The sequence below is a fragment of the Christensenella intestinihominis genome, from assembly GCF_001678845.1.
Lineage (GTDB): Bacteria > Bacillota > Clostridia > Christensenellales > Christensenellaceae > Christensenella > Christensenella intestinihominis.
Map to the genome: position 1 here is coordinate 57,672 of NZ_MAIQ01000006.1, position 57,671 is coordinate 115,342.

The 57,671-nt window shown below is 51.7% G+C and carries 52 protein-coding genes, 1 tRNA gene and 1 riboswitch (2 of these 54 cut by a window edge); of the genes, 39 read left to right on the forward strand and 14 right to left on the reverse strand.

What is annotated here, in order from left to right; all coding sequences use genetic code 11:
- On the reverse strand, positions 1-282 hold the 5' end (the start) of the coding sequence (locus BBD38_RS09175) for an MATE family efflux transporter (RefSeq protein WP_066687226.1). It extends 1,077 nt beyond the left edge of the window; only the first 282 of its 1,359 coding nucleotides appear in the window; it begins with the start codon at positions 280-282; its stop codon lies beyond the left edge, outside the window.
- Positions 283-642: 360 nt separating this feature from the next.
- The gene (locus tag BBD38_RS15195) at positions 643-804 is read right to left on the reverse strand and encodes a FeoB-associated Cys-rich membrane protein (RefSeq protein ID WP_147568132.1); all 162 of its coding nucleotides are present in this window, start codon (positions 802-804) and stop codon (positions 643-645) included.
- A 374-nt stretch (positions 805-1,178) separates the two neighbouring features.
- Between BBD38_RS15195 and BBD38_RS09180 the strand changes: the two genes are divergently transcribed.
- Positions 1,179-1,550 (forward strand): metal-dependent transcriptional regulator, encoded by a 372-nt coding sequence (locus BBD38_RS09180; protein ID WP_066687228.1) that lies wholly within the window; start codon positions 1,179-1,181, stop codon positions 1,548-1,550.
- A 148-nt stretch (positions 1,551-1,698) separates the two neighbouring features.
- Here the strand turns inward: BBD38_RS09180 and feoB are convergent, their stop codons facing one another.
- From feoB to BBD38_RS09200, 3 genes are all read right to left on the reverse strand, one after another.
- Positions 1,699-3,843: a ferrous iron transport protein B gene (gene feoB, locus BBD38_RS09190; RefSeq protein WP_066687233.1), complete on the reverse strand. Its 2,145-nt coding sequence runs from the start codon at positions 3,841-3,843 to the stop codon at positions 1,699-1,701.
- An 87-nt stretch (positions 3,844-3,930) separates the two neighbouring features.
- A complete protein-coding gene (locus BBD38_RS09195; RefSeq protein WP_066687235.1) occupies positions 3,931-4,173 on the reverse strand; it encodes a FeoA family protein in 243 nt (80 codons plus the stop codon).
- Positions 4,174-4,256: 83 nt separating this feature from the next.
- Entirely contained in the window at positions 4,257-4,475 is a 219-nt protein-coding gene (locus BBD38_RS09200; protein WP_066687237.1) for a FeoA family protein, read from the reverse strand.
- A 441-nt stretch (positions 4,476-4,916) separates the two neighbouring features.
- Here BBD38_RS09200 and BBD38_RS09210 point away from each other — a divergent pair, with 441 nt between their 5' ends.
- The 4 genes from BBD38_RS09210 (at position 4,917) to BBD38_RS09225 (ending at position 9,599) form a co-directional block, all read left to right on the forward strand.
- Positions 4,917-5,540 (forward strand): HdeD family acid-resistance protein, encoded by a 624-nt coding sequence (locus BBD38_RS09210; protein ID WP_066687241.1) that lies wholly within the window; start codon positions 4,917-4,919, stop codon positions 5,538-5,540.
- Positions 5,541-5,714: 174 nt separating this feature from the next.
- Positions 5,715-5,984, forward strand: a complete 270-nt coding sequence (locus BBD38_RS09215) for a hypothetical protein (protein WP_147568133.1) — start codon at positions 5,715-5,717, stop codon at positions 5,982-5,984.
- A gap of 22 nt (positions 5,985-6,006) precedes the next feature.
- Positions 6,007-7,737 carry an ABC transporter ATP-binding protein gene (locus BBD38_RS09220; protein WP_066687245.1) on the forward strand — a complete coding sequence of 577 codons (1,731 nt, stop codon included), beginning with the start codon at positions 6,007-6,009 and terminating at the stop codon, positions 7,735-7,737.
- Entirely contained in the window at positions 7,734-9,599 is a 1,866-nt protein-coding gene (locus BBD38_RS09225; protein ID WP_066687247.1) for an ABC transporter ATP-binding protein, read from the forward strand. Before BBD38_RS09220 ends, BBD38_RS09225 begins: the two co-directional genes overlap by 4 nt.
- 141 nt (positions 9,600-9,740) lie before the next feature.
- Here BBD38_RS09225 and ligD read toward each other — a convergent pair whose 3' ends face one another.
- From ligD to BBD38_RS09245, 4 genes are all read right to left on the reverse strand, one after another.
- Positions 9,741-11,222: a non-homologous end-joining DNA ligase gene (ligD, locus tag BBD38_RS09230; RefSeq protein WP_066687249.1), complete on the reverse strand. Its 1,482-nt coding sequence runs from the start codon at positions 11,220-11,222 to the stop codon at positions 9,741-9,743.
- 52 nt (positions 11,223-11,274) lie between these two features.
- The gene (locus tag BBD38_RS09235; protein ID WP_066687251.1) at positions 11,275-12,222 is read right to left on the reverse strand and encodes an ATP-dependent DNA ligase; all 948 of its coding nucleotides are present in this window, start codon (positions 12,220-12,222) and stop codon (positions 11,275-11,277) included.
- Positions 12,222-13,013 carry a non-homologous end joining protein Ku gene (ku, locus tag BBD38_RS09240; protein WP_066687253.1) on the reverse strand — a complete coding sequence of 264 codons (792 nt, stop codon included), beginning with the start codon at positions 13,011-13,013 and terminating at the stop codon, positions 12,222-12,224. The genes BBD38_RS09235 and ku overlap by 1 nt, the downstream gene beginning before the upstream one ends.
- A 190-nt stretch (positions 13,014-13,203) precedes the next feature.
- Entirely contained in the window at positions 13,204-14,427 is a 1,224-nt protein-coding gene (locus BBD38_RS09245; protein ID WP_066687255.1) for an argininosuccinate synthase, read from the reverse strand.
- Positions 14,428-14,624: 197 nt separating this feature from the next.
- Here BBD38_RS09245 and ruvC point away from each other — a divergent pair, with 197 nt between their 5' ends.
- From ruvC to BBD38_RS09280, 7 genes are read left to right on the forward strand one after another with little or no spacing between them, the layout of a single operon-like run.
- Positions 14,625-15,128: a crossover junction endodeoxyribonuclease RuvC gene (ruvC, locus tag BBD38_RS09250; protein WP_066687262.1), complete on the forward strand. Its 504-nt coding sequence runs from the start codon at positions 14,625-14,627 to the stop codon at positions 15,126-15,128.
- A 36-nt stretch (positions 15,129-15,164) separates the two neighbouring features.
- The gene (gene ruvA, locus BBD38_RS09255; protein WP_066687265.1) at positions 15,165-15,752 is read left to right on the forward strand and encodes a Holliday junction branch migration protein RuvA; all 588 of its coding nucleotides are present in this window, start codon (positions 15,165-15,167) and stop codon (positions 15,750-15,752) included.
- A 26-nt stretch (positions 15,753-15,778) separates the two neighbouring features.
- Positions 15,779-16,276, forward strand: coding sequence for a hypothetical protein (locus BBD38_RS09260; RefSeq protein ID WP_066687267.1), 498 nt, complete (start codon positions 15,779-15,781; stop codon positions 16,274-16,276).
- A gap of 40 nt (positions 16,277-16,316) precedes the next feature.
- Positions 16,317-17,354, forward strand: a complete 1,038-nt coding sequence (gene ruvB, locus BBD38_RS09265; RefSeq protein WP_066687269.1) for a Holliday junction branch migration DNA helicase RuvB — start codon at positions 16,317-16,319, stop codon at positions 17,352-17,354.
- 14 nt (positions 17,355-17,368) lie between these two features.
- Positions 17,369-18,388: a tRNA preQ1(34) S-adenosylmethionine ribosyltransferase-isomerase QueA gene (queA, locus tag BBD38_RS09270; RefSeq protein WP_066687272.1), complete on the forward strand. Its 1,020-nt coding sequence runs from the start codon at positions 17,369-17,371 to the stop codon at positions 18,386-18,388.
- A 10-nt stretch (positions 18,389-18,398) separates the two neighbouring features.
- A complete protein-coding gene (locus BBD38_RS09275; RefSeq protein ID WP_066687276.1) occupies positions 18,399-19,202 on the forward strand; it encodes a flavodoxin domain-containing protein in 804 nt (267 codons plus the stop codon).
- Positions 19,203-19,217: 15 nt separating this feature from the next.
- Positions 19,218-19,694 carry a hypothetical protein gene (locus tag BBD38_RS09280; protein ID WP_066687285.1) on the forward strand — a complete coding sequence of 159 codons (477 nt, stop codon included), beginning with the start codon at positions 19,218-19,220 and terminating at the stop codon, positions 19,692-19,694.
- Between the two features lie 56 nt (positions 19,695-19,750).
- On the opposite strand, the gene BBD38_RS09285 is transcribed toward BBD38_RS09280, so the two are convergent.
- Positions 19,751-20,767: a YeiH family protein gene (locus tag BBD38_RS09285; protein WP_066687288.1), complete on the reverse strand. Its 1,017-nt coding sequence runs from the start codon at positions 20,765-20,767 to the stop codon at positions 19,751-19,753.
- A gap of 128 nt (positions 20,768-20,895) precedes the next feature.
- Here BBD38_RS09285 and BBD38_RS09290 point away from each other — a divergent pair, with 128 nt between their 5' ends.
- From BBD38_RS09290 to putP, 17 genes are all read left to right on the forward strand, one after another.
- Positions 20,896-21,789 carry a LysR family transcriptional regulator gene (locus BBD38_RS09290; protein ID WP_066687292.1) on the forward strand — a complete coding sequence of 298 codons (894 nt, stop codon included), beginning with the start codon at positions 20,896-20,898 and terminating at the stop codon, positions 21,787-21,789.
- 245 nt (positions 21,790-22,034) lie between these two features.
- On the forward strand, positions 22,035-24,314 hold the full coding sequence (locus tag BBD38_RS09295; RefSeq protein ID WP_066687296.1) for an extracellular solute-binding protein: 2,280 nt from the start codon (positions 22,035-22,037) through the stop codon (positions 24,312-24,314).
- 350 nt (positions 24,315-24,664) lie between these two features.
- Positions 24,665-25,492, forward strand: coding sequence for a transketolase (locus tag BBD38_RS09300; RefSeq protein ID WP_066687305.1), 828 nt, complete (start codon positions 24,665-24,667; stop codon positions 25,490-25,492).
- 4 nt (positions 25,493-25,496) lie between these two features.
- On the forward strand, positions 25,497-26,435 hold the full coding sequence (locus tag BBD38_RS09305; protein WP_066687308.1) for a transketolase family protein: 939 nt from the start codon (positions 25,497-25,499) through the stop codon (positions 26,433-26,435).
- 17 nt (positions 26,436-26,452) lie between these two features.
- Positions 26,453-26,935: an ureidoglycolate lyase gene (locus tag BBD38_RS09310; RefSeq protein WP_066687317.1), complete on the forward strand. Its 483-nt coding sequence runs from the start codon at positions 26,453-26,455 to the stop codon at positions 26,933-26,935.
- Between the two features lie 25 nt (positions 26,936-26,960).
- Positions 26,961-27,746: an SDR family NAD(P)-dependent oxidoreductase gene (locus tag BBD38_RS09315; RefSeq protein ID WP_066687320.1), complete on the forward strand. Its 786-nt coding sequence runs from the start codon at positions 26,961-26,963 to the stop codon at positions 27,744-27,746.
- Between the two features lie 64 nt (positions 27,747-27,810).
- Positions 27,811-28,812 carry a sugar ABC transporter substrate-binding protein gene (locus BBD38_RS09320; protein ID WP_172807812.1) on the forward strand — a complete coding sequence of 334 codons (1,002 nt, stop codon included), beginning with the start codon at positions 27,811-27,813 and terminating at the stop codon, positions 28,810-28,812.
- 148 nt (positions 28,813-28,960) lie between these two features.
- Positions 28,961-30,481 carry a sugar ABC transporter ATP-binding protein gene (locus BBD38_RS09325; RefSeq protein WP_066687323.1) on the forward strand — a complete coding sequence of 507 codons (1,521 nt, stop codon included), beginning with the start codon at positions 28,961-28,963 and terminating at the stop codon, positions 30,479-30,481.
- Positions 30,468-31,451: an ABC transporter permease gene (locus BBD38_RS09330; protein ID WP_066687326.1), complete on the forward strand. Its 984-nt coding sequence runs from the start codon at positions 30,468-30,470 to the stop codon at positions 31,449-31,451. The genes BBD38_RS09325 and BBD38_RS09330 overlap by 14 nt, the downstream gene beginning before the upstream one ends.
- A 5-nt stretch (positions 31,452-31,456) precedes the next feature.
- The gene (locus BBD38_RS09335; protein WP_082989596.1) at positions 31,457-33,091 is read left to right on the forward strand and encodes a ribulokinase; all 1,635 of its coding nucleotides are present in this window, start codon (positions 31,457-31,459) and stop codon (positions 33,089-33,091) included.
- A 425-nt stretch (positions 33,092-33,516) separates the two neighbouring features.
- Complete coding sequence (gene abc-f, locus BBD38_RS09340) at positions 33,517-34,995, forward strand: ribosomal protection-like ABC-F family protein (protein WP_066687618.1); 1,479 nt, start codon at positions 33,517-33,519, stop codon at positions 34,993-34,995.
- Positions 34,996-35,077: 82 nt separating this feature from the next.
- Positions 35,078-36,187: a tRNA guanosine(34) transglycosylase Tgt gene (tgt, locus tag BBD38_RS09345; RefSeq protein WP_066687329.1), complete on the forward strand. Its 1,110-nt coding sequence runs from the start codon at positions 35,078-35,080 to the stop codon at positions 36,185-36,187.
- A gap of 82 nt (positions 36,188-36,269) precedes the next feature.
- Positions 36,270-36,674: a preprotein translocase subunit YajC gene (yajC, locus tag BBD38_RS09350; RefSeq protein WP_066687332.1), complete on the forward strand. Its 405-nt coding sequence runs from the start codon at positions 36,270-36,272 to the stop codon at positions 36,672-36,674.
- 63 nt (positions 36,675-36,737) lie between these two features.
- Positions 36,738-36,881, forward strand: a complete 144-nt coding sequence (scfA, locus tag BBD38_RS09355; RefSeq protein ID WP_066520402.1) for a six-cysteine ranthipeptide SCIFF — start codon at positions 36,738-36,740, stop codon at positions 36,879-36,881.
- A gap of 295 nt (positions 36,882-37,176) precedes the next feature.
- Positions 37,177-38,511, forward strand: a complete 1,335-nt coding sequence (gene scfB / locus BBD38_RS09365; RefSeq protein WP_066687337.1) for a thioether cross-link-forming SCIFF peptide maturase — start codon at positions 37,177-37,179, stop codon at positions 38,509-38,511.
- Complete coding sequence (locus tag BBD38_RS09370; protein ID WP_066687339.1) at positions 38,508-39,029, forward strand: gamma carbonic anhydrase family protein; 522 nt, start codon at positions 38,508-38,510, stop codon at positions 39,027-39,029. The genes scfB and BBD38_RS09370 overlap by 4 nt, the downstream gene beginning before the upstream one ends.
- A gap of 133 nt (positions 39,030-39,162) precedes the next feature.
- Positions 39,163-40,653, forward strand: coding sequence for a sodium/proline symporter PutP (gene putP / locus BBD38_RS09375; RefSeq protein WP_066687342.1), 1,491 nt, complete (start codon positions 39,163-39,165; stop codon positions 40,651-40,653).
- Positions 40,654-40,726: 73 nt separating this feature from the next.
- Here the strand turns inward: putP and BBD38_RS09380 are convergent, their stop codons facing one another.
- Entirely contained in the window at positions 40,727-41,569 is an 843-nt protein-coding gene (locus tag BBD38_RS09380; RefSeq protein ID WP_066687344.1) for a pirin family protein, read from the reverse strand.
- A gap of 94 nt (positions 41,570-41,663) precedes the next feature.
- On the opposite strand from BBD38_RS09380, the gene BBD38_RS09385 reads away from it, so the two are divergent.
- From BBD38_RS09385 to BBD38_RS09405, 5 genes are all read left to right on the forward strand, one after another.
- Positions 41,664-42,587: a nucleoside hydrolase gene (locus BBD38_RS09385; protein WP_066687347.1), complete on the forward strand. Its 924-nt coding sequence runs from the start codon at positions 41,664-41,666 to the stop codon at positions 42,585-42,587.
- 69 nt (positions 42,588-42,656) lie between these two features.
- Complete coding sequence (locus BBD38_RS09390) at positions 42,657-42,950, forward strand: hypothetical protein (protein WP_147568135.1); 294 nt, start codon at positions 42,657-42,659, stop codon at positions 42,948-42,950.
- Between the two features lie 105 nt (positions 42,951-43,055).
- Positions 43,056-43,132, forward strand: a tRNA-Pro gene (locus BBD38_RS09395).
- Positions 43,133-43,506: 374 nt separating this feature from the next.
- Positions 43,507-44,196 (forward strand): DUF5343 domain-containing protein, encoded by a 690-nt coding sequence (locus BBD38_RS09400; RefSeq protein ID WP_066687353.1) that lies wholly within the window; start codon positions 43,507-43,509, stop codon positions 44,194-44,196.
- Positions 44,197-44,199: 3 nt separating this feature from the next.
- Positions 44,200-44,712 (forward strand): TIGR02391 family protein, encoded by a 513-nt coding sequence (locus BBD38_RS09405; RefSeq protein WP_066687356.1) that lies wholly within the window; start codon positions 44,200-44,202, stop codon positions 44,710-44,712.
- Positions 44,713-45,159: 447 nt separating this feature from the next.
- On the opposite strand, the gene BBD38_RS09415 is transcribed toward BBD38_RS09405, so the two are convergent.
- Together BBD38_RS09415 and BBD38_RS09420 are read right to left on the reverse strand one after the other, a co-directional pair.
- Positions 45,160-45,873: a hypothetical protein gene (locus BBD38_RS09415; RefSeq protein WP_147568136.1), complete on the reverse strand. Its 714-nt coding sequence runs from the start codon at positions 45,871-45,873 to the stop codon at positions 45,160-45,162.
- 210 nt (positions 45,874-46,083) lie between these two features.
- Complete coding sequence (locus tag BBD38_RS09420) at positions 46,084-48,579, reverse strand: InlB B-repeat-containing protein (protein WP_066687379.1); 2,496 nt, start codon at positions 48,577-48,579, stop codon at positions 46,084-46,086.
- Between the two features lie 336 nt (positions 48,580-48,915).
- On the opposite strand from BBD38_RS09420, the gene BBD38_RS09425 reads away from it, so the two are divergent.
- The 5 genes from BBD38_RS09425 (at position 48,916) to mgtA (ending at position 56,684) form a co-directional block, all read left to right on the forward strand.
- Positions 48,916-49,488, forward strand: a complete 573-nt coding sequence (locus BBD38_RS09425) for a DNA-3-methyladenine glycosylase I (protein ID WP_066687381.1) — start codon at positions 48,916-48,918, stop codon at positions 49,486-49,488.
- 351 nt (positions 49,489-49,839) lie between these two features.
- A complete protein-coding gene (locus tag BBD38_RS09430; RefSeq protein ID WP_066687382.1) occupies positions 49,840-50,274 on the forward strand; it encodes an RNHCP domain-containing protein in 435 nt (144 codons plus the stop codon).
- A 198-nt stretch (positions 50,275-50,472) separates the two neighbouring features.
- Positions 50,473-51,591, forward strand: coding sequence for a LuxE/PaaK family acyltransferase (locus BBD38_RS09435; protein ID WP_066687383.1), 1,119 nt, complete (start codon positions 50,473-50,475; stop codon positions 51,589-51,591).
- Positions 51,588-52,880, forward strand: coding sequence for an acyl-CoA reductase (locus BBD38_RS09440; RefSeq protein WP_066687385.1), 1,293 nt, complete (start codon positions 51,588-51,590; stop codon positions 52,878-52,880). Before BBD38_RS09435 ends, BBD38_RS09440 begins: the two co-directional genes overlap by 4 nt.
- A gap of 390 nt (positions 52,881-53,270) precedes the next feature.
- Positions 53,271-53,433: riboswitch (M-box (ykoK) riboswitch) on the forward strand.
- Between the two features lie 515 nt (positions 53,434-53,948).
- Positions 53,949-56,684: a magnesium-translocating P-type ATPase gene (mgtA, locus tag BBD38_RS09445; protein WP_066687388.1), complete on the forward strand. Its 2,736-nt coding sequence runs from the start codon at positions 53,949-53,951 to the stop codon at positions 56,682-56,684.
- 148 nt (positions 56,685-56,832) lie between these two features.
- On the opposite strand, the gene BBD38_RS09450 is transcribed toward mgtA, so the two are convergent.
- Positions 56,833-57,671, reverse strand: partial view of a GntR family transcriptional regulator gene (locus BBD38_RS09450; RefSeq protein ID WP_066687396.1) — the 3' portion only. The gene runs 604 nt beyond the window's last position; only the last 839 of its 1,443 coding nucleotides appear in the window; its start codon lies off the right edge, out of view — the gene reads right to left on this strand; the stop codon is at positions 56,833-56,835.

Genomic DNA, 57,671 nt, shown 5'->3' on the forward strand with positions numbered 1-57,671 from the left:
TGTGAAGATGCGGCTGCCCGCATCCTGCTTTCCTTTGCCTGTGGCGATGGAAAAAAGCGTCGCGGAACCGATGCCGATGAGGAGGCCCGTTCCGTTGATAAGGCTGAATACGGGCAGCGCGAGGTTCAGCGCAACAAGCCCGTCTGCGCCGACGCCGTTTGCGACAAAAAACGTGTCTGCAAGGACATAAAGGGAAACCCCGAGCATGCTCAGCACATTCAGGGAGACGTATTTGAAAAACGTCTTGTAGATACTTTGGTTCAGGATTCCTGATTGTTCCATTTTTTCCTCCCGGCCGGGCGCAAGGGGCGCTCTCCGGCGTAGCTTTACCTGTTTGCCGCGGCCTGTTCCACGGACCCAATATCTAAAAATAATAGGCCTTCGCGTATCCGAAGGCCTAACAATACGAAAAAGTGGTGCGCCATGCGCCGCGCACCCGGCGGTGCTTTTTGCGGCGCATATCCAACAGGAAGATACCGCTCCTCCTGTTTATTGGATTATTGTACTAATCCGTTGCATTATAGCAGAGTAAAATTTTGCTGTCAAGCAAGACAGGGAATTTTAATGCCTGTTTATTGCCAAATGAAAAAACGGCCATGGCATCGGCCGTCTTTCCGGAGGTCTGTATTTAAGAATGGGGGGTCAAATTTTATGGGTGGAACCCTTATGGCAGGAGGATGAATGCGAACAGCCTTTGCATGAACCGCAGCATCCTCCTTTTTTTTGCTGCCGGATGAGTCCCCAGATGGAAAGCCCGAAGAGAACGGCTACGATTACAACTACGAGTATGGTTCCCGGATTCACTTTAACGCCTCCTTCGCTCCCTTTCGCCGGGTTCCTGATTTTCGCCGGGCCAGGGGCCGGAGGTCATCGGCCATGGACCCGGCGCGAAGCATATCAGGAGTATGTACGTATGGGGAACGTATCTTTTTTTTGCGGCACGCGGGGGATTAACCTGCATGCCGGTTTGCCTTGCGCGGCAAACGTTGCACTGGAATTAGCCTTGACTAACTCCGTTTGTAAAATCATGGTTAGTCTCTGCTAACCATGATTAAAGTTTACCACTTATCCCGGTATTTGTCAACCCCGCATATCAAAAATATATTTGAGAACAAAGGGACCGTATGTTACAATAAAGGCAATAACTTCGGAGACGAAGAAACGGAGGGGAAGGCGGAATGCGCGAATCTGGGGAAAACTATCTGGAGACAATTTTACTCCTGCAAAAGAAGCTCGGCTGCGTCCGTTCGATTGACATTGCAAATAAGCTTGACTATTCCAAGCCCAGCGTCAGCAGGGCGATGAGCATCTTAAAGAAGCAGGATTATATTACGATGGATAAAAGCGGCTTTATCGAGCTGACGGAGAAGGGACTGAAAACGGCAAGGGAAATTTATGAACGGCATACGCTGATCCAGGAATTCCTGATTGAAACGCTTGGCGTAGAGCCCGATATTGCGGAGCAGGACGCATGCCGGATCGAGCATATTATCAGTGTTCGTACCTTTGACCGGATCAGGGAATATGTGCAGGAGCACCATCAATCATAAGCGGCGGGAAAAGCTTCCGGTATGGAAGCTTTTTTTACTGCCGAAAAGGAAAAACAAAAATCCGGCGGGTTTTATCCTGCCGGATTTTGTTTTGGCTGGGCCGGAAGGACCGGCCCAGCGTTTAGGAGAATCTGTTCGGACCGGCTATTTATGAATTGGCCTCCACAGCGGATAGGGACGCCTTCCTTTTGGACGGATCGTAGCCCTTGCGCGCCATCAGCCATACGATGAGCGCGATGAGCGCGATCGCTATGACGGCGCCGACGCCGAACGGCTGCCCGAGGACAAACACACTGCCAAGCTGGAAGATGATGAACGCAACCACATAAGCGAGGAGCGTCTGGTAGCCGATTGCCGCCCATGTCCATTTCGCGCTGTTCATTTCACGCTTGATTGCACCGATTGCCGCGAAGCAGGGAGCGCACAGCAGGTTGAATGCCATGAAGGAAAATGCGCTGACCACCGTGAATGTGCCGGCTACGCTGGCAAGCAACGCCGCGCTTTCCTCGGTCGCCTCTGCGATTCCGTGCAGGACGCCCATCGTTGCGACGACATTTTCCTTGGCCACAAGGCCGGTGATCGTCGCGACGGAGGACTGCCAGTCGCCAAAACCAAGCGGTGCAAAAACCGGGGCGATGGCGTTTCCGATTCCCGCCAGCATGCTTTCATTGATATCCACCATTTCAAACGACGTGTTGAAGTTGCTCAGCAGCCAGATCACGACGGTGGAAGCAAAAATGATGGTACCGGCCTTGATGATGAAGGATTTCCCGCGTTCCCACATGTGGATCAGCACGCCCTTGGCGCCCGGTACGCGATATTGGGGAAGCTCCATCACAAAGGGAGCCGGCTCGCCCGCAAACGGCTTGGTTTTTTTCAGGATAATGCCCGAAATAATTACCATGCCGATCCCGAGGAAGTACGCGCACGGCGCGAGCCACCAGGAATTTTCCGGGAACATTGCGCCCGCGATCAGGGCGATGATGGGAAGCTTCGCCCCGCACGGGACAAACGTCGTTGTCATGATTGTCATGCGCCGGTCGGACTCGTTTTCAATGGTACGGCTTGCCATGATGCCGGGAACGCCGCAGCCGGAAGCGACCAGCATCGGGATGAAGGATTTGCCGGACAGCCCGAATTTACGGAAGATACGGTCCATGATGAAAGCAACGCGCGCCATATAGCCGCAGTCTTCCAGCAGCGCGAGCAGCACGAACAGGATAAGCATCTGGGGCACAAAGCCGATGATTGCGCCCACGCCGCCGATGATACCGTCGACCACGAGGCTCTGGGCCCAGTCCGCCGCGCCGATTGCCGCAAGGCCGTCCGAAGCCCAGCCGGAAATGTATTCGCCGAAGAGGACGTCGTTCGTCCAGTCGGTTACAATGGTGCCCAGCCAGCTGACGGAAATGAAGTATACGAGGAACATTACGCCGATAAAGATCGGGATAGCCGCGACGCGGTTGGTTACCACACGGTCGATCCGGTCGGAAATCGTCATTTGTTCTTCCCGCTTTTTTACGCATTCGCGCATCAGGCCATGGATGAAAAGGTAACGCTCATTGGTGATGATACTTTCGCTGTCGTCGTCATATTGGTTTTCGCACAGCTTGATGATTTCGTTGATTTTGTCCCTGGTGTCGGCCTTGAACTTGAACTGCGCTTCCACTTTTTCGTCCCGCTCGAACAGCTTGATTGCGTACCAGCGGAGGCTCTTTTGGTCGACGACGCCGGAAAGAATTCCCTCGATGTCCGTAAGCGAAGACTCTACGTCTGCCGCGAATTTATGTACAATGGGCTGCAGCGCCGCCGTCTTTGCAGACGCGGTCGCCGTTTCAATCAGCTTTGAAAGCCCCGAGCCCTTGAGCGCCGAGGTTTCGACGATGGGGCAGCCGAGTTTTTCGCTCAGCTTTTTAATATCGATTTTATCACCGCGTTTTTTGATTACATCCATCATGTTGAGCGCGATGACAACCGGGATGCCCGTTTCAAGAAGCTGGGTCGTGAGGTACAGGTTGCGTTCAATGTTTGTTGCGTCTACGATGTCGATAATAACGTCAGGATGTTCTGCGAGTAAATAATTCCGTGCAACAACCTCTTCCAGCGTGTAGGGGGACAGGGAATAGATACCCGGTAGGTCTGTTACGATGATATCCCTGTGGTCTTTTAGTTTTCCTTCTTTTTTTTCAACCGTTACGCCCGGCCAGTTGCCGACGTACTGCGACGCACCTGTGAGGTTATTGAACATGGTGGTTTTACCGCAGTTGGGGTTGCCTGCCAGTGCAAATTTCATTTGCTTCCTCCTCTCAAAAGTTAGCAATTGCTAACAACCGTTCCGAAAAAATGCAGGGGAAAATCCCTGCGATGCTCCTGAGCCGTATCAGCCGACCTCGATCATGTCGGCATCCGCTTTGCGGATCGAAAGCTCGTAGCCCCGTACAGTGACTTCTACCGGATCGCCAAGGGGCGCTACCTTGCGTACATAGACCCGGGTTCCTTTGGTAAGGCCCATATCCATGATCCTGCGCTTGATTGCACCCGAGCCGGTCAGTTTCATTATGGTTACCGTCTCGCCGCACTGGGCAGTGCGAAGGGTTTTTGTTCCGGACGTTTCCTGCTTCATACCGTTCCTCCTTTCCGGTCCGCGCCAGATGGCGCAAAAATACAATACTTCCAAACGCAAAAGCGTTTTCAGGCAAACAGGGATTACGCGTCCGCAACCATAATGCGGTTTGCCATCGTTTTGCTGATCGCGATGCGCGTATCTTTTACGTTTACGATCATGTTTCCGCCCATTTCAGATACAACGGTCACATGTTCGCCCTCCACGAAACCAAGACTTCCAAGAAAATGGCGTACATCGTCTTTTCCCTTGATTTTGCAGATAAAAGCCTTCTTTCCAGCAGTTGCAAATGTAAGCGGCATGATAATAAATACTCCTTTTCAATTAGCTAAGGCTAATAGTTTGGTAAAACACATTGGTTAGCTTTTACTAACCCGTTTCCACATGCAAGTTTACCATTGCTAACTAAAGAAGTCAAGATATAAACCGTAAAAAATTGAAAATCTAAACAGTCCGGGAAAATTGCAATTCGCCGGGAAAACGAATGGCAGGGGAAAAATTAATTGGTTTTACCAGTGATGCGGAAACACGATATCCGGTATCCGGAATTCCGCGCCGCAGGTTTATACCGATGGAGAAAATGAAAATTGTGGCACGACAGGCCTTGTTTTTGGCATGAAAAATTTTCATTGGAACTGCCGCAGGGGTTGCCGCTGTGCGGAGAAAAAGGGTATACTGGAAATGGAATAATTATGAACGCATCAAGCGAAAATAATTAAATGAACAGGAGGAATCATAAAACTATGGAGAATGAGAACAACCGGAATGAACAGAGGACTACGCGGCGGTCGGGCATGAACGGTATGGCCCGTAAAATGACGGGCGGCAATAAAACGGCCGGGATCGTTATTGCCATCTGCATGGTGGCGGTGGGCATCCTGATTTTCTGCGCGCCGCTTATTATGGGGCTGGGGATTGCCTATCTGGTGACGATTGGATTTGCCGCTTACGGGATTTTTGAGATTATCGCATACGTACGCACTCCCGCCGATTACCGCAACGGGTGGACGGTTGCCAACGGAATTATTTTTACGCTCCTCGGCATTATGATCCTTGCGGAAGCGCTGGGCGGACAGTACGGAAAGATCAATATGATTTCCACCTTTTCGTTTATTATCGGGTTCTTTGCCCTGTTCGGCGGGATCACGCAGGTTTCGTCGTACGGCGCGTTTAAAAAAGCGGGCGAACCGGGCGCCGGATGGATACTTGCGAGCGGTATTATCAACCTGGTGCTGGGCATCCTGATTATCTGCGCGCCCATTGCGGGCTGGTTTACCATGGAATGGATATTCGCGATTTACCTGATTGCGGGCGGCGTGGCCCTGTTTGCGGAAGCCTGCTCCGGCAAGCTCGCACATAAAAAATAACGCGGATGAAGCGTTGCGGCACACCCGGTAAGGCTCCGGTTAAAAAACGGCGCTGGACGGCGGCGTCCGGAGGAGCGGGCCTATTGCCGTTTGGCGCCGGAAAGATATCCGTGAAATCCGACAGCAAGAAAATTGAATGACGAAGCATAAACGAGGATGCTGAAAAAGGATAACATGATGCAGACAAAAGGAATGAAAATCTGGTCCGGACTGAATGTTGCGCTCGGCGCGCTTTCGTTTACCGTGCTTTTGGACGGGGGTTGGTTCTGGATCGGGTTCGCCTGCGCGGTCATCGCGCTTATCCTTGGCAGCAAGGGGAGAAAAAGCCCATATAAGGGAAAACAAATCTGCTCGGTCACCGGTATTGTGCTGGCGGTCGCGGCGGCGGTTTGTTATTTTGTACTTATGCTCTCGCTCGGGTATTCAATGCCGGATATATTATGAAAAATAAATAAGGGGGGACGGTATGTTAAAGCTGTACAGGGGATTGAAACCATATGGAAAGCAGCTCCTGCTCATGGTCCTGCTGCTTTTTGTGCAGGCGTTTTCCATGCTGATGCTGCCATCGATGATGTCGCTTATTATCGACCGGGGGGTCGTTCAGGGCGATATGAATTATATTGTTACGGCCGGGGTTATCATGATCTGCATTACGCTTGCGGGATCGGCATCCGCAATCGGCGTGGGATATTTTGCTTCCAAGGTGGCGGTGGGGTTCTGCACGGACACGCGCAAAAAGCTGTTCCGCCATATCGGCCGGTTTACGCTGGAGGAGTTTGACAGGGTGGGGACGTCGTCCCTGACGACGCGTTCCACAAACGATATTTTGCAGGTGCAGAATTTTACCATTATGCTCTTCCGTGTGATTATTCTGGCTCCGATCATGTGCATTGGCGGTATTGCGCTTGCATTCCAAAAGAATTCGACGCTTGCGATGGTGCTGGTCGTTTGTATGCCGGTTATCGTGGTGTTCCTTGTGCTTGTGCTCCGCAGTGCGTTTCCGCTTTTCCGGTCGATGCAGTCGAAGCTTGACAAGGTGAATCTTGTGATACGCGAAAACATTACCGGGGTACGCGTTGTGCGCGCTTTCACGGCGGAGCAGAGGGAAGAAAAGAGGTTTGAAGCGGCCAATGAGGATATGACGCAGACCTCTACCAAATCACAGGTAAAGGTATCTACGCTGATGCCCCTTTTGATGCTGATTATCAATCTTGGAACGGTGGCCGTAGTATGGTTCGGCGGGCAGCAGATTTCCATGGGCGTCATCCAGGTAGGCGATATGATGGCGCTGATCCAGTACCTGATGCTGATTATGTATGCGCTGGTGATGATGTCGCTGATTTTCGCGCTGATGCCGCGCGCAAGCGTATGCGCGGAGCGTATTATGGAGGTGCTTGAAATAGAGCCCGTCATTACCGATGCAAAGGATGCTAAAATCCCGGAAAAAAAGACCGGGACCGTGGAATTTCGCGATGTGACGCTTACGTATGGAAATTCGGACACCCCGGCGGTCTCCGGGATCAGCTTTACCGCGATGCCGGGGCAGACGACCGCGCTTATCGGCGCGACGGGCAGCGGAAAATCATCCGTGATTTGTATGATCCCGCGGCTGCGCGACCCCGCACAGGGCACGGTTTTGGTGGACGGCGTGGATGTGCGGGAATACGATCTTGCCGCGCTCCGCAGGCGGATTGCCTATGTGCCGCAAAAATCCAACCTGTTCGCGGGAACCATCCGTTCCAACATCGCCTTTTCCAACGAAAATTTGAGCGACGAGAAGATGAAGCGCGCCGCGCGTATCGCGCAGGCGGACGACTTTATTTCCAAGAAAGAACTGGGATATGACGACCCTGTCGCGGAGGGGGGAACCAATGTATCGGGCGGACAGCGCCAGCGTCTTGCGATTGCGCGCGCCATGGCGACGGACGCGAACATTTTTGTGTTTGACGACAGCTTTTCGGCGCTGGATTTTAAAACCGACGCGGCGGTGCGTCAGGCGATCCGGGAAAACACGCAGGATGCGACCGTTATTATCGTGGCCCAGCGGGTCGGCACGATCATGAATGCGGATAAAATACTGGTGATGGACGAGGGAAAAATAATCGGGGAGGGAACGCACGAAGAGCTGCTCCGGACCTGTGATATTTACGCGCAGATTGCCAGAACGCAGTTAGCCGGGGGAGGTGGGGAGGAATGAGCAGGAAATCACCGAAAAAGGATTCGGCCGCGAAACGGCTGGTCGGCTACTTCAAACCTTACGGGAAAAAAGTGGTTTTCCTCCTGATTTGCGCAATCGTGGGGGTTGTGTTCCTGATTACCGGCCCGCGCGTCCTTGGAACGGCGACGAACGTAATTACCATGCGCGCGCAATATAACCAGACGGGCGAATTGAGCCTCGACGTCAACAATCCCGAACTGGCGGGCATCGAGAAAATCCGCGAGAACGTCGACGCGGAGGGAAACTATGTCGGCCCGCCCCTCAAAGCGGGAGAGATGCCCGTCTTAAAGATGGTGCTGATGCTCCTTGTCGCCATTTACGGGCTTTCCGCGTTTTTTACGTATTTGCAGCAGAAAATTACGGCGCAGGTCGCGCAGCGAGCGATGTTTGACCTGCGGGAAAACGTCGACCGGAAGATTCAAAGGCTTCCGCTGAATTATTACGATACGCACACGCACGGGGACGTATTATCCCGCACGACAACGGATATTGAAACGATATCAACCTCGCTCCAGCAGATCATGACGCAGCTTTTGACGGCGGTCTTTACAATTATCGGCATTGTCGTCATGATGTTTACCCTGAACTGGCAGATGGCGCTGATTGCGCTTGTGGTGCTCCCGGCTGCGCTGTTTGTGTGCTCGCGCATCGCAAAAAAATCCCAGAAGTTTTTCCAGGGACAGCAGCAGGGCCTCGGGGCCGTGAACAGCTATGTGGAGGAGCATTACGCGGGGCACGACGTATTGAAATTATACGGCGCGGAGGACCGCGCGCAGCATGAGTTTGACGAAATGAACGATACGCTCAACGAAAATGCCCGCCGCGCGCAATTCGCGTCCTCGATTATGATGCCCGCCACCAACCTTGTCGGGAACCTCGGATATGTGGGGATTTGTATCCTGGGCGGCTTCCTGACGGCGGGCGGATCGCTGACCATTGGCGCGATCCAGGCGTTCCTGCAATATATGCAGCAGTTTACGCAGCCCATTATCCAGACCTCCAACATTGTCAACATGATGCAAAGCACCCTTGCCGCGGCGGAACGCGTGTTTGAATTTTTGGACGAGCCGGAGATACCGGCGGAGAAAGAGGACGCCGTCCACATCGGCAAAACGGAGGGACACATTACCTTTGAGCATGTAAAATTCGGGTATTCGCCCGACCGTATTTTGATTACGGACATGAACGCGGAAATCAGGCATGGGCAAAAGGTGGGGATATGCGGCCCGACCGGCGCCGGGAAAACGACGCTGATTAACCTGCTGATGCGGTTTTACGACTTAAGCGGCGGGGCGATTAAAATTGACGGGGTGGACACCACCGATATGACGCGCCAGAACGTGCGCAGCCTGTTTGGGATGGTGCTGCAGGACACGTGGCTTTATTCCGCCAGCATCCGCGACAATATCCGTTATGGACGGCCGGAGGCGACGGACGAAGAGGTGGAGGATGCGTGCAAAATGGCGAACGCCGATTATTTCATCCGCACGCTGCCCGAGGGATACGACACCATGATTGACGAAAGCGCGGGAAACCTGTCTTCCGGGCAGAAGCAGCTGCTTACAATCGCGCGTGCGTTCTGCGCCAACCCGCAGATACTGATCCTCGACGAGGCGACGAGCTCTGTGGATACGCGCACGGAAAAGCTGATGACGGACGCGATGAAAAAGCTGACGGCGGGGCGGACCAATTTCCAGATTGCCCACAGGCTGTCCACCATATTCGACGCGGATTTAATCCTCGTGCTAAAGGACGGCGACCTGGTGGAGCAAGGGACGCACGGCGAGCTGATGGAACTGGGCGGCGTTTATGCCGCGCTTTACAACAGCCAGTTCTCGTAAACCTCAAAAGAAGGAAAAAGCCGGTATCCCGCGGATACCGGCTTTTTAGCTGCAGCGAACCATTGGCCGCGTCCCGGCCAGGAAAAACAAACGGGCAGGAACCGGCCGCCCGTTTGCGGGTGTTAAGGCAAAAGCCTCCCGCTATTTCAGCTGCTGGTCGTTTTCAAAGAACCCTTCCCATGGGTCGTCCTGGCGCGACCTCGAAACCGCGTCCGCCATTTTAATATCCCTGGGCGCAATTTTATCCAGCTCTTTCCACGGGATCGGCATGGATACGGGCGCGCCGTCCCTGGCCCTTAAAGAGTATGGCGCGACGCTTGTGGCGCCCCTGCCGTTCCTGATCCAGTCTATAAAAATCCTGCCCTTTCGCTGTTCCTTCCTGACATTGCTCGTGTAGCGGTCAGGCCACATCGCTTCCATTGTTTTCGCGATGTTTCTGGCGAAATCGTGGAAGGCGTCCCAATCTGCTTTGGGCTTAAGGGGAATTACGATATGATAGCCTTTTCCGCCGCTTGTTTTCAAGTAAGATACCAGGGAAAGCTGGTCCAGCATGCCCTTTAAATCCCTTACGCCCTGCCTGATCCTTGCCAGGTCCATTCCTTCATCCGGGTCCAGGTCAAACACCATTATATCCGGTTTCTCCAGGGATTCCACACGGCTTCCCCAGGTATGGAATTCCAGCGTATTCATCTGCACCTCTGTCATCAGCCCGTAAGCGTCCGGCACATAAAAATAATCCTCCGTTTTGCTGTCTTTATTGGTCACGGGAACGGCCATGACCCCCGCGCCTTTTTCAGGATGCTTTTTATAAAAGCATGCGCTTTCTATCCCGCCGGGGCAGCGGACCGTGCTTATGATCCTGTTCTCGATGTAAGGCAGCATCCTCGCGGATATCTCCATATAGTATTTTGCCACGTCTCCTTTGGTAATGCCGGTTTCCTGATACAGCGCCTTATCCGGGCTTGTTATTTTCACATCCGCCGCGTTTCGCCCGGTTACCGGTTTGGTTTTTTTCACGGCATCAGCCATATCCCTTTTATTCATGTCGATTGCCTTGTTTCCTCTTTCTATTTCAGCCATCGTCCGCCCGGTTTTTACGCTGGAATTAAACCGCGTTATATCATATGCGTTTTCGTATTGATCTTTTTCCTTTATGAGCAGCCAGTTGTTTCCTTTTTCTCCCTGCCTGGGTTTCATGCGTACCAGCGCCCATTTGCCTTCCAGCCTGCTTCCTTCCAGCGTAAATTTAAGCGACCCTTGTTCCAGCCCTTCATCCACGCCGACCAGGGGAGTCCAATAGCCTTCGTCCCAGACCATTACAACGCCTCCGCCGTATTCGCCCTTTGGTATCGTTCCTTCAAAGCTGCGGTAATCGAGCGGATGATCTTCCACCTGGACCGCCAGCCGCTTATCGTGGCTGTCGTAGGACGGCCCCTTCGGCACCGCCCAGCTTTTCAGCACGCCGTTCCATTCCAGCCGGAAATCATAATGGTCCCGGCTTGCTATGTGATGCTGCACGACAAACCGGAGCCGCCCCGCATGCTTCTTTGATACGGTTCCGTGCGGCTCGCCTGTTTTGTCAAATTTCCGTTTGCGGTTATATTCGCCCAGTTTTTTATCCATATACGTTTCACACCTCTGCAATTACGATGAATGTTAACCCCCAATCCATGGTTCACCGTTTTATGTATACCGCTTCCTTGGGAGCCTTGTCCAACCTGAGTCCTTTATATAAAGGATGCCGCAATCCTCCGCCCGCCGTCCGGTTCAGGAACGAGACAATGCACACCAGGCTTGGCTCTATCCAAACGGCATTTTCGTTTCCCGGGGGCAGCTTTTGGCCAAAAGGCTGCGCATCCGTCTTTTCCTGCGCCTTAATCTTTTTAAAGTCCTCGCGGGCGGCGGCCAGCGCCGCATGCCCCGCATAGAAAAGCGTGCCGTATTCATCATATTGGCCAAGGACAATGCTCGCAATGTGTTCTGATTTCTGCAGATATCCGCACACAACAAAATCATCTTCCAGCAGGTTTTTGATTTTGATCCAGTCAGATGTGCGCTTGCCGGGGTAGTAGATGCTGCGCCTGGATTTAGCCACGATTCCTTCCAGTCCTTCCTTGCGCACCAGTTCAAAGAACGGTACTCCCTGACCTTCGACATATCTTGACACCGATATACGGTTGTTTTCCCTGACGATATCTTCAAGCAGCCGTTTCCTCTCGTACAGGGGCCTTTCGGTCAGAAGGGTTCCTTCCGAATAAAGGATATCGAACGCAACGAAGGTGGCGGGCCTTGTTTTGGAGGCCATATCTATACTCGCTTTATTTGACATCAGCCACCGCCGGTTTATTTCATCAAAATCCAGCCTGCCATCCACCGTAACGACCAGTTCGCCGTCCAGTATGCATTTTTTAGCCGCCTGCTTGTGTATGTCGGCCAGTTCCGGCATTTTGGGAAGCACCTTGCTGCCCCGCCTGTTGATAAGCACAGTGCCCGCGTCGTCAAGATAAGCGAGGCAGCGTTCGCCGTCCAGCTTCAGCTCGAAATAATAGCTGTCGTCGTCAAATGGCGGGCCTTCTTTTCCGATCAGCATGGGTTTCAGGCTTTTATCATCAAAGGCGTCCATTATTTCCCTGCCGCTTTCCGGCCCTGCTTTTTATTTCCGCCCTTATCCAGGCTGGCCTTGAGCGCGTCCATAAGGTCGATAATGTTGCTTCCCGTTTCCTGTTTCGGCGCGACAATTTCCTGTCCCTCGATCTTTTTTTCGATCATACTGCGCAGCCTTTCCTGGTATTCGTCTTTGTACTGCTCCGGTTTGAATTCGCCGTCCATGGCGTCGATCAATTGCTTCGCCATACTCAATTCTTCTTTGCCCGGTTTGCTTTTTGGCAATTCCTTCGGAATTTCCTTTACTTCGTCAAAATAGTATAGGGTTTCCATAAGAATGCCGTCTTTTTGGGGGATCAGCACCAAAAGCGTTTCGTTATTGCCAAGCACCGTTTTGCCTACCGCCACTTTCTTTTCTTCGTACATCGCCTGCCTGAGGAGCTCGAATGCTTTCTCGCCGCCTTTTTCCGGCAGGATATAATACGATTTGTTATAGTAAATCGGGTCTATATCGTCAAGGCCGGTGAAAAGCATGATCTGGATAGACCTGTCCCTGTCTGTTTTTATTTTTTCAAAGTCGTCGTCCGTTATGACGACATACTTATCTTTCTCGTATTGGAAGCCCTTCACAATATCTTCGTTTTTCAGCTCCTTCTTGCACGAGGGACAGGTCTTTTTATATTGAATCCGCTCGTTGAGGCCTTTGACGAGCTGGTTGAAATGGAGGTCGTTGTCCTGCGTAGCGGCGTACAGTTCAGCGGGGATATGCACCAGCCCAAAGGTAATAGCGCTTCGTTGTGTTCTTGCCATAGTGTTCACTCCTTATATTAGTAGTACATATATAAACAATTTTGAATTGGCAAACAGCATCAATATTAAAACTTGCCATTAAAAACACCAGGGCCGTAATATGGGGGCCGCCAAAACAAGAGGCCGCCGTCCGTATATAAAAATATCCCCCGGCTAAGCCGGGGGATATATCATTGTGTCATTATGAAAATCAGATTTCCTTATCTTTGAGCGCGAGGGCGCGAACCTTGAGCGGCAGGCCGAACAGGTTGATGAAGCCCTCCGCATCCTTGTGGTCATAAACCTCGTCCTCGCCAAAGGTGGCAAACTCTTCGCTGTACAGGGAGTAGGGGGACTTGAGGCCCACGTGCGTGCAGTTGCCCTTATAAAGCTTCATGCGCACCGTGCCCGTAACCGTCTTCTGCGTTTCGGTTACAAACGCCGCCAGCGCCTCGCGCAGCGGGCAGAACCATTTTCCGTCATAGACGAGCTCCGCGTATTTTGCGGCCACGCCTTCCTTGTAGTGCATGGTGTCTTTATCGAGCGTCAGCATTTCAAGCCCTGCATGCGCCGTATAGAGGATACGTCCGCCGGGATTTTCATATACGCCGCGGCTTTTCATGCCCACGAGACGGTTTTCCACGAGGTCGTCGATGCCTACGCCGTTTTCCGCGCCAAGCTCGTTCAGCTTGGTGACGAGCTCGACCGGGCCGTATTTTTTACCGTCGATGGAAACCGGGATACCCTGTTCAAATTCGATGGTGAAGTAGCACGGCTTGTCCGGCGCTTCCTCGGGCGTTTTGCAGATCATATACAGGTCGTCCTTCGGTTCGTTCCACGGGTCCTCGAGGTCGGAGCCCTCATGCGACAGGTGCCAGATATTCGCATCCATACTGTAATTGTGTTCTTTATCCACCGGGACGGGAATGTTGCGCGCCGCGGCGTATTCAATTTCCTCTTCGCGGGACTTAATATCCCAGATACGCCAGGGGGCGATGATGTCAAGCTCCGGGGCGAGCGCCTTTACGGTGAGCTCGAACCGCACCTGGTCGTTGCCCTTGCCGGTCGCGCCGTGGCAGATGGCGTCCGCGCCCACTTCCTTTGCGATTTCCACAAGGCGTTTCGCAATCACCGGGCGCGCAAAGGAGGTCCCAAGCAGGTATTTGCCCTCGTACACCGCGCCCGCCTGCATTGTCGGGTATACGTAATCGGTAATGAATTCCTCCGTAAGGTCTTCGATATACGCATCGGAAGCCCCGGTATGGATGGCTTTTTCATACAGGCCGTCGAGCTCCTTGCCCTGGCCGACGTTGCCGCATACCGCGACCACATCTTTTACGCCGTAGGTTTCCTTGAGCCACGGGATGATGATGGAGGTGTCGAGACCGCCGGAATACGCAAGCACTACCTTGTTATACTGTTTCTTTGCATTCATGTTAAAACTCCTTTTTCGCACGCCAGGGTGCGTTACATTCATTTGATGTTTATAATTATACATAAAAATGAATAATTATGCAATAGGGAATTTATAAAAAATGCAAATTTTTTATTTCGTGCGCAAAATTGCGAAAAAAGAGGGAATCATGTATACTATATTTGATTCGGAATGTTCGGCAAAAAGGAAAGGCGAAAATGATTGTACTTGGTATCGACCCCGGCCTTGCGACGGTGGGCTATGGCGTGGTAAGCTGTGACGAGAAGGTGAGGCTGGAATTGATTGATTACGGCACCATCCTTACGGAAGCGGGGGAGCAGTTTCCCATCCGTTTAAAGCAAATCAACCACGGAATTACCCAGCTGATCGATATGTATAAGCCGGATTCGATTGCGTTTGAAGAATTGTTTTTCAATAAAAACGTGACGACGGCGATCAATGTTGCGCAGGCCCGCGGGGCGGCGCTGGTGGCCGCGTCTGAACGGACGGACCAGCTTTACGAATATACGCCGCTGCAAATCAAGCAGGCGGTGGTGGGGTATGGCCGCGCGGACAAAAACCAGGTGCAGATGATGGTGAAAACGATTCTTTCCTTAAAGGAAATTCCACGGCCGGACGACGCGGCGGATGCGGTGGCGGTGGCGATCTGTCATGCGCACAGCGCGCACACGGCGGGAATACTCAATACAAAAATAAAGTAGGACGCGCGCACGGCGGGCTTGAAGGAGTAAACATTTATGTATGCATATATAGAGGGGGAAGTCGCGGTTAAGGCGGCAACCTATGCGGTGATTGACGTGGGCGGCGTGGGCTACCAGATTTTTACGGACACGTTTTCGCTGAACGCCATCAAAACGGGCGAAAAGGCAAAGCTGTATACATATCTTAAGGTTGCCGAAGACGCCATGACCCTTTACGGGTTTGCCACGCAGGAGCAAAAAACGATGTTTGAGAAGCTTCTCACGATCAGCGGGGTCGGCCCCAAGGCGGCCGCGTCCGTGCTTTCCGTGATGCGCGTGAACGACATTGCCGCGGCTGTGATTTCAAACGACGACAAGGCCTTTACAAATGTGCCGGGAATCGGCAAAAAAACAGCGCAGCGGCTCGTGTTGGAGCTGAAGGAAAAGGTTGATTTCGAGGACGCTGTGGGCACCGGGGCGGATATGACGGAGTTTGCGCAGGATGCGGCGGCGGAAGCGGCCGCGGCGCTTGCGGGGCTTGGATATAACAGGCAGGAGGCCGTCGCCGCGGTTGCGGCGGTGCGCAGCCTTGGGGATACGGCGGAGGAGCTTGTGTCCCTCGCGCTGAAACGAATGGGAAAATAGACCGGAAGTGGAAGGAGCATGGAACAATGAAAAAGATTTTAATTGTGATGATGGCGGCATTGCTGGTTATGGCGCTCGCCGCGTGTGCCGTGCAGCCCGCGGCGGGAGAATCCGCGCAGATCGCGAACCCGTGGACAGCGGCCGCTGATGCGGAGGAAGTAAAGGAAAAAACAGGCCTTACGATGAGCGCGCTGCCCGAAGGGGCGGCGGACGTTTCTTATTCCGTTATGGAGAGTGAAAAGATTGCGCAGGCGGCGTTTACATGGAACGGGGACGAGTATACCTTCCGTATGGCCCCTGACGGCGCGACAGAAGATTTGTCCGGCATGTATGTCGAATTTAAGACGGACGAGGATATGCTGTTCGGCGATTACCCGTACGAAATCAAATATAATGAAGGCGCGGAAGGCCTTGCGGAATGGGACGATGAACTGACAAAGACAGAATATTCCGTTACGATGCAGACAGGTGCGACCAAGGAAAAGCTGGCCGCGGTGTCTGAAGCGCTGATCCCGGCGGGCTGAGATCGGTAATTTATAATTGGAAAAAGGAGCGCCATAGGGTATGGAAGAAGAATCCCGTATTGTTTCGGGAATGAAAATGAAAGAAGATGTGACTGCGGACGTAACGCTGCGCCCGCAATCCCTTGGTGAATATATCGGGCAGGATAAAGTCAAGGAGAAGATGGCGATCTTTATCGAAGCCGCAAAAAAGCGGGGGGAAGCGCTCGATCATGTGCTTTTATACGGCCCGCCCGGCCTTGGGAAAACGACGCTGGCCCATATTATTGCCCAGGAATTGAACGTCAACATCCGGATTACATCCGGCCCGGCGATTGAGCGCCCGGGAGACCTTGCGGCGCTGCTTACGAACCTTTCCGATAAGGACGTGCTGTTTATCGACGAAATCCACCGGTTGAATTCGAGCGTGGAAGAGGTTCTTTATCCGGCGATGGAGGATTACGCGCTGGATATTATCCTTGGGAAGGGCCCGTCTGCGCGGTCGATGCGCATTGACCTGCCCCGCTTTACGCTGGTGGGGGCGACGACGCGCGCGGGCATGCTGACCTCGCCGCTTCGGGACAGGTTCGGGGTTATTAACCGCCTGCAGATGTATGACGCGGACCAGCTCAAGACAATTGTAAAGCGTTCCGCAAAGATTTTGGAAATTGAGGTGGACGAAGAAGGAGCGGCGGAAATTGCCCGGCGATCCAGAGGCACCCCGCGTATTGCAAACCGGCTTTTACGCCGCGTGCGTGATTTTGCCGACGTACGGGCGGAAGGCGTGATTACACGGGACGCGGCGGATAAAGGCCTGCAGCTTCTCGAAGTGGACGAGCTCGGGCTCGATAATTCCGACCGCCTGATCCTCGATGCGATTATTATGAAGTTTGGAGGCGGACCGGTTGGGCTCGATACGCTTGCGGCCACAACGGGCGAGGAAGCGGGCACGATCGAGGACGTGATTGAACCCTTCCTGCTGCAGCTTGGTTTTATCCAACGTACGCCGCGCGGACGCTGCGCGACGGAAAACGCATACAGGCATATGGGGATTCCCCTGCCGCAGAACACCGATAACAAGGGACAGACAAGGCTTTTTTAACTTGAGTGGGGATTATGAAGACATCTGATTTTGATTATAATTTACCTGAAGATTTGATTGCACAGACTCCGATCGAGCCGCGAGACCATTCGCGGCTTCTTGTATATGACCGGGAAACAAAAACAATCGAACACCGGCATTTTTACGATGTGACAGATTACCTGAAAAAAGGGGATGTGCTCGTTTTAAATGAAACGAGGGTTCTGCCCGCCCGCCTGTATGGAAAAAAACGGGGAACCGGGACGGATTTTGAATTTTTGCTTCTAAAGCGCCTCGAGCTTGACGTATGGGAAGTGATTATGCGCCCGGGCAAAAAGCTGAAGCCGGGCGGTTGGGTGGATTTTGGAGACGACCTTTGCGCGGAGCTCCTGCGCAAAAAAGAGGACGGCGTATGCGAGGTGCGTTTCCAATATGACGGCGTGTTCGAGGAACTTCTGGATCAATATGGCAACATGCCGCTCCCGCCTTACATCACGAAGCGCCTGGAACGCAAGGAACGCTACCAGACGGTTTACGCAAAAGAGGACGGCAGTGCCGCCGCGCCTACGGCGGGCCTGCATTTTACGCCCGAGCTGCTTGGGAAGATTGAAGGAATGGGCGTTACAATCGTAAAAATATTGCTGCATGTGGGGCTTGGAACCTTTCGGCCGATGAAGGAAGAGACGGTGGAAGAGCACGTGATGCATTCCGAATACTACAGCGTGAGCCCTGAGGCGGCGGCAACCATCAATGCCGCCAAACGGGAAGGGAGGCGCGTGGTTGCCGTGGGGACGACCTCGGTCCGCACCCTTGAGAGCGCGGCGGAAAACGGCCTTGTGCGGGCAGGAAGCGCGGATACGGATATCTTTATTTATCCGGGCTACGAATATCAGGTTGTGGATGCGCTGATTACCAATTTCCATTTGCCGAAATCCACGCTTATAATGCTTGTAAGCGCGCTTATGGGCAGAGAGGAAACGCTTGCCGTCTATCGGGAGGCAGTGGAGGAACGTTACCGTTTTTTCAGCTTCGGCGATGCAATGCTGATTTTGTGAGGGAATCGCGATGAACGTATGGGCCGTTTATTTCAGCGCAACGGGCACGACCAAAAGAATTGTCACCGCAATTGCGCAAACGCTTTGCAGGCGCGCGGGAGTGCCTTGCCGCGAGTTTGATTTTACGCTGCCTGCCGCGCGGAACGGCTGGCCGGAATTCGCGCCGGGCGACCTTGTGGTATTCGGCGTTCCCGTTTATGCGGGGCGTGTTCCCAACGTGCTGCTGAAATATCTCGGCACCGCTATGGGCAACGGCGCGTTTGCCGTTCCCGTCGTTTTGTATGGGAACCGGAATTTTGACGACGCCCTGATTGAGCTGCGGGACATTCTTGCGGACCATGGCTTTTTGCCGTTTGCCGCCGCTGCCTTTGTGGGAGAACACGCTTTCTCGTATGAGCTGGCGAAGGGCAGGCCGGATGAAAGAGATTTACGCCGTGCCGAAGAATTCGCGGAGAGGATTTTTAAAAGCCGAACCGGAAAATGCGCAACAGTGGACGTCCCGGGAACGCCCCGGCCTTATCGCGGGTATTATATGCCGCACGACGGGGCGGGGAACCCGATCGATATCCGTAAGATAAAGCCGCTTACTTCCGAACGCTGCGATGCGTGCGGGGAATGCGTAGGCGTATGCCCGGTGGGCGGCATCTCCCGCGAAAATGTGCGGGAGTGCACGGGAATCTGCATTAAATGCGGCGCGTGCGTAAAGGGGTGCCACAGGCACGCGAAATATTTTGAGGATGAGGGTTATCTGTGTCATTTGCGCCAGCTTGAAAGGGAATTCGGGGAGCGGCGGGAACCGGAGCTGTTTTTATAGAACGGGGGAAAGATTATGTTTGGGCATTTGGGATTTTCATATGTGGGACTCATTTTTCTGCTTTTGCTGTTTATTCCCAACATATTATGGAGCAGGAAACCGCCCGAAGATTATGACAACAGCTTTGAACATGGCGTCCTGCTGCTGCTGGAACGCATCGGACAGGTTGGATGCACCCTTTCCGCGCTGATGTTCAGCGATTTCAATTTTGCGCCCTTTTCCCCGTGGACACTATGGCTGGTTTTTGCTTTTGCGGCGATGGCGCTTTACGAATTATGCTGGGTGCGGTATTTTAGGGGCAGGCGGCGGTCGCGGAATATGTACCGCAGCTTTTACGGAATTCCCGTCCCCCTGGCGACGCTGCCCGTGGCGGCCTTCCTGCTGCTGGGGATTTACGGGAAGCTACTCTGGATGGTTTTATTTTCCATTATACTCGGCGTGGGGCACATTGGAATCCATTTGCAGCATGCGGAAGTGTGCGGATTGAGATAATCAAATAAAAAAACAGGATATGCGCGCTGCATATCCTGCTTTTTTATTCCGGGGATTTACCAGATTCCGAGAAGATGCTGCATGCCGAGGCTTACCGCGGCAATGCCGATCCAGCAGACGAGCCCCATGAAAATGGGTTTGCCGCCTGTTTTAATAAGCTTTACAATATGGGTGTTGAGGCCAATGGCCGCCATTGCCATGATGATGAAAAACTTACTGAGTTCCTTGAGCGGCCCGGTGACGAAGGCCGGCAGGTTGAACACCGTCGTGACAACCGAGGCAAGCACAAAAAACAGGACAAACCAGGGAAATATTTTTTTGAAGCTGAATGCGGCGCCGCTTGCCGCGTCCAGCTTTTTTTCCTTGCGCGTGCGAACGAAAGCGAGAACCAGCGTGATTGGAATGATGGCGAGCGTACGCGTAAGTTTCACAATCGTCGCCTGGTCGAGCGTATTACTTCCGTGAATCCCATCCCATGCGGCGGCCGCCGCGGTTACGGAGGAGGTGTCGTTGATTGCCGTACCCGCGAAGAGGCCGAAGCCTTCGTTTGAAAGCCCGAGCGCGCCCCCAAGCGTGGGGAAAATGAGCGCCGCAATGACATTGAAAAGGAAAATGACAGAAATGGACTGGGCAATTTCCTCGTCACCCGCGCCGATAACGGGGGCGGTGGCCGCGATGGCGGACCCCCCGCAAATGGACGAGCCTACGCCGATCAATGTGGAAATGCGCGAGGGCATCTTCATGGCCCGGTACAGGATAAATGCAAGAATAAGCGACGTGGCGATCGTGGAAACGATGATTGGCAGGGACTGCGCGCCCAGCCTGAGGATTTCCGCCAAATTCATGCCGAAGCCGAGCAGCACCACCGCCCATTGCAGGATTTTTTTGGAAGTAAAATTGATTCCCGGCTGGAAGGAATCCTTCCTTTTAATCAAGAGTGCCAGCACCATACCGATCAGGATCGCGAACACCGGCCCGCCCACCACGGGCAGGAGCTTGCCGAGGAAAAATGCGGGGAAGGCGATTACAAGGCACAAAATAATCCCCCTCCAGTTCGTTTTCAAAAATTTCATACCATTACCTACCTTTAAAACAAATAATAAATACATATACTATTATACCGGTTTTATTAATAATTTAAAATTATATATATTTATATAACAATAAATATATGTTATGATATAAAAAAGGAGGAATAATGATGCTGGATTTCAGGATGGACACGTTTCTTACGGTATGTGAAACCATGAACCTTACGCGGGCCGCGGAAGCGCTCAGTATTACCCAACCGGCCGTATCGCAGCATATCCGCTTCCTGGAAGAATACTATGGGGCGCGGCTGCTTGCGTACCAAGGAAAAAAAATGGAACTCACGGAAGCGGGGCGGCTTTTGAAAAACGCGGGACTTACGATGAAGCATGACGTGATGTCCCTGAAAAAGGAAATGGGCGGAATCCATGGAAAAGAGAAGCTTCGTTTCGGGGTGACGCTGACGGTAGGGGAATTCATAATTCCTGGAGCGGCCGCACGTTACCTGGCCAATCATCCGGGCGTATCCCTCCATATGGATGTATCGAATACGAAAGAGCTTTTGGAAAAACTCAACCGTGGCGAAATAGATTTTGCTCTCGTGGAGGGAAATTTTGCGAAAAATGAGTATGAGCATCTTGTATATGCGACGGAACCGTATATTGCAGTGTGCGGGGCAGGTTATATATTTGAAAAGAAGGTGCGCAAGATAGAGGATTTGACCGGGGAGCGTATTATTGTCCGGGAGGCCGGATCGGGTACGCGGGAAATACTGGAACGGTATCTCGAGGGCCGCAACCTTATGCTGGAGGATTTCAGGAATTTTGTTGAAGTCGGCAACATTGACGCAATCAAATCGCTCGTGCGGACAAACTGTGGAATTACCTTTCTGTATGAAGCGGCGGTCCGCAGGGAGCTGCGCGAAGGCTCGCTCAGGGAAATCCCTCTGGAAGGATTTTCCATCACGCATGACCTTACCTTTATTTGGCGGAAGGGAAGCGTGTTTTCAGAAAACTACCGGGAAATATTCATGGAACTGCAGGAAGCGCAGCCCGCTGCGGACTGAAAAAGGGAAACACGGCTGTCTGACGATCTAAAAGGGAAGAAATAACAAGATTTGCGGTTGACTTCAATCTTTATTTCCGCTATTATAAAAATAAATGAAACGTTCAAAAAAATAATTAAGGTATTAAAACAGCGAAAAATGTTTTGAAATAAGGAAAATTTCGTTATTTCGGATTCTTTGTTTGATTTGAACAAAATAATCAAAGCTATGAATCGTCTGAAAGCGGATAACGGTGAGGAAGAGGTATGCCAGAAACATTTCAGGAAAACCAGAAAAAGGATCAGAAGCCGGAGCGGCACAAGATTGCGACCATGCGTGACGTTGCGCGGCTTGCCGGCGTATCGCAGGGTACGGTTTCAAATGTATTGAACGGCGTAAAAGGGGTTAGCAGCGATAAGATAAAGCGCGTGGAAGCGGCGGTGAGGGAACTGGGATATGAACAGAACGCCCTTGCCAAAAATTTGAAGACCAGCAAAAACGGGAATACGATTTATGTAATTTTTCCCAATCTCAACGAGCCGGAATTTGAAGAGATATTTGATGCGGTAAACCGGGTGGCGGAGGAACGGAATTTTTCCCTGAACGTATTTGTGTGTAATGAGCTTCCCTACCGGGAAAAGCAAATTTTGAATCAGGCGCGGATGTTCAATGCGGATGGAATATTGCTGATTACCTGCCAGCCGGAAAACGAACGGTTGTTCCAAAAGCTTGAAAAAGGCGGGCACCGCGTCGTGGGAATGCTCCGTAAAATTGAAAACTGTGGTTTTGTCGGGATCGACGTCAGAGAAGCGCTGATAAAGAATATCAACAGGCAAATCGGCTGCGGAATCAAAAGGATTGCGATGCTGACCGGGCCAAGGGAATATTCCTTTGATACGGCTTGCGTCGACGCATACCTGAATGCACTGTTTTCCGCTGATATCGAGATTCGCAACGATTACCTGCTGACCACTGAATACGATAAGGAAAGCGCGATGCAGCAAGCGGTCCGCCTTCTGAATCTCGAGGAAAAACCCGAAGCGATTTACGTGACGAGCGAGGTTTTGGCGGAAGGGGTGCGAAAGGCGGTTGCGCTTACAAGCATCGATGGGAAAGATATTCCAAAGCTGATTATCATGAAAAGCAGGCGGTGGACGGATACGGCGGCGGCGAATGAGGAAAGCATGATCCTTCCCTATGGAAAGATGGGAAAGATGGCGTTTGAGATGCTTGCAGGGCTGATCGGGAAAGCGAAGGGCGGAGCCGGGGAGCGCCTTATAAAGCCGGAGGAAAAAAAAGAGGAATTGCTGAAGCTGTGCGCCGGAAAGCCGGGAGAAGGACAGGTACGTGTCCTTTTGCCGAACAACCATGCCGGGCGCGCGGTGAAATATCTGTGCAATGATTTTACAAGGAGCACGGGAATAGGCGTGCAGGCGGACCTGATTAATTACCGCGGCATGTTAGATGAAATCTGGAAGAGCAACGACGGAAAATATGACGTGTTCGCCCTCGACGTGCCATGGATCAAGGAACTTGTGGTGGAAGGCTACCTCGAGCTGCTGGAGGACTATATCGGGGATGCTTCTCAGCTGCGGGAGAGGTTCCCGGGGCAGATATTCGACGCTTATTCGCTCATGAACGGCCGAGTGTGGACGCTGCCTTTCAGCTTCACGACACAGCTGCTGTTTTACCGCAAGGACCTTTTTGAGAAGCTAAAAAACCAACGTCTTTATTTTGAGTGGTATAAGGAGGAACTGCGGGTTCCTACGACGTGGGAAGAATATAATAAGGTGGCCCGCCTTTTTACCCGCAAATTCAACCCGGATTCCGATACCCTTTATGGGGCCTCGCTTTCCGGAAGAGTACCTACCGGCGCGACGAGCGAATACCTGCCGCGCATATGGGCGCAGGGGATTGACCTTTTCAATGGAGAGACGGCGATTAACGACAGGGAAAAAGCGGTATATGCGCTGGAGAATTATATCGAATGCTATGACTATGCCCCGCCAGATGCGCCGAACTGGTGGTGGGATGACGAAGCGATGGATTTTTGCCAGGGAAATTCTGCAATGATGGTGCAGTATTCCGACCAGGTGACGATCCTGCGGGACAGGAATATATCGCGCGTCGTCGGTAAGGTAGGATATGACGTGGTTCCGGGGAACGCTTCGTTGTTCGGAGGATGGTCGATTGGGATGAACAGCCATTCCGAAAGAAAAAAAGAGGCGTACGAGTTCATTAAATGGGCGACCTCGGAGCGGATGTCGGTGGTAAACGCCGTGCTGGGGCGAATCATTCCCTATACAAGCATTTGCGAAAGCACGGAGCTTTTGAACCTGTATCCATGGCATAAGGAGACGTTTGAAGTGTTTAAGGATGCCAAAATGCGCTTTGCGCCGAATACGGTGGACGGAAGGTGCATTTCGGAAAATGTGTTCGAGAAAATTATCGGGAGCACAGTAAATGCGGCGATCACAAAAAAATGCACGGCGAAAGAGGCGGTCGACAAGATGGATGCGGAGATCGAAAAAATTTACCTGGGATAAACGAAAACGGAAAAAACCGTTTCCCTTTGTGGGAAGCGGTTTTTTTCTGTGACAAAGAAAAAGCAAAAAATTGAAAATAAAATATTGACACGTTACAAAAAATATTGTAATATGAACTTACGACAAAGGCAAACAGCCTTTAGAAACAATAAACCCCGATATAAAAACAAAAATTAATTAGAAAAAGACTGAATAAAACGAGAAAAACTTATTTTGATACGATACAAATAGTTTTTAACGTTTAAAATATGTACGACCAAAAGTGGACGGAATTATTTTGCATGCGGCGGATATAGAAACAAAATATACAAATATAAGTAAATGAAAAATCGGCGGAGGGAGAGGTCGCGATGGATACACAACGACAAAAATACTTGGAGGACAAAGCTTGGGAGATACGAAGAATCGGGCTGGAAATGGTGCGGGAAGCAAGGTCCGGGCACATAGGCGGCGCGTTTTCCCTTTCGGAAATTATGGCAGTGCTTTATTTTGAAAAAATGAATATTGATCCGGAAAATCCGCAGTGGGAAGGGCGGGACCGACTGGTGCTCTCTAAGGGACACGCTACGGTGGCGCTGTATCCGACACTGGCGCTGAAAGGCTTTTTCCCGGTGGAGCGGTTGAAAACGTTCCGGAAGATTGACGGATCGCTTTCCGGTCATGCGGAAATGAGGAATGTCGAAGGGGTGGATATGTCGACCGGATCGCTGGGGCAGGGGTTCTCGGCGGCAGTCGGGATGGCGCAGGCCGCAAAAATGACGGGAAACGGATGCACGGTCTACGCCATTCTGGGCGACGGAGAAATCCAGGAAGGACAGATATGGGAAGCGATGATGTATGCGGGAGCGCATGGGCTTGATAACCTGGTGGCCATACTGGACTGCAATAAGGTGCAGCTTGACGGCACAGTACAAGAGATATTGAATACAGGCGACCTCAGGGCAAAATTTGAAAGTTTTGGAATGCAAACGCAAAGGATCAACGGCCACGATGTTCGGGAAATCGCCCAGGCAATCGACGCGGCAAAGGAGACGCGGCAAAAGGCGCATATGATTATTGCGGATACCATAAAAGGTAAAGGGGTTTCCTTTATGGAAGGCAAAAATCAGTGGCATGGAAAAACGCCGAACGACGAAGAATTCGAACAGGCTTTTGCAGAACTTAAAGCGAGGAACTGAGAGGATGAAAGGAAAAATTTCTACAAGGGACGTATATGGAGACACGTTGAAGGAGATCGGGGTGGACGAAAGGGTTGTCGTGCTGGATGCGGACGTAAGCACCTGTACCATGTCGTGTGTGTTTGGAGAGGCCTACCCGGAACGTTTTTTCAATGTGGGAATCGCGGAGGCGAATATGGTCGGTATGGCAGCCGGTATGGCGGCGTTCGGGCTCAAGCCCTTCGTGAGCTCTTTCGCGATGTTTATAGCGGGTAGGACCTTTGAACAAATTCGTAATTCGGTGGCATACCCGGGGCTCGATGTGAAACTGATCGGCACACATGCCGGACTCATTGTGGGGGAAGACGGAGCGACGCACCAATGCCTGGAGGATATAGCGCTGATGAGGAGCATCCCCGGGATGGTGGTTATTTGCCCGGCAGACGGAAACGAAACAAGGCAGGCAGTGCTTACGCTGAACCAGTATGAAGGGCCCGCTTACCTGAGGATCGGCAGGGCCGCTGTAGAAACGGTTACTGATTTTGAAGCGTATTCCTTTGAAATCGGGAAGGCGGTGGAAATGCGGCAGGGAAGCGACATTACCGTTATTGCCTGTGGAATCGCCGTAGGCAAGGCGCTGGAAGCGGCAGAAATGTTGGCGCAGGAGGGCGTGCGGACAAGAGTGCTCAATATGCATACGATCAAGCCGATCGACCGGGAAGCAATCGCGGCGGCCGCACGGGAAACCGGAGCGATCGTAACGGCGGAAGAACATAATATTATGGGCGGCCTGGGCAGCGCGGTCAGTGAGGTCGTGGGCGAACTCTGCCCGGTTCCGGTGCTCAGGATTGGTACACAGGACACCTTTGGGCGCTCGGGAAACGCGGATCGGCTGCTGGAGGCATATGGAATCAGCACCACGACGATTGCGGAGAAAGCAAGGGAAGCCCTGAGACTGAAATAAACGGAAGGAAAAATACTATGAGGACAATAAAAGCAGAGAAATTGACTCGGGAAGCGTTCTGGGAATTTGGCACGTATGTGAATATCACGGAGCCGGAGGGAAACAATCTGGGCGATTTTTTCAATGACAAAGGCCTGTTTCCGGTTTCAGGAAATATGCCGGTTGGCTTTTCGCCGCTCCTGCTGCACGGGGCGGACGAAATGATTGTTACGATGGCGGAATATCATAATACGACGGGAGAAGGCATTATTGCTATGGACGACGATATTGTGATTCATGTGGCGCCGCCGACCAGCGCGCCGGTTCCCCGGCTGACGCGGGCCTTTATCGTTCCCAGAGGAACAATGGTGATCCTGAAAACGGGTGTGTGGCATTTCGGGGGCTTCCCCCTCCACAAGGATACGGGACATGTATTGATCGTTCTTCCTGAGCGTATTTATAAAACGGATTGCTGTGTGGTCGAATATGCGAAGGAAAACCACATCAAAATCGAATTGTAAAAATATTTGAAATGGAGAGGGAATCATGAGCACGAAAAATGTAATGGAACAGTTTTCTCTGAAGGACAGGATAGCGATCGTTACCGGCGGCGGGCAGGGCCTTGGCAAGTCTATGGCGATTGCCCTTGCACAGGCGGGGGCTGATATTGTAATCGCTTCCAGGAGAATTGAGACGGCGCTCGAGACGCAGGAACTGATCGGACAGGAGGATGTAAAGTGCACCGTAATTAAAGGCGATATGCGCAATGAAGACGACGTGAAAGCCATGGTCGCCCAGGTACTGGACGAATACGGCAAGATCGATATCCTGTTTAACAACGCGGGAACATGGCTTGGCGACGACGCGGAAAAGGTGACCACAGAGGATTGGAAGGAAGTCATTGACGTTAACCTCACGGGGCCGTTCATCGTCTCGCGGGAGGTCGGCAAGGTGATGCTTAGGCAAGGCAAAGGAAGCATCGTAAACATCGGCTCCATGTCCGGGCTGATCGTCAACACGCCGCAAAACCAGTGCGCGTACAACGCCTCCAAGGGCGGACTGATTATGCTGACTAAGTCCATGGCGACGGAATGGGCGACACGCGGCGTACGCGTGAATGCACTCTGCCCGGGATATATGCGCACAGAAATGAGCGAAGATCGCTATCAGCGCAAGGACCCCGCGATCGAACGCTGGTTTGCCATGACACCGATGGGGCGTTCGGGGCAAACGGACGAACTGATGGGGATCGCGGTCTACCTGGCGTCGGATGCATCCAGCTTTGTAACGGGCGCAACCTACTTGGTGGACGGCGGTTATACGGCATGGTAATCCGGTTATAGAAAAAAACTTTTTAGCTTAACTGCTAAATAAATAAAAAATGGAGGAAATAATTATGAAAAAATTTTCACTGATCGCTGTGGCACTGTTCATGGCAATCGCACTTGTCGCTTGCTCGGCAGTTACGACGGATTCACCGACGGCGGAGTCGTCCACTCCGGCTGAACAGAGCACGGAAGCATCCACAGAGGCTTCGGCAGCGGAACCTGCGGTGGAGGGGACGATCAAAATCGGCGTTTCCGTAGCGGACCAGTCAAATCCGTTCTATATTGAAATACTGGACGGAATGGAATCCGCAGTTCAGGGCGACGACCAGTTGATCGTAATGGATGCCGGATTTGACGCCGCAAAGCAGATCACGGACATTGAGGATATGATCCAGCAGGGCGTCAGCGTTATGATGATCGACCCCGTGGACTCGAACGGGATACAGGCTTCGCTGAACGCCTGCAAGGCCGCCGGAATCCCGGTCGTATGCTATAACTCACCGGTTGACGATGCAAGCCTCGTGGCAAGCACGGTTGCAACGGATAACTTCATGGCGGGCCAGCTGATCGGCGAAGCACTTGGCAAAGCGCTCGATGGTAAAGGCCAGGTCGTGATGCTGACTTACAATGTGGCGCAGGTTTGTGCAGACAGGGCGAACGGCTTCAAGGATGCGCTCACCAAATATCCCGACATCGAAATAGTTGAAGAACAGGAAATCCAGCCCGGCGTTGACACGGCAATGCCGGTCATGGAAAACATGTTGCAGGCTTATCCGGACCTCACGGGTGTATTCGCACTCAACGACCCGTCGGCAATCGGCTGCGCGGCGGCGGTTGACAGTGCGGGCAAACTTGACCAGATCAAAATCGTGGGTGTAGACGGTTCCGAGGATGGAATTGCAGCGATCAAGGAAGGCAAAATGTTTGCATCGGCCTCCCAAGACCCGGTCGAAATCGGCAAGCAGAGTATTGAGATTGCATACAAGGTGATCGCGGGAGAAACCGTAGAAGCTGACATCAAGGTTCCGAGCGCGCTTGTTACGGCGGAGACACTGAAGGCGGGGGAATAATTCAAGTTCCAGGAGACTGAAAATATCGGGAGGTAAAAAATGTGTGCCGCTGTCCGTTTGCGGTACGGCGGCACCTTTTTCCTCTATGCTTTGCGAAACATATGAAGCATGTGGAAGATATTGACTGATTGCTTTATGGAGGGCAGGTATGGAAAATGAATACTATCTGGAGATGTCTGGCATCAGTAAGACATTTCCGGGCGCTAAGGTGCTCGATAGCATTGAGTTTAATGTGAAAGCCGGCGAAGTACGTGCCCTAATGGGCGAGAATGGTGCGGGAAAATCAACATTAATCAAAATATTGGGCGGAATCTATGACATGGACCACGGACAGGGGACAATCCGGATCAACGGGCAGGAAGCCAGGATCGATACGGTACAGGACGCGCAGCGTTACGGAATCGGCATTATCCATCAGGAAATCAGTCTGGCGGACAATATGACGATTGCGGACAACTTGTTTATGGGGAAAGAAATCAAGGGCGGGACGCTCCTCAATGACCGCGAAATGATTCGCAGGTCACAGGCGATCCTGGAAGAGATGGGACTGGATGTCGACGCGCGCACAAGGGTGCGCGACCTGAGCATCGCGAAACAGCAGATGGTTGAAATCAGCAGGGCGCTGCTGTCGAACGCCAAGATCATCGTAATGGACGAACCAACTTCTTCTTTGACGAAAACAGAAATAGACCAGCTTTTTTTACAGATAAAAAATTTGAAAAAATCAGGGATTGCCATTATTTATATCTCCCACAGGATGGATGAAATTTTTGAAATAGCGGATTCCATTTCCATACTGAGGGACGGAAAAATGATTGGAACGGACACGGTGGAAAATCTGACGCAGGACAAGGTAATCAGCATGATGGTTGGCCGCGAGCTTTCGGAGATTTTCAAACGGGACGGGAAAATAGAAGTGGGCGAAGTTTGCCTGGAAGTCAAACATTATTCCAACAAAAAAATTAATGATATCAATTTTTCCCTGCGAAAAGGGGAAATCGTGGGGTTTGCCGGCCTTGTGGGTGCGGGACGGACCGAGCTTGCCAGGGCAATTTTCGGAATCGACAAGGTGGATTCCGGAGAACTTTATATAAGCGGTGAACGGGTAAACATTCAAAATGCACAGGACGCGATCAGGCATGGCATCGGATATGTTCCGGAAGACAGGAAAACGGAGGGGCTGTTTCTGATGCACACGATCAAATATAATACCTCTATCGTCGTATTGGAGAAATTCATCAAAAACGTAGGCGTCGATAAAAAGTATGAGAACCGACTGGCAGGAAAGTATGCAGACGCCCTCTCCATCAAAATGACCTCGCCGGAACAGAAGGTGCAGTTCCTCTCCGGCGGGAACCAGCAGAAGGTAGTTCTTGGAAAATGGATGGCTGCCGATCCGGATATTTTTATCCTTGACGAACCGACGCGAGGCGTAGACGTGGGGGCGAAAGCCGAAATTTACCAGCTGATCTATGGCCTTGCCAAGCAGGGAAAAGCCGTTATGCTGATCTCCTCGGAAATGGAGGAGATTATCAACCTCAGCGATCGGATCGTTGTGATGCACGAAGGTTCAGTGACGGGGATTCTTGACAATAACGAAACGTCAAGGGCAAAGCAGGAAGAAATTATGTGGTTTGCTTCGGGAGGGAAAGAAAATGCAAAAAATTAGTGAAAATAAGATTGGAGCCGGTTCGAATCCGGTAATCGTCTTTTTCAAAAATAATATGGGCATACTGATTGCGCTGCTCGCGCTGTGCGCGGTACTATCCATCGCGACGGATTCGTTTTTAACGGCAAACAATTTGCTTACCGTACTGCGGCAAATATGCATCAATGCATTCCTCGCGATCGGCATGACCTTCGTGCTGATTATCGGTGGTATCGACCTGACCGTAGGCTCGGTGGTCGGGGCGAGCGGCGTCGCGGTGGTTATGCTGATGGAAAGCGGGGTTGCGATTGCCCCGGCCATTATCGTAGCGCTCCTGTTTGGGGCGGCGATCGGCCTGATCAACGGGACGATCATTGCCTTTACGGGAATGCCGCCTTTCATCGTGACTCTGTCCCTGATGGGGTCGCTGCGCGGGCTGTGCTACCTGATTACGGACGGGCGGTCCGTCGCCTCGAAAAATGAAATATTTACGGTAATTGGCAACGGGTATCTGTTTGGAATCCCGATCCCGATTTATATCCTTGTCGTAACGGCCGTTATAATGTCGATCCTGCTTTACAAGACAAAGTTTGGCAGGCGGATGTATGCGGTGGGCGGAAATGAGAACGCGGCGCGCTTTGCGGGCATCAAAATCAAGGGCCTTACGGTGCGCGTTTATATGATTTCCGGTATCCTCTCGGCACTTGCAGGCGTTGTGCTTGCGTCGCGGATGTATTCCGGCCAGCCGACGGCGGGCAACGGATATGAGGCGGACGCCATCGCGGCGGCGGTGCTTGGCGGCACGAGTTTCAACGGCGGTATCGGCACGATCGGAGGAACGATCATCGGCGCGCTGGTAATCGGAATACTCAGCAACGGTTTGAACTTGCTCCATATTTCGTCTTATGTACAGATGATTATCAAAGGGCTGGTCATCATCCTGGCTGTCGGCTTTGACATCCTGAAGAACCGGAAAATGGCAAGGCAGTGATGAAAATGCCCATAAGCGGAAGGAATTATGTACTGGGGGCGGATTTTGGCAGCGATTCGGTGCGCGCGGTGGTGATCGACCTTGCGGATGGAACGATGTGTGCGCAAGCCGTATGCGCATACCCCAGATGGGCCGCCGGATTCTACCAACAACCGGAGGAGGGTATCTTCCGGCAGCATCCGGCGGATTATCTCGAGGCGCTGGAAAAGGTTGCCGCGGAGGCGCTTGAAGCCGCCGGGGACGCGGTGCGAAAAGCGGTACGGGGAATCGCGGTAGATACTACGGGCTCGACGCCCTGCCCTGTCGACAGGGCAGGAACTCCGCTTGCGCTCATCGCGGGCTTTGAGGGAAATCCCTCTGCGATGTTTCACCTGTGGAAGGATCATGCGGCGGTAAGCGAAGCGGGGGAAATTAACCGGGCGCTTTCCGATTGGCATGGGCTTGACTATACCAAGTACCAGGGCCTTTATTCCAGCGAGTGGTATTGGGCGAAAATATTGCGCACCAACCGCCTGTCGGAAAAAATCAGACAAGCCGCGTTCAGCTGGGTCGAACATTGCGACTGGATCACGGGAGAGCTTGCCGGCAATACGGACCCGCTGACGATGTACCGCTGTTCATGTGCCGCCGGGCATAAGGCGCTGTGGCACAGTGAATGGAACGGACTTCCGGACGCGGAATGCCTGGGGACACTGGACCCATCCCTGAAAAGGATCGCCCTTAATTTTGGACGAAATGTGAGGCCGGCGGGGACGAAAGTCGGTATGCTGTGTGAAAAATGGATGAAAAAGCTTGGGCTTCCAGAGGGGGTGGCCGTTGGCGGATGCTCATTTGACGCGCATGCCGGCGCCGTAGGAGCAGGCGTCCGCGAACGGGTGCTGGTCGCCAATATCGGAACCTCCGCCGTCGATATGATGGTGGAACGGGCGGAACACCTGCGGGGCAGGCAGATGACCTATGCCTGCGGAATGGCGGAAGATTCGATCCTTCCGGGATATATGGGAATTGAAGCGGGACAGTCTGCCTTTGGCGACGTATACGCGTGGCTGAAACACTTTTTGATATGGCCCAGCGAACAGTTCGGGGACGAAGCAATGAAAAATAAACTGTCTGAAAAGCTGCTCGGGGAATTGACAAGGCAGGCGGAAGCGCTTGATATTGGGGGCGTGCTGCCCGCGCTCGACTGGTTTAACGGCAGGCGTTATCCGTATGCGGATGAATTTGCGCGCGGGGCGATTGCGGGGCTTTCACTGGGCACCGACCCGCCGCGGGTGTTCCAGAGTCTTGTCCTCGCGACCGCCTTTGGATGGAAAAGGATCGTTGACAGCCTGAGCAGGGAAGGCCTTGCCATTGAAAAGGTGCTTGCCGTTGGGGGAATCGCACAGAAATCCCCATATGTAATGCAGACGATGGCGGACGTGCTGGAACGGCCGGTTTTCGTTTCGGCATCTGCACAGGCCTGTGCGCGCGGTGCCGCAATTTTTGCGGCGGTGGCATGCGGAGCCTATCCCGATATGATTGCGGCGCAGGATGGGATTTGTGAAGGATATGTTAGCGAATATGCTCCGGATATTACACGAAAAGAAGTTTATGCAGGAGCGTTCCGGAGGTATTGTCGACTGGGGGAGGCCGTCGGATAGACTATTTGGGAAACGGATGAGGATATATGGAGGGGCTGGCGCGGAACTGGAAAAAAGATTGATTGCTTCCTACTTAGAATAAAATGAACCGGTCCGGAAAGCAAGTGCCAGCCCCTGTTTTTCCAACTGGTGGAAAAGAGCCTTGACGGCATGGACTGCGGATGATATAGTATCGGTAACAAAAAGAGGAGGCAGTTTGATGCGTAATATTTCTTGCTAAAGACATTTATGTTGGGAACAGGGGGCGCTTTGTGCCGCTGGTTTCCCGTGCAAGAAATTACGTTCAGAAATTGCCGGTGTATATGGTTGCTGTTTGCGGCGTTCCGCGGCCTGCAGGAAAATAACGTATTTTCTTGCAGGTTTTTTGTTTTCCTGTCCCTGACCGCGGGAAGGGGCGGATGGATACCCGAAGGAGGGTGATGGTAATGTCGCAAATCAGCGTAAACGACCTGTCGTTTTGTTATGACGGCAGCTATGATATGGTTTTTGAACATGTTTCTTTCCAGATGGATACGGATTGGAAGCTTGGGTTTACAGGCAGGAATGGATGCGGGAAAACCACATTTTTGAATCTGCTTATGGGGAAATACCCATACGAAGGGACCATTTCCGGGCCTGCAAATTTTGATTATTTCCCGTTTGAGGTTACGGACCCGCGGGCGCCTGCCGGGGATATTGTAAGCGGAATATGCCCGGATGCACAGGAATGGCAGGTTTCACGGGAGTTAAACCTCCTCGAGGTTCCGCCGGAGGTTTTATGGAGGCCGTTTGAAACCCTGAGCAACGGGGAGCAGACCAAGGTTTTGCTTGCGGCCTTGTTTTTGAAGGCGGATCATTTCCTGCTGCTGGACGAGCCGACCAACCATCTTGACGCGCGGGCGCGGGACACGGTGGCCGGATACCTGCGGCGGAAAAAGGGATTTATCCTGGTGTCGCATGACAGAAACTTCCTTGACCGGTGTATCGACCATATTTTGTCGGTCAACCGGACGAATATTGAAATACGAAGCGGAAATTTTTCAACGTGGCTCGAAAATAAGGAGCGGCAGGACGCCTTTGAGATGGAGCGGAACGTCCAGCTGAAAAAGGAAATCCGCAGGCTCGGGGAAGCCGCCCGGCAAAAGGCGGGATGGGCTGAAAAGGTGGAGCGGTCCAAGAAAGGACAGCGTGTCGCCGGGCTGCGGCCGGACCGGGGGCATATCGGCCACAAGGCCGCAAAAATGATGAAGCGGGCAAAGGCGACGGAAGCGCGTACGGCAAAGGCGGCGGAAGAGAAGGCGAAGCTGCTGAAAAATATGGAACGGGCGGACAAGGTGGCGGTGCGGCCGCTCGCGTTCCACGCGCAGCGGCTGGTGGAGTTGAAAGACGTCCGCATCCGGTATGGCGGCAGGGAAGCCTGCGGGCCGGTCGGCTTTTCTGTAGGGCGGGGAGAGCGAATCGCCCTGGCGGGTAAAAACGGCAGCGGAAAATCGAGTATCCTGAAACTTATATGCGGGGAAAAAATCGATTACGCCGGGACGCTTTTTACCGCATCGGGCCTTGCCGTCTCTTATGTGCCGCAGGACCCGTCTTTCCTGAAGGGGCCGCTCGACGCATATGCGGAGGAGAAGGGGATCGATAAGACCCTGTTTCTGACGCTGCTGCGCAAATTTAACTTTGAACGGGAGCAATTTGAAAAGGATATGGCGGATTTCAGCGCCGGGCAGAAGAAAAAGGTCGTGCTCGCCGGGAGCCTCGCGGAACGGGCTCACCTCTATATTTGGGACGAGCCGCTCAACTATATCGACGTGCTGTCGCGGATGCAGATCGAGCGGCTCATCTGCGAATGCGCGCCCACGATGCTGTTTGTGGAGCATGACGGCGCATTTGTGAAAAATATTGCGGACAGGTTTGTAAGCCTGTAGGTTTTCTGATAAAATGAAACGGACGAAGTTGGAAAACCGCATAAAAGCCCGGAGAGGCGGGTTTTGGCGAGCGAGGTAACGAATGAAGTTTAGTTTTCAGGTTGGAAAAAAAGACGGGGGCAGCAAGGCGCGGACGGGGATTCTTTCGACCCCGCACGGCGAGATTAAAACGCCCGTATTCATGCCGGTGGGAACGCAGGCGACTGTAAAGGCGATGACAAACGACCAGGTTCTCGAGGCGGGTGCTCAGATTATCCTCGGGAATACGTATCATCTTTATATGCGCCCGGGGCACGAGTTGATCCGCGAGGCGGGCGGACTGCACAGGTTCATGAACTGGAACAAGCCGATTTTAACGGACAGCGGCGGTTTCCAGGTGTTCAGCCTCGGTGACCTCCGCAAGCTTACGGAGGAGGGGGCTGCGTTCCAGTCCCATCTTGACGGCTCGCGGCATATGTTCACTCCCGAAAAAGTGGTGGAAATAGAGGAAGCGCTCGGCTCGGATATTATGATGGTGCTGGACGAATGCACGCCCTATCCGGCGGATTTTGAGTATACCAGGCACTCGATGGAGCGGACGCACCGCTGGGCAAAACGGTGCAGGGACGCGCAGACGCGGGACGACCAGGCGCTGTTTGGAATTGTGCAGGGGGGAATGTATGCGGATTTACGCAAACAGAGCGCGGAAGAGACCGCGAAGCTCGATTTCATCGGAAACGCGATCGGCGGGCTTTCCGTGGGCGAGCCAAAACCGATGATGTATGAGATGCTGGATGTGGTGACGGACGTATTGCCGGAGGAAAAGCCGCGGTACCTGATGGGCGTCGGTACGGCGGACTGCCTTGTGGAGGGCGTGGCCCGCGGGGTGGATATGTTTGACTGCGTCCTACAAACGCGCATTGCGCGCAATGGGACGGCGTTGGTGCGCAATGGAAAACTTGTGATCCGCAACGCGGAATATGCGAAGGATTTCAGGCCCATTGACGAAAACTGCGATTGCTATGCGTGCCGCAACCACACGCGCGCCTATATCCGGCACCTCGTCAAAACGAACGAAATATTGGGGGCTATTTTGCTCTCCATCCACAACACGCGGCTTACGATCCGCCTGATGGAGGAGATACGCGGGCATATCGAAGCGGGGACATTTGGCGAATTCAGGCGCGAATTCATGGAAGATTTCCGCATATAAAGCGAAATAATGGTTGACTTGCGCGCACAATACCGATATTATAAATATTAGTGATTTTTGAATTTGAAAGGCGGTAAAAAGTATGCCAGTAAGTGATGGTGGCGCGACGAGCGCAGCCGGTTCCGGCAATATGATGATGATGCTCTTCCCGATCCTGTTGATCGTGGTGTTCATCGTACTCATTATTGTCCCGAACAAGAGGAAAGAGAAACAGTTTAAAAACATGCTCAGCAATTTGCGTGTGGGCGATATGATTAAGACGATCGGTGGTTTTTACGGCAAAGTCGTTTCCCTCAAGGAAGACCTTGTAACCATCGAATGCGGCCCTGACAAGACGAAGCTGGTGCTTTCAAAGGGCGCGATTGCTTCTGTGGAAAGCTTTGAGGAAGGGAAGGAGATTCCCGAGAAGACGGATACCAAGAAGGAAGACGCAAAGAAGGACGATGCGAAGGATTCTTCCGATAAAACCTCAAAAAAAGGGAAATAACTTGAGTTTCGGGATGCTGTGTGGTACAATACACAGGTAAAAGTTTCGAGGGAGGAATTTCTGATGAAGCATATTAAGACGGTAACCAAGAGCAATCTGAAGGATACACTGCGTACGGGCGGCTGCGGGGAATGCCAGACGTCATGCCAATCGGCCTGCAAAACGTCGTGCACGCTTGCAAACCAGAAGTGCGAAAAGAAAAACTGATTTTTTAGAGTAACGAGGTGGCGGCATGTGATAATGCCGCCATTTTTTCATGTAAGGAAGCGGGCGAAAGAAACACCGGATTGCGGCGGTGGCGACCGGAAGGGGTATCGCCGGGAATCAATCGGTTTCGTGAGGAAGATAAGCGGGATTCCAGGACGCGGGCAAAAGCGAAGCGCGGTTGGGAAAGCGAAGGTATGCCGTGAAGCGGTAGGAGAAACCGCCCGTAAGCGGGATTTTGCCCGAAGGGAAAAGCGGGTATGCGGGCGCGTTTGCGGCGAAAGGAGTACTATAAGGGATGGTTCATTTAATAGAATTTTGCGGGAAGTATGCGGCGCTGGACGTGGAGTCCGGCTCGGTACATGCAATCGATAAAACCGCAATGAGCGTGCTTACATTTAAAAATGCGGGCAAGACAAACGAACAGATTATGAGCGACCTCGGAGAGGAAGCGCGGGAGGTCCTTGATGAAATCGAGGAGCTCATACGGCAGGGGCTTTTGTATTCGGAATGCGAAATCAACGGGGGGAATGCACAGTTTAATACGCCCGTGATTAAAGCTTTGTGCCTGCTCGTTGCGCAGGACTGCAACCTCCGGTGCTCTTACTGCTTTGCCGACACCGGCGAATACCACGGCGCGCGCGCGCTGATGGACGCGGATACGGCAATGGCGGCGATTGATTTCCTCATTGCGCATTCCGGCGGCCGCAGGAACCTCGAGGTGGATTTTTTCGGCGGGGAACCGCTGATGAATTTTGACGTTGTGAAGCAGACCGTGGAATATGGGCGGCAGCAGGAGAAGATACACGGTAAAAACATTCGTTTTACACTGACGACGAACGCCTATCACGTGACGGACGAAATGGCGGATTTTATCAATAAGGAAATGAAAAACGTGGTCATCAGCATTGATGGGCGCAAGGAAATACACGACAAGATGCGCAAAAATGTCGCCGGGGAAGGCAGCTATGACAGGGTGCTCAGGAATGCGCATAAAATTGTGGATGGCCGCGGCGGCCGGGAATATTATGTGCGCGGTACCTATACGGCGGAGAACCTTGATTTCAGCAGCGACGTATGCGCGATTGCCGACGCGGGATTCGACCAGATTTCCGTGGAGCCGGTGGTGACGGGGGAAAGCTATGCGATCAGGGCGGAGCATATTCCACAGCTGAAGCATGAATACGAAATACTCGCGCGGGAATACCTGAAGCGTGAAAAAGCGGGACGGGGATTTAATTTCTTCCATTTTATGATCGATCTTAATTCCGGGCCCTGTCTTAACAAACGGCTGCGGGGCTGCGGGGCGGGAAGCGAATACCTTGCGGTAACGGCCGACGGGAACCTATATCCGTGCCACCAGTTTGCCGGTATGGAAAATTTCCATATGGGGAACGTCCATGACGGGAATGTGGACCGGGAGATCAAAAAGATGTTCATGGATACCCATGTTTTTACCAAGCAGGGATGCAGCGAATGCTGGGCGAAATATTACTGCTCGGGAGGCTGCGCGGCGAATGCGTATCACTCCACCGGCGATATCAGGAAGCCGTATGAGATTGGCTGCGAGACCGAAAAAAAGCGGATTGAGACCGCTATTGCAATTAAGGTTTTCGAGGAGGACTTGTTATGATTACAAGGGTAAAAGGAAAAACGCCGCAAATTGACGCAACCGCTTTTGTACATAAAAGCGCGGTGGTTGCGGGTGATGTGGTTTTAAAGGAGCATACGAGCATTTGGCCTTGCGCGGCCCTGCGCGGAGACATTGGGCAGCCGATTATCATAGGGAAAAATTCCAATGTGCAGGATAACAGCGTGCTGCACACCAATGACGAGGAGCCGCTGGTGATTGGCGATAATGTTGTGGTGGGGCATAATGCAAACCTGCATTCCTGTGAAATCGGGGAAGGCTCTTTGATTGGAATTGGCGCGGTGGTGCTGGATGGCGTTAAAATCGGGAAGAACTGCCTTGTGGCGGCAGGGGCGCTGGTGACGCCGAACAAGGAATTCCCGGACGGGAGTATGATTATGGGCTCGCCGGCAAAGGCGGTCCGCGAGCTTACGCAAAAGGACATCGATTACCAGCGCACGCTCGTAGAGCATTATGTGAACGAGGCGAAGGCATATCTGGAAACGGAAGAAGAATTGTAAAAAAGGACAAAAAAAGAGCGGCTGTAAACGGCAGCCGCTCTTTTATATGTGCTAAAAACTTGCATGGAAGCGTACTTTTCGTTATACTAAATAAGTTAATTATTTCATTTCATATCGAAAAAGGGGAATTTGTATGGAATTTGATTGGGGCGTAGTTATCTCTTTTATCGGCTATTTTGTTTTTGTATTGCTGATCGGTTTTTACTTTTATAAGAAATCATCCAACCTTTCAGACTATATGCTTGGCGGCAGGGGATTGAACCCCGCCGTGACCGCGCTGTCCGCACAGGCTTCGGACATGAGCGGCTGGCTGCTGATGGGCCTTCCGGGGGCATTGTACCTTTCCGGTATGAGCGAGGTGTGGATCGGCATTGGGCTTGCCGTCGGCGCGTATTGCTCGTGGCTGGTTGTTGCCAAACGGCTTCGCCAGTATTCCTATGTGGCGGGGGACGCGATCACCATTCCGCAATTCTTTGAAAACCGCTTTAAGGATGAAAAAGGAGTGCTCCGCCTGATTAGTTCGGCGGTTATCCTCGTTTTCTTCACCTTCTATGTGGTGTCGGGGTTTGTGTCCGGCGGCACGGTGTTTACAACGGTTTTCCCGGGGATGGATTACCAGACGGCAATGATTATCTGCGCGGTGGTTATTATTGCATATACGTTTATGGGCGGATTTAAGGCCGTATGCTGGACGGATTTTTTCCAGGGCATGCTGATGCTTGTGGCGATTTTCATTGTGCCGCTTGCAGCGATGGGCAAGCTTGGCGGCCCCACGGAGGCAGCCGCCGCGGCGAATAACATTGCTCCCGGCTTCCTTGATCCGTTTACCAATACGGACGGAAGCCCGCTTTCACCGATGGTGCTGATTTCAAACCTTGCATGGGGGCTGGGATATTTCGGTATGCCGCATATTATTATCCGCTATATGGCGATTAAGGAACCCCGCATGATTAAAACCTCGCGCCGGATTGCGACGGGGTGGATTGTGCTTGCGCTTGCGGGCGCGGTGATGGTTGGAATCATTGGCCGGGTTTACCTCGGCGATATGTTTACGGACGCGACAGGGGCCCAGACGGTGTTCCTTGTGATGGCGGGGCAGCTTTTCGTCCCTGTGATTGCAGGCATTTTGCTTTCGGCGATCCTTGCAGCCGTTATGAGCACGGCGGATTCGCAGCTTTTGGTTGCGTCCTCGGCGATTACGGCTGATATCTATGAAAAATTTACCCGGAAAAAGCCTTCCGAGAAAAAATTAATGTGGATCGGGCGGATCGGCGTTATCATTATCGCAGTGATTGCGGCGGTGCTTGCGCGCGACCCCCAGACTTCCATTATGTCGGTTGTTTCATTCGCGTGGGCGGGATTCGGCAGCGCCTTTGGGCCGATCGTGCTGCTCGCGCTGTTCTGGAAACGGACGACGCGCAACGGCGCAATCGCCGGGATGGCGACGGGCTTCGTGGTTTCGATTCTCTGGAACCAGCTTTGGGCAGGCCCGACGGGATTATATGAAATGGTGCCCGGCTTCCTGCTTGCGCTCGTGGTCTGCGTGGTTGTGAGCTTGCTGGACAAAAAGCCCGATGCTGAAATCGAGAAGGAATTTGAAGAGGCAAAGGTAAGCGAGGCGTAAGGCCTTGCTGGAAAAGCAAAAGACGAATCCATTGCGGATTCGTCTTTTTTTGCAAGTTGGACAGTTTTGGCGTTTATTTATGCTTGATAAACGTGCCGTCCTGCAACTCGGAAAACGCCATATCAAGCTCTTCCGGGGTATTCATTACAATCGGCCCGCCCCAGGAAACCGGTTCGTTGAGCGGTTCCCCGGCAAAATAGGCGAGACGGGCGCCGCCGGGACCCGCGCACACGGAAAAACGGTCGCCGTGGCTGAGCAGGACGGCGGTTTTTGCCGGGATAAGCTGTTCGCCGTCCCCGAAACGCGCGCTTCCTTCAAAAAGGTAAACGAATACGTTTTTTTCCCGGTCTGTAGGAAATGCGAGCGTTCCATTGGGAGCAATTGCAATGTCAAGCAAATCCGTTTTCACATAATCGCCCTGCGCCTGTCCCTCGAGGCCGTCGAAGGAACCGCCTATGATACGCACAGTGGCGCTGCCGCGTTCTACTCCCGTAATCATGTCTTCCGTAATATCGAAGTATTTTGGCTCCGCCATTTTATTTTCCCGGGGCAGGTTGATCCAAAGCTGGTAGCCAAGCATGCGGTCTGAAGCCTGCGGCATTTCCTGATGGAGCACTCCGCTTCCGGCCGTCATCCATTGGCAGCCGCCGTCACAAATGCTGCCTTTGTTGCCCATGCTGTCGCTGTGCTCGATGTCGCCGTGGATCAGGTAAGTTACGGTTTCAATGCCGCGGTGCGGATGCCACGGGAAACCTTTGGTATAATCGGCGGGATTTTCGGAATCGAACGCGTCCAGCATGAGGAAAGGGTCGAAGTCCTCCACATCGCGCCCGGAGATGACGCGTACAAGATTCACGCCTGCGCCGTCCTGCGTGTGGATTCCCGTTACAGTTTTTATTACATTTCTGTCTGCCATAATATCACTCCTTTCGAGTATGCTTTATTGATAAACGGTTTGCTCGCATTCCTACCACATTTTGCGGTATACTGGAGAAAGGAGGGGAAGAGCCATGAAACGAAAAATTATTATCGACTGCGACCCGGGGCACGACGATGCGGTCGCGCTTGTGCTTGCAACCCGTGCGGCGGGCCTCGAATTAATGGGCGTGACCGTAGTAGCGGGCAACAGCGGCCTTACGAACACCGTCCGCAACGCCCTTAACGTGCTTGCCTTTGCGGGCGCCGGAAACGTGCCCGTATATGCCGGGTGCGGAAAACCGCTGGAGCGGGAATTGCTGAACCAGTCCGGGGGGAAAATACACGGCGCTGACGGCCTTGGCGATTACCGGTTTGATGTAACGGCGGGCAAACCCCGGGAAAAGCATGCCGTGGATTATTTGACGGAAACACTGCGGGCTGCGGAAGAAAAAATTACGCTTGTATGCCTGGGCCCGCTTACCAATATTGCTGCGACATTCAAAAAATGCCCGGAATGTATGCGGAACGTGGAATGCCTCGTAATCATGGGAGGGGCGGTGCGCGTGCCGGGGAATGTTACGGCATCGGCCGAGTTCAATTTTTATGTGGACCCGGAGGCGGCCAAAATTGTGATGGACAGCGGCTGCAAAATTTACCTGCATCCATTGGATGTAACCATGAAAGCTTTGTTCAGCGGGACGGATATTGAAACGCTGAAAAATTCAAGGTGCAGGATGGCAAACTTTGTGGGCAGCCTGCTCGCCCTGTATGCGGGCACCTATGAAAGAGAGCTTGGGTTTTACGCCTGCCCGGTGCATGACGCGCTGTGCATCGGCGTTCTGATGGAACCTGCGCTTGTGGAATATGAGAACGCTGCGCTCGATATTATTACCGAAGGAGACCGGGCCGGGAAGTGCGTTGCCGGGAAGGCCGGGGGAAATATATGGTTTGGCACGAAAATTGACAGCAGGGGGTTTGTCGGGCTTGTGACGGATGCGGTTTCGGGCGGAGAATAACTTGTTTGATTTTTGAAAAACGCCTTATATATATACCATCAGAGCAAAGAAAAAGGATGGTGCGATACGATGACAGAGAAATATTTTTTGGGTTTCAGGGAAGTTCCCTATGAAGAATTCCAGGAGGAACGCGCGAAGGCGGATGAAAAAGGATATACGGTTGCCGCGGAGCGTGAAGAAAACGGATATCCGGAGTATGAGCTGCAAAACGGCACTGTAATCCGGGGCGACAGGCAGGGTGGTTTCAACCGGATGGAAGATGGAAAGCCCAAGGAGAAATGGAATGTTGGCACAATAAACGAATATTCGCAGGGTGAAGCGACGGGAACCGGCAATGTAGCTTTCTTTATGCCTGCGGAATAACCGGACGACGAAAACTCCCGTAGATTACGGGAGTTTTTTTATGGAGAAAGGGATTGTGTATTTCATAAAAATCTGTTAAAATATTATGGTGTCAGAAATAAACGTCTGGGTGTGGCTCAGCTTGGTAGAGTACCTGAATGGGGTTCAGGGGGTCGGAGGTTCAAATCCTCTCACCCAGACCAGTACGGAAGAGACCGAAAGCGGCCTCTTCCGTTTTATTTCTTGGCTTTGTTATGTAGTTACTACAACGCAGAAGACCTGAAAATAAAGATGGTTGCCCTCATTTTCCGGTTTTCTTATTAGTATTCAATTTCTGTACACGTTTCCATATACTGCGTACAATAATCGGTTCATGCCGCTCTTTAAAAATCCGCGTGTCGATCAGTTTTATGCCGTACAGTGTCCTTGAATGAAGGGCTATAAATATTCATTCTTTCCCGACTTTAGTTCAATTATAGCCCAAGGGAATTTTATGCGTGGTAAATATGATCAACTTCTATTTTTTGTAATTCCATGTTATAATAGTATTATATTAATACTTGGAGGTATGTTTCCTATGGCAGAAAAAATTGTTTATCCTAAAATGCCAGAATCCAATTGGTGGGCTGTAAGGGCACAATTCCGTAAAACGATACCTTCTTCTGTTACGGCAAGTTATTTGAAAACTTTATTAAATTTGACATCAGAAAAAGCAGCTAGCAATCTTTTGTCCCCTTTGAAACAAACCAAAATAATTGATGATGAAAATAAGCCAACGTCTCGTGCTATAGATTGGAGAGATGATACAAAGTATAAAGATATATGTCAACAGATTGCAGAGGAAATATATCCTACAGAATTACGAGAAATTCATCAAGGTCCGGATTTCGATAAGGAAGCAATTACCAACTGGTTTATGAGTAATGCACATCTGGGGGAAGGCGCTGCGAAATCGACTACCGCCTTTTATATATTATTAAGCACAGGAGAGGTCAGAACTGATATTGATACACTTCCCGCAGCAAAATCAAAGAAAAGCAAAAAAACTAAATTAGAAAAACGTATAGTCAGTAATGACATACATACAGATAGAGATGAACAAAAGCAGACCGCAAACAAAGGTGAAAGTGCGGCTTCAACTAGTAGGAATCTCTATCAATCGCCATCCTTACATATTGATCTGCAGGTTCATATATCTTCTGAAGCATCGGTGCAACAGGTAGACGCTATTTTTGCTAGTATTGCAAAACATCTTTATGAAAAATAGTTTATGGATAATAAAATTTTATTTAATAAACTTCATATACTTCAAAATCAACTTAACTGCATGGAAGGTATCAAAAAACCTGTCGAACAGATTAACATTGCCTCGAAAACTGATTTATATGATTTAGTAATTACTGACCATGATTTACGAAAATGTACCAGAACGCTTTTCTATAATGGGCATCATGCGCAAGCCATAGAAGAAGGTTATAAGTGCCTAAATAACATTGTCAAAAAAAAGTCTAAGTTAACCACCGAAGATGGAAATGGCCTTATGAGAAAGGCACTTAGCGCCAAGAATCCCATTCTCAAATTGAATGCTTGGGAAAGTCAATCAGAAAAAGATGAGCAGCTTGGCTATATGGATATTTACGCAGGATGCATGACAGGTATCAGGAATCCTCGAGCTCATGAGCATGAATGGGAAGATACTGAAACAAGAGCAATTCAATTACTCACATTAGCAAATCATTTAATAGAAAAAATAAAGCTCTCCAAAGAAGTACCTCCTCCATAAATTATCTCAATATGAATAGCGCCAAAGACATCATTTTATATGGGAAACAATGCCATTGCATCCGAAAGTGGTGTTAATATTCCAAAATTTTGATAGTAAATACTGCTTTTCGTTGCTCAAAAACCTTTTGTTATGCGATTTTTTCTAAATATACTGTATCGCCATTCAGACCACGTCGGAGGAAACTCCGCGACCATAATCCCGTCCTGAAAGGGCGGAATTTTTAGTTGCTTCGATTCCTCCTCCTTTTCCCCAACAAACCCACTCCGCTTTGCCTCTTTGGGCTTTGTCGGGGCCCCGTTTTGCATCTACTGGGCTTTTGCGGGGGTCGGCCCCATTTTTCCTCATCTATTTTGTATTAACGACACACTCATGAAATGCGAAAATCCATCACGCTAATAGGCGGCGATGGATTTTTTGCAATTCAGCGGTTATTTGTTTAAATATTCATTTTCTCTGCTTCTGCTGTTCAACCCAAAAATCTTGAACCGTCTCAATGCGTTCTTGTGTATGGATATCGTATTCTTCTTTGGATACGATTCTCAGCCCGGAGAGAACGCCGTCATCATAAACCGCTTCAACATCTATACTGTCTTTCGGGAAGCCCGCTCCACGACTTTCCTGAATGATCGTTTCCATCACTGGATCATAAAGTTCTCTTACCAAAAAGTCTTCAAAGTATATATTCCCCACTGCGTCTGTACTGGCCCCGTATTTTTTATAACCAGATATAGCTTGATTTGTACTTTCATAAGCCCCTGATTTTTGCATAAATTCATCTTCCGTTGCAGTCCGTGTTCCTGTCAATTCGTTTTGAGAATCACGAACCGTATAAATATCCACGTCTCCCTCGCCGGTTTTATCGGTATGGAAAAAAAGCGAGCCGCTAATGGTATTATCGCCATTATAAAAGGTTGAGTCATCCTCAAAATACCTGATACGCTCATTGTTATAAAAAAGGCTGTCTGTCTTTTCGTCGTATGTAATTCCATATTTAGAATAAGCGGCATACGGAGAATCCATCTTTTCTTCGCTTGCAGATGACGGTGTTGTTTCGGGGGAATGAGGGTTCGCAGAACATGCCCCTAATACGACTGCGCTAAAGAACAATAAACAAGCGATAGCAATCGAGGCCGCAGCGGTGGTTTTCTTGAATTTCATAATTCCATTTAACCTTTCTTTTAATAGTTCTGCGCTCTCAGTCAATATGGCTGATCCGCACCGCCCGCCCGATGCTTTTTAGGCCAGGGGGACAGTAAATCTTTTTTGTACTCCACTGATAGGATAACGCTTTTGTGCAATGGTTGTCAAACCCGTATAAGAAAAGGGCGCGGAGCGGTACGGAAGTTCCCGGATAAGGTTCCATGTTTTTTAACGGCCGGCTTTCTTACGCCTGTAAAACGTTGCGCCTGCAATCGTGCCGCCTGCGGCTATCAGCAACATAATCCACAATGCCAAATTGGTTTCGTCGCCTGTTTTGGGACTGTTGTCAGGCGTTGTTCCCCCATCTGTATTTGGAGTGGTTGGGGTTGGGGCAGGAGGCGCGGCATCCTCCCGCCACTGCGCGTAAAGCGTAACGTCGGCGGCAGGCATCATTGTCGCGCCAAAATCCCACCATGCGCCTGTGCCGTCGCTGTTTACGTTCCAGCCAAGGAATGTATATCCGCTGCGAGTCGGGGCTGAAACCGCCTGCGCAAGGTCTCCCATGCGCAGGGACTGCGTCTGCGGTACTGCGCCGCTTCCTCCGTTCAGGTCAAAGCGCAGGCTGTAATAAACCGCCTTCCATTGCGCGTATACCGTCATGTCTCGCGTTATGGCCGTTGCCGAATCAAACGCGTTTCCCCGTCCGTCCGCCTGCGTGTTCCAGCCGATGAATCCATATCCGGCCCTTGACGGCTGCGCTGGAAGAGCTTTTACCGTTGTATCGGGCACGGTCACCAGGATGCTCGTCGGGTCGGCCTGCACATCTGCTCCGTTGCCGTCAAAGTACACGGTATAGCTTGCGGGGACGGGCGTCTTGTTCCAATGCGCATACACCGTTATATCACCCGTCACGGTTGTCTCCATCGTAAACTGTGTGCCGCCTGTTTTTTGCGTATACCACCCGGCAAAGCTGTATCCCGTACGCTGCGGAGGGGCGGGTAAGGCACTGAGGTGGGTCTGCGGCGTTGTCACCGTCATCCGTGAGGGGTTCGCGGGCGTTGTCGCGCCGTTGCCGTCAAAGATGACCGTGTATACCGCGGCAGGAACCGGAAGCGTCTTGCCGCTGCCAATCCCTTCAATCCGGTTGCTCGCAACCACCTTATACCAATAGTTCGTATCCGGGTCGCGCCCGGTGTCGGCAAAACCTGTTCCCTGATAAGTGCCGACAAGAGTCGAATAATCTACGCCGTCAAGAGAGCGGTACACCGTATAGCTTGTCGCACGTGGGATTGCGTTCCACGAGACGTCCAGGCTGTTTGTCGTCGGGTTTGACACCGCTACATTCAGTACCGGCCGGCTGGTCGTCACGGAAGCGATATTTGACGGATCGCCCTCAACGTCTCTTTTTACCGCCGTTACTTTGTAATAGTAAGTCGTATTAAAATCAAGGCCCGCATCCATGTATTCGGTAATGCCGCTTTGTGTGGCGCCGATCTGGCTGTACGTGCCGGACTGCGTCCTTGACATATAGATTCTGTAACCGTCTGCGCCAGCAACCGGACTCCACGTGAGCCGGGCGTCCAGGTGATACGTACCGGTAAGCTCCGCCTTTAAATTGAGGGGCGCATCCGGCCGATCGGGCAGCGTCCATCCATCGCCTGTTCCTTCAATGCCATTGTCGGACACGACCTTGTACCAGTAATGGGTACCGGCCTGCAGCCCGGCGTCGGCATAACTCGTCACGTATGATACGCGGACCTCTTCATAATTCACGCCGTCTAGGGAGCGGTATAGCGTATAGCTCCCCGCCCCGGGGATCGGGGGCCACGAAACATTCAGGCTGCTTGTCGTCGGGTTTGAAACAGTCACCGTCAGAGTCGGCGCGCCGGTTGTCAGGGAACCGGTATTCGACGGAGCGCTCTCAATGCCGTTTTTTACGGCCGTGACATAATAATAGTACGTCGTGTTGTAACCAAGCCCCGTATTGCTGTACGTCGTTGCGCCTGCGGAATTTCCGACATAGCTGTAGCCGGAGCCCTGGCTTGTCGAGCGGTAGATATAATAATCGTCCGCCCCGGCAGATGCGCTCCATGCCAGATTTGCGTTATTGTTGTATTCGCCATAACCCGTTACTCTTAAATTAAGCGGCGCCTGCGTTTTTTCCGCGTCCGTTTTGCCCGAACCGGTGCCTTCCGGCCCGTTATTTGCGACGACCTTATACCAATATTGGGTGTCCGCTACGAGGCCGATATCCGGAAAATTGGTTTGGCCGGTAGTGCCGATCGACGCAAAATTGACGCCATCCTCCGAACGGAAAACCTCATAGCTCGTCGCGCCCGTAATTGCTGTCCAACTCACATCCAGGCTGTTTGCCCCGTTGGTTGTCACGGTGACGTAAAGAGCGTCAGCTATTGGTATTTCCGCATTTTGGGCATTTTCTCCGGCGGATGCTGCTTTGGCTGACATTTCCCCAGACGCCGTCCCGCTGGCCGCCGCTTCGGCAGGCGTTTCCTGCGGCAGACTGTTTCCGACGGCGGGATTATCAGCCGGAGGCTGCTCTAAAACGGATTCCTCCGCCAAAGGCTGCGCGGTACCGTCCTGCGCAAACGCCGCAAGCGGAACAACGCCCACCAGCAAAACCGCGACGATCAAAACCGCCGCAATCCTCCTTTTTCTATTCCTGGAATCTTGCTCTTTCTTAAGGTTCCTATTTTTGCCGTTCACTATAATCACTCCTTATTTTGTTCCCAATAGACATCCACTTTCGATCCGGCCTATATTACTCCCGGATTTTTTACAGCTTAGGGAGTAAGATAAATATATTTCGTAATAAAGCACATGCCAATATTAAGTCTCGTTAATATTCTAATATAATAGAAAACAGGCGAGGGTAAACCGGTTATGCCGACTCCATACAAAAAAGCCGCATGAAACCGGGCGCGTGCCGCCGTTACAGGATATTGCAGTGAATAAAGTTCCCACATGAATTTAAACCTGCAAATGTCATATTAAGTATGGTACTATTAAAAGACAATAGATTGGTTGGAAAGGACAGTGCTTATGTGCGAAAAAAGAAGATGCGCCTGGGCGGGAGACCTCCCCATATACATTGATTACCACGACAACGAGTGGGGACGGCCGGTGCATGACGACAGAAAACTGTTTGAAATGCTGGTTTTAGAGGGGATGCAGGCCGGGCTTAACTGGATTACCGTGCTTAAAAAAAGAGAGGCGTTCCGGGAAGCCTTTGATGGCTTTGACCCGGGCAAGGTGGCCCTTTACGGCGAGGAAAAAATACGGGAACTGCTGGCAAACGAAGGAATCATCAGGAACCGCCTCAAGGTAAACGCCGCTGTGACGAATGCCAAAGCATTCCTGGACGTACAGGATAAGCATGGGAGCTTTGACAAATTCATATGGGCATATGTGGACCATACCCCGGTCAGGAACCATTGGAAGAAGATGGAAGAGATACCGGCAACAACGCCCCTCTCGGATCGAATCAGCAAGGATTTGAAGAAGCTGGGATTTAAATTTGTCGGTTCGACAATCGTCTATGCATTCATGCAGGCGACTGGCATGGTGAACGACCACGTGACGGATTGCTTCGTTTATCAGGAGATGAAGGCGTAGCCCTATATCCGCTGCTGTGCAGTTAAAAGAGGAGGCCGGAAAGAATTGCTGTGCCGGATTTCGTGCCTTCATCCGAATAGGCATGGAAATTAAATGCGGCTGCGTTTGTTTACAAACCGTAGGGGGATTGATATAATACAAAATAATATCGGGCATGAGGTGCGGTTTCCCGTGATGCGGACAGGGGAGCGGAACAAACGGCCGCGGGCCTGGTTATATTATTAAGGAGAATGCCATATGAAAAACAATTATCAAACGGAGAGTGTGCGCTGACCGGGAGGTTTGCGTTATACAATCCAGTGCACAAACCTCCCAAAGGTATGAATAATTACTTTTAGGAGGGCAATTTAAGTGAATCGGGAAAACAAACGAAAAGCTTACCAAAAAGGATATTATAAAACTCACGCCTGCAATGACAGCTTCGAGTGCAAAATATGCGGGCGCCCGGTGGTACCGGCCGGGGCCGGAACCGACCATAGAAACCATTGCTCAAACTGCCTGTGCAGCCTGCACGTTGATGATGAGCCGGGCGACAGGGCTTCAAGCTGCGGCGGTATTATGGAACCGGTGGCCTTGTGGGTGCGCAAGGACGGCGAATGGGCCATCATACACAGATGCCGGCGCTGCGGGAAACTCAGCTCCAACCGGGTGGCGGCGGACGACAATCCAATGAAGCTGATGTCTATCGCCATGAAGCCTTTGGCTTCACCGCCGTTTCCGCTCGAACACATTGAAGAGATGACACGGCTTATGGGCGGCGACGGAAGCATGGAATCTGGTAAGTAGTAATCTGTTTTACGCTGTAATACAAAACGGCGGAGGCCTGTACTTCGCCGTTTTGCTTTTTATAACGCGGAAGGGTTGGAAAACAAATGGCTGCCGTATGGTATTTTACCGGAATTTCAGATATAATTATTTTTATATAATTCCCGCGAATTAGCTTATTGAAAATAATTGTATATAGAGAACAAGTAAGGTAAAGCGATGGACAACAGAAGAAAATTGTTTTTCCAAAAGCATATCTACGATACCAAAAACACAAATCAGTTGTTTTTTGATGCCGTGAAAGAAAATGTGGAATGGCATATTTCGCATTGCGCAAAATATGCACAACTGATGGAGGGCCAGGGGTTCCGGCTGCGGAAGTTCCAATGCTACGACGATCTCTGTAAACTGCCGCCAATTCCCACATTATATCTGAAAAAGCACGAACTGTTTTCACTGCCTGCCGAAAAAATCCATATGCAATCGACAACCTCGGGAACTTCCGGTAATCCGGTAAAGGTTGGGTTCGATTTTTCCGCCATGATCCTGGGCTTGAATATGCTTCGCAAAATACTTGCCTATCATAAGCTGCCCTCGGCCATTCCTGCGAACTGCATTGTGCTGGGCTACCAACCGAGCAGGCATAACCATATGGGCGCGGTAAGGACTGCGTATGCCGCTACATTCCTGGCGCCTGCGCTGCACAGGGAATATGCATTGAAGGATATGGGGACGGATTACGTGCTGAATGAGGATGGGATACTGGACGCGCTGGTTTCCTATAGCAAAAAACCATTTCCCGTGAGAATTAACGGATTTCCCGCATACCTGTATTTTTTGCTTCAAAAGCTGGAAAAAGAGCATATTCAACTATCGCTGCACCCGAAGTCCTTGATCTTTCTCGGCGGCGGATGGAAGCAGTTTGCCGCCCAAAAGGTGAGCAAACCGGAGTTATACCGCATGGCAAAGGAACGGCTGGGAATCCCGGAGCAAAATTTTCGGGAGTTTTTTGGCGTTGTGGAACACAATATTCCTTACTGCGACTGTAGAAACCACCATTTTCACGTGCCGGTATACAGCAGGGTCCTAATCCGCGATATTCACACCCTGGAACCGGTTCCTTTCGGCAGGCCGGGCCTGCTGAATTTAGTTACCCCCTTGCTGAAAAGTATGCCCCTTACGAGTATTTTAACGGACGATATCGCTGTTTTACACGACGGGAACGAATGCGGCTGCGAAATAAAAACCCCCTATTTTGAAGTGCTGGGACGTGCGGGCCTGCAGGGAATCAGGACCTGCGCAGCCGGCGCGGGCAGTATACTGGAGGCAGTACAATGAATTTGGCATTTGGAAGAATGATCGATGTGGAGGAACGTTCCCGTATTATGGACTCGTTGGAGCGGTCTATTGCGAAAACGTTATCCAAGGAAAGTGTGGCGCCTTCCGCTGTAATCGACGCCTGCGAAGAACTGGCGCGTTCCATTGGGCCGGAGCACATTGAATTATTGTCTTCGCTGGGGATTCCGGAGGACAGGGGCAGGGAATATTTGCAGGAAGCAAAGGCGATGCTGGATGGAGATTACATACGCTACCGACTGGAAAAGGAGCTTGGAGCCGGGTACGGTGTGAAAAATACCGTTACCACGAACGGTATTCGCCTGAATGTGACGGAAAAGGTTTGCCCGTTGGGCGTCTTGCTTCATATTACGGCCGGGAATCAATATGGGCTTGCCTTTTACAGTGTGGTTGAAGGATTGCTTACGGGAAATATTAATATCGTGAAATTATCCCGCAACGACGACGGCTTGTCACTTTTTATATTAAAGGAATTGGTTCGGATAGAGCCTTCCCTGTCGGAATACATTTACGTATTCGATTACCCGTCATCAAATACCGAAGAGATCGGGAAGTTGATGAACATTGCGAATGCAGTTATTGTGTGGGGCGGCGACGCGGCGGTGCGGGCCGTTCGGAAAATGGCATCTCCAAACACAGAAATCATTGAATGGGGGCACAAGATCAGTTTTGCTTACGTTACGGAACAAGGGATAACGGAGAAAAATTTATCGGGCCTGGCGGAAAATATTGTAAAAACAAATCAATTGTTGTGCAGCTCCTGCCAGGGAATTTATTTGGATACGGAATCAATGGACGCCATATATGATTTTTGCAGAAGCTTCCTGCCCATACTCGACGCGTGCAGAGATGGGGCGGGCACAATGCCCACGATGGAAATAGCGGCGCAAAACGCAATCCAATTGTATACGGCTTCATTGGAATCGGCGGAGAATCCGTGCAAGGTATTTCGCGGTGGAAAAACAAGCATTACCGCATATGAGAACAGCAGTTTGGAGGTTTCTGTTATGCATGGGAACTGCTGGGCAAAGCGTTTGCCGACAAAGGACATTGTAACGGTACTGCATCCGTATAAAAACCATTTGCAGACAGCGGCATTGCTGTGTTCTGAAACGGAGAGGAACAGCCTTGCAGGCCGGCTGACCAGCGCGGGAATAAACAGGATCACGGATGGAGTGAATATGTCGGAAATGTACCGGGGCGGCGCGCATGATGGAAAATACCCATTGAAAGAATATACCAGAATTGTCTCAATCGAAAAAATGGTTTGAACGCTTGCCGCCGGGGGCAAAACCGGCAAAATGGCGGCTGCTTTCCAATACAGGCCAGGATCGCTTGGACAAAAAAGATGGACGAAATATGTTTCGTCCATCTTTTTTCTATGTTTATATTACCATAAATTTGCCCAAAATTTAAGTCTGCCAATTTACGGCGATATTATGGTATTAAGTATTGGGAGGGTTTTATATGCCAAAATATTTGATGGATTTTCCGGTTCATTCCCTGCCGGATAAGGCTGCCTGCCGAAAGCGGCGGAGCTGCGGAATTTTCCCGGGGCGGGGAGCGCTGTCCGCAACGGAAAAGTTTTATTAAAATTTTCCGTTTTGCCGCCCGGCTATTGACATCTTAACCAAACAGGCATATACTAACCACGAAATAGAATATGGCTTCGGTAAGTGAGGCTACCAAAGGGATACGGGTTGCTGCCGCGGATTTGTGGAGACACGATGAGCAGGTTTGAACAGTCCATGTCGAAATACAAGGCATGGAATAATGCAACAACATTGCCCTTAGGAGCCAAAGCTCAAACGATGGCAGAGAATGAATTGATCCGTTGCTGTTGTTTTGGGCAAGGGATTTTTTTATGGAAAGGAAGAGTGCAGATGGACGGCGACAGTAGACACCGAACAAGGATGGATATTTTGACAGCATCAAACTATGTTTTACAGCGGCGTGCCGGCGTCTGTATGCCTATTTGACATGCGCATGGCAAAAACGTTATAACGTGCCGGTATCCATCGTTGCAGGAAATAAATTTCCAAAAGCAAACGGTGGATTTTTTATTTGTCCTTCAGCGGGCTGCGAGCCACATCTGGACGTCGCGGGAAGCTGTATAACACCCAAGCGGTGATAATATAAACAATTCAAAGCAAAAGTGAGGTGAGAAGAATGGAGACCGGAAGTAAAAACGGCGAAAACCCCGGGGGGCGCCACCGAATGAACGAAGACCTGAAACCAAACCGGTTTCCGTTCTTCCGATCAATCAAATAGCCTTTTAGGGTTTTGGCTGTACTTCCTTACGAACTCGGTTATGACAATCCCCAAGGAGGTATGGACCAATGGAAAAAGTATTACAGGCGAATAAAGCCAGGAATAGGAAAGTAAAAATTTCCGCGGAAGAGCTCCGCAAAAAAGAAGTAACGCAGCGGATGCGGTATGCCGCCACGGCCGAAGAAAACGCTTTGCTGAACAAGCTGGGCACGACGACGGATGGAATCAGCGTAGACCTTGTCGCGGGCGCCCGGGAGCAGTTCGGCGACAATACGGTGCAGCATGGGAAAAAGGAATCGCTGTCCGCGCGGCTGGTGAAAGCGTTTATCAATCCGTTCACGCTGATTTTGCTTTGCCTCGCCACGGTATCATTTTTTATGGACGTAATGATGGCGGACCCCGGCGAAGCCGACCCGATGACGGTCATCATTATTATGGCAATGGTGGGGATTTCCGGCATCCTGCGGTTTGCGCAGGAGACAAGGAGCGGCAACGCGGCGGAAAACCTTTTGAAAATGATTAAGACGACGACCTGCGCGCAGCGCCTGGGAATGGGAAAAAAGGAAATTCCGCTGGGCGAAGTTGTGGTGGGCGATATCATCTACCTTTCGGCGGGGGATATGATTCCCGCCGACCTGCGCATCCTGCGTGCCAAGGACTTGTTTTTGAGCCAGTCCTCGCTGACGGGGGAAAGCGAACCCGTGGAAAAGACCGCGGAGCCATGCCGGGAAAAGTACGGCGCGCTTACGGCGTACCCGAACCTTGCGTTTATGGGTAGCGACGTAATCAGCGGCAGCGCGACGGGCGTTGTCGTCGCCACGGGCGGGGATACGGTCTTTGGCGAAATGGCGCAGGGCGTTGCGGAAAAACCCGTGCAGACCAGCTTTGAAAAGGGCGTGAATTCGGTTTCGTGGGTACTCATTCGCTTCATGCTGGTGATGGTTCCCATCGTGCTGTTCATCAACGGTTTTACAAAGGGGAACTGGATGGAGGCGCTGCTTTTCGCAATTTCGGTGGCGGTCGGCCTGACGCCGGAAATGCTGCCGATGGTGGTGACAACCTGCCTTGCAAAGGGCGCGGTCGCGATGTCCAAGGAAAAGACCATCATCAAGAACCTGAACGCGATCCAGAACCTTGGCTCCATTGATATCCTGTGCACGGATAAGACGGGGACGCTGACGCAGGACAAGGTTGTGCTGGAATACCACCTGAATATCCACGGCGAGGACGACGTGCGCGTGCTTAGGCATGGCTTTTTAAACAGCTATTTCCAGACGGGGCTCAAAAACCTCATGGACAAGGCGATCATCCGGCGCACAAAAGAGGAAGCGGAGGAGGATAAGCAGCTCGCGGGGCTGACTACATTTTACACGAAGGTAGACGAAATTCCGTTTGATTTTGAGCGCCGCCGTATGAGCGTCGTGGTGAAGGATATTTACGGGAAAACGCAGATGATTACCAAAGGCGCGGTGGAAGAAATGCTGTCCATTTGCAGCCACGCGGAATACGAGGGAAAGGCGATCGCGCTTTCAAAAGAAATCAAGCGGTATATCCTGGAAAAGGTAGACGCTTTAAACAACGACGGCATGCGCGTGATCGCGGTTGCGCAGAAGACGAATCCCTCTCCTGTCGGCGCGTTTTCCGTCGAGGATGAAAAGGATATGGTGCTGATCGGATATCTTGCGTTCCTCGACCCGCCCAAGGAATCCACCGCGAAGGCAGTCCGGGCCCTGCGGGAACATGGCGTTGCCGTAAAGGTGCTGACGGGGGACAACGACAAGGTGACGCGCTGCATTTGCAGGCAGGTTGGGATACAGGCGAATGAAATGCTGCTGGGGGACGATATCGACGCGATGACGGACAGCCAGCTTGCGGAACGGGCGCAGCGCATCAGCGTGTTTGCCAAGCTTTCGCCCGCACAGAAGGCTCGTATCATTTCCGTGCTGCGCGACGCGGGGCATTCGGTGGGCTATATGGGCGACGGGATCAACGACGCCGCGGCGATGAAAGCGTCCGACGCGGGTATCTCCGTAGATACCGCGGTGGATATCGCCAAGGAATCCGCGTCCGTGGTGCTGCTGGAAAAGGATTTGATGGTGCTGGAAAAGGGAATTGTGGAAGGCCGCAAGACGTATGCCAACATGATTAAATACATCAAAATGACGGCAAGCTCCAACTTCGGAAATATGTTTTCCGTGCTGGTGGCAAGTGCGTTCCTGCCCTTTATGCCGATGATGTCGATTCACCTGATCCTGCTTAACCTGATCTATGATTTAAGCTGCACGGCGATACCGTGGGACAATGTGGATAAGGAATTCCTGGCGGCACCGCGCAAGTGGGATGCGTCGTCCATCGGCAAATTTATGGTGTGTATCGGGCCGACAAGCTCGGTGTTTGATATCACGACCTACCTGCTGATGTATTTCGTCATCTGCCCGATGATGTGCGGCGGCCTGCTGTTCCACCAGATCACGGACCCGGCGACGCAGGCGCTGTATATCGCGATATTCCAGGCGGGGTGGTTCGTGGAATCCATGTGGAGCCAGACGCTGGTTATCCATATGATCCGCACGCCGAAAATCCCGTTTATCCAGAGCCACGCGTCCGCGCCGCTTACCTTGCTGACGTTCACAGGCATCGCGGCGCTGACGGTCATCCCGTTTACGCCGTTTGGCAGCATGATCGGGCTGGCCGCGCTGCCGCCGGTATACTTTGCCTGGCTGGCGCTCACCATAGCCTGTTATATGGTGCTGGCGACGGTTGCGAAGAAGCTGTTTGTCAGGAAATACGGGGAGCTTCTATAACGCACAGGGCGAAAAGCAAACCCGCAGGGCGGGATGCGGGAAATACATTTTAAGTGCACGGCAAAGGCGGGGCACATGGCCCCGCCTTTGACATGCTTTTAAACATCGTGGCAGTACGGTCCGGGAATGATTCATACAGGTTCTTCCCTTATTCGCCGACAGAGGCGAGGAAAGCGGCCCTAGCCTGTCCGTATATTTCCGAGAAGGTGAACTCCATAGCATTCAGGAAAGCGGAACAGTCGCCGGTTTTGACCGCTTCAATGTAATTACGGACCCCGTTTCCTACCTTTTCCGGCGCAAAATGTAGATTTTCGCCTGCCGCCTCCAGATAATATCCCCACAGCATTACCTGGTTAAGCTGTTCATAAATATTGCGGAGGGAATAATAAGGGGACAGGCGGATCAAGTGCCCGACAATAACCTGGATTGCGATTGAATTGATATGGCCGCCTTCTGCATGATCCAGTTTTTCTTCCAATTGGCGGATATGCTGTTCCTCCATTAAAGGAAAAATGAGACCGGCGTTGGCACGGGCGGTCACCACCATTATTTGCATGGCGTCAAGGAACAATTCCACCCGCCTGCGGATTAAGGGTTCTTTCAGCTCGACGCTTCCCCTTTTCACCTTGTTTTTCCCGGCAATGACGGTTCCTTTTTTATCCAGCGTCCGCACCGCACCGATCAGGTTCAGGAAAGACAATGCACGGCTTGCGGTATCTTTTACTACGCCGTATTGGCGCATCAGTTCGGGGATGGAAGGTAAATACTGATTTTCTTTAAATTCACCGACCGCGATCCGGCGCAGCAGGGACATTGCAAGCTCGGCATATAACTCCGAATGCCCCCTCGACACAAACCAGAGACGGTTTTCCGTGGCTTGCTCTTCGGGTGCGGCGATATTCTCCAGGGAATCCATATATTGGTTTGCGGCAGTGCATGCGGAGGAATACATTGCCCGGATACGTTGGCCGAGCAGTTCATAAGAGC

Bases quoted from the DNA above. Each gene is read 5' to 3' on its own strand.
- BBD38_RS09180 (WP_066687228.1), top strand. From the start codon at position 1,179: ATGCGCGAATCTGGGGAAAACTATCTGGAGACAATTTTACTCCTGCAA.
- feoB (WP_066687233.1), bottom strand. From the start codon at position 3,843: ATGAAATTTGCACTGGCAGGCAACCCCAACTGCGGTAAAACCACCATG.
- BBD38_RS09195 (WP_066687235.1), bottom strand. From the start codon at position 4,173: ATGAAGCAGGAAACGTCCGGAACAAAAACCCTTCGCACTGCCCAGTGC.
- BBD38_RS09200 (WP_066687237.1), bottom strand. From the start codon at position 4,475: ATGCCGCTTACATTTGCAACTGCTGGAAAGAAGGCTTTTATCTGCAAA.
- BBD38_RS09210 (WP_066687241.1), top strand. From the start codon at position 4,917: ATGGAGAATGAGAACAACCGGAATGAACAGAGGACTACGCGGCGGTCG.
- BBD38_RS09215 (WP_147568133.1), top strand. From the start codon at position 5,715: ATGATGCAGACAAAAGGAATGAAAATCTGGTCCGGACTGAATGTTGCG.
- BBD38_RS09220 (WP_066687245.1), top strand. From the start codon at position 6,007: ATGTTAAAGCTGTACAGGGGATTGAAACCATATGGAAAGCAGCTCCTG.
- BBD38_RS09225 (WP_066687247.1), top strand. From the start codon at position 7,734: ATGAGCAGGAAATCACCGAAAAAGGATTCGGCCGCGAAACGGCTGGTC.
- ligD (WP_066687249.1), bottom strand. From the start codon at position 11,222: ATGGATAAAAAACTGGGCGAATATAACCGCAAACGGAAATTTGACAAA.
- BBD38_RS09235 (WP_066687251.1), bottom strand. From the start codon at position 12,222: ATGGACGCCTTTGATGATAAAAGCCTGAAACCCATGCTGATCGGAAAA.
- ku (WP_066687253.1), bottom strand. From the start codon at position 13,013: ATGGCAAGAACACAACGAAGCGCTATTACCTTTGGGCTGGTGCATATC.
- BBD38_RS09245 (WP_066687255.1), bottom strand. From the start codon at position 14,427: ATGAATGCAAAGAAACAGTATAACAAGGTAGTGCTTGCGTATTCCGGC.
- ruvC (WP_066687262.1), top strand. From the start codon at position 14,625: ATGATTGTACTTGGTATCGACCCCGGCCTTGCGACGGTGGGCTATGGC.
- ruvA (WP_066687265.1), top strand. From the start codon at position 15,165: ATGTATGCATATATAGAGGGGGAAGTCGCGGTTAAGGCGGCAACCTAT.
- BBD38_RS09260 (WP_066687267.1), top strand. From the start codon at position 15,779: ATGAAAAAGATTTTAATTGTGATGATGGCGGCATTGCTGGTTATGGCG.
- ruvB (WP_066687269.1), top strand. From the start codon at position 16,317: ATGGAAGAAGAATCCCGTATTGTTTCGGGAATGAAAATGAAAGAAGAT.
- queA (WP_066687272.1), top strand. From the start codon at position 17,369: ATGAAGACATCTGATTTTGATTATAATTTACCTGAAGATTTGATTGCA.
- BBD38_RS09275 (WP_066687276.1), top strand. From the start codon at position 18,399: ATGAACGTATGGGCCGTTTATTTCAGCGCAACGGGCACGACCAAAAGA.
- BBD38_RS09280 (WP_066687285.1), top strand. From the start codon at position 19,218: ATGTTTGGGCATTTGGGATTTTCATATGTGGGACTCATTTTTCTGCTT.
- BBD38_RS09285 (WP_066687288.1), bottom strand. From the start codon at position 20,767: ATGAAATTTTTGAAAACGAACTGGAGGGGGATTATTTTGTGCCTTGTA.
- BBD38_RS09290 (WP_066687292.1), top strand. From the start codon at position 20,896: ATGCTGGATTTCAGGATGGACACGTTTCTTACGGTATGTGAAACCATG.
- BBD38_RS09295 (WP_066687296.1), top strand. From the start codon at position 22,035: ATGCCAGAAACATTTCAGGAAAACCAGAAAAAGGATCAGAAGCCGGAG.
- BBD38_RS09300 (WP_066687305.1), top strand. From the start codon at position 24,665: ATGGATACACAACGACAAAAATACTTGGAGGACAAAGCTTGGGAGATA.
- BBD38_RS09305 (WP_066687308.1), top strand. From the start codon at position 25,497: ATGAAAGGAAAAATTTCTACAAGGGACGTATATGGAGACACGTTGAAG.
- BBD38_RS09310 (WP_066687317.1), top strand. From the start codon at position 26,453: ATGAGGACAATAAAAGCAGAGAAATTGACTCGGGAAGCGTTCTGGGAA.
- BBD38_RS09315 (WP_066687320.1), top strand. From the start codon at position 26,961: ATGAGCACGAAAAATGTAATGGAACAGTTTTCTCTGAAGGACAGGATA.
- BBD38_RS09320 (WP_172807812.1), top strand. From the start codon at position 27,811: ATGAAAAAATTTTCACTGATCGCTGTGGCACTGTTCATGGCAATCGCA.
- BBD38_RS09325 (WP_066687323.1), top strand. From the start codon at position 28,961: ATGGAAAATGAATACTATCTGGAGATGTCTGGCATCAGTAAGACATTT.
- BBD38_RS09330 (WP_066687326.1), top strand. From the start codon at position 30,468: ATGCAAAAAATTAGTGAAAATAAGATTGGAGCCGGTTCGAATCCGGTA.
- BBD38_RS09335 (WP_082989596.1), top strand. From the start codon at position 31,457: ATGCCCATAAGCGGAAGGAATTATGTACTGGGGGCGGATTTTGGCAGC.
- abc-f (WP_066687618.1), top strand. From the start codon at position 33,517: ATGTCGCAAATCAGCGTAAACGACCTGTCGTTTTGTTATGACGGCAGC.
- tgt (WP_066687329.1), top strand. From the start codon at position 35,078: ATGAAGTTTAGTTTTCAGGTTGGAAAAAAAGACGGGGGCAGCAAGGCG.
- yajC (WP_066687332.1), top strand. From the start codon at position 36,270: ATGCCAGTAAGTGATGGTGGCGCGACGAGCGCAGCCGGTTCCGGCAAT.
- scfA (WP_066520402.1), top strand. From the start codon at position 36,738: ATGAAGCATATTAAGACGGTAACCAAGAGCAATCTGAAGGATACACTG.
- scfB (WP_066687337.1), top strand. From the start codon at position 37,177: ATGGTTCATTTAATAGAATTTTGCGGGAAGTATGCGGCGCTGGACGTG.
- BBD38_RS09370 (WP_066687339.1), top strand. From the start codon at position 38,508: ATGATTACAAGGGTAAAAGGAAAAACGCCGCAAATTGACGCAACCGCT.
- putP (WP_066687342.1), top strand. From the start codon at position 39,163: ATGGAATTTGATTGGGGCGTAGTTATCTCTTTTATCGGCTATTTTGTT.
- BBD38_RS09380 (WP_066687344.1), bottom strand. From the start codon at position 41,569: ATGGCAGACAGAAATGTAATAAAAACTGTAACGGGAATCCACACGCAG.
- BBD38_RS09385 (WP_066687347.1), top strand. From the start codon at position 41,664: ATGAAACGAAAAATTATTATCGACTGCGACCCGGGGCACGACGATGCG.
- BBD38_RS09390 (WP_147568135.1), top strand. From the start codon at position 42,657: ATGACAGAGAAATATTTTTTGGGTTTCAGGGAAGTTCCCTATGAAGAA.
- BBD38_RS09400 (WP_066687353.1), top strand. From the start codon at position 43,507: ATGGCAGAAAAAATTGTTTATCCTAAAATGCCAGAATCCAATTGGTGG.
- BBD38_RS09405 (WP_066687356.1), top strand. From the start codon at position 44,200: ATGGATAATAAAATTTTATTTAATAAACTTCATATACTTCAAAATCAA.
- BBD38_RS09415 (WP_147568136.1), bottom strand. From the start codon at position 45,873: ATGAAATTCAAGAAAACCACCGCTGCGGCCTCGATTGCTATCGCTTGT.
- BBD38_RS09425 (WP_066687381.1), top strand. From the start codon at position 48,916: ATGTGCGAAAAAAGAAGATGCGCCTGGGCGGGAGACCTCCCCATATAC.
- BBD38_RS09435 (WP_066687383.1), top strand. From the start codon at position 50,473: ATGGACAACAGAAGAAAATTGTTTTTCCAAAAGCATATCTACGATACC.
- BBD38_RS09440 (WP_066687385.1), top strand. From the start codon at position 51,588: ATGAATTTGGCATTTGGAAGAATGATCGATGTGGAGGAACGTTCCCGT.
- mgtA (WP_066687388.1), top strand. From the start codon at position 53,949: ATGGAAAAAGTATTACAGGCGAATAAAGCCAGGAATAGGAAAGTAAAA.